General features: G+C 34.0%; 45 protein-coding genes and 1 tRNA gene. 32 read left to right on the top strand and 14 right to left on the bottom strand.

Annotated features, from left to right (window positions below; genetic code table 11):
* The coding region (locus C4S35_RS14820; RefSeq protein WP_146059563.1) for a PKD-like domain-containing protein at positions 1-6,539 on the top strand (6,539 nt) is incomplete at its 5' end.
* 149 nt (positions 6,540-6,688) lie between these two features.
* The gene (locus tag C4S35_RS14815) at positions 6,689-6,973 is read left to right on the top strand and encodes a hypothetical protein (protein WP_104000926.1); all 285 of its coding nucleotides are present in this window, start codon (positions 6,689-6,691) and stop codon (positions 6,971-6,973) included.
* Positions 6,974-7,044: 71 nt separating this feature from the next.
* On the opposite strand, the gene C4S35_RS14810 is transcribed toward C4S35_RS14815, so the two are convergent.
* Positions 7,045-7,497 carry a DUF4442 domain-containing protein gene (locus C4S35_RS14810; protein WP_104000925.1) on the bottom strand — a complete coding sequence of 151 codons (453 nt, stop codon included), beginning with the start codon at positions 7,495-7,497 and terminating at the stop codon, positions 7,045-7,047.
* 226 nt (positions 7,498-7,723) lie between these two features.
* Here C4S35_RS14810 and C4S35_RS14805 point away from each other — a divergent pair, with 226 nt between their 5' ends.
* The 5 genes from C4S35_RS14805 (at position 7,724) to C4S35_RS14785 (ending at position 11,984) form a co-directional block, all read left to right on the top strand.
* Entirely contained in the window at positions 7,724-8,179 is a 456-nt protein-coding gene (locus tag C4S35_RS14805; RefSeq protein WP_104000924.1) for a DUF4870 domain-containing protein, read from the top strand.
* 74 nt (positions 8,180-8,253) lie between these two features.
* On the top strand, positions 8,254-8,583 hold the full coding sequence (locus C4S35_RS14800) for a PadR family transcriptional regulator (protein ID WP_073210148.1): 330 nt from the start codon (positions 8,254-8,256) through the stop codon (positions 8,581-8,583).
* A 5-nt stretch (positions 8,584-8,588) separates the two neighbouring features.
* On the top strand, positions 8,589-10,319 hold the full coding sequence (locus C4S35_RS14795) for a PspC domain-containing protein (RefSeq protein WP_104000923.1): 1,731 nt from the start codon (positions 8,589-8,591) through the stop codon (positions 10,317-10,319).
* Between the two features lie 2 nt (positions 10,320-10,321).
* Positions 10,322-11,062, top strand: coding sequence for a head GIN domain-containing protein (locus C4S35_RS14790; protein WP_104000922.1), 741 nt, complete (start codon positions 10,322-10,324; stop codon positions 11,060-11,062).
* An 88-nt stretch (positions 11,063-11,150) separates the two neighbouring features.
* On the top strand, positions 11,151-11,984 hold the full coding sequence (locus C4S35_RS14785) for a GIN domain-containing protein (RefSeq protein ID WP_104000921.1): 834 nt from the start codon (positions 11,151-11,153) through the stop codon (positions 11,982-11,984).
* Positions 11,985-12,113: 129 nt separating this feature from the next.
* Here the strand turns inward: C4S35_RS14785 and trxB are convergent, their stop codons facing one another.
* Positions 12,114-13,061 (bottom strand): thioredoxin-disulfide reductase, encoded by a 948-nt coding sequence (gene trxB, locus C4S35_RS14780; RefSeq protein ID WP_104000920.1) that lies wholly within the window; start codon positions 13,059-13,061, stop codon positions 12,114-12,116.
* A 159-nt stretch (positions 13,062-13,220) separates the two neighbouring features.
* On the opposite strand from trxB, the gene C4S35_RS14775 reads away from it, so the two are divergent.
* The 7 genes from C4S35_RS14775 to C4S35_RS14745 all read left to right on the top strand — a co-directional run bounded on the left by C4S35_RS14775 (position 13,221) and on the right by C4S35_RS14745 (position 19,090).
* Positions 13,221-13,295: transfer RNA gene (locus C4S35_RS14775), tRNA-Pro, on the top strand.
* Positions 13,296-13,748: 453 nt separating this feature from the next.
* On the top strand, positions 13,749-14,516 hold the full coding sequence (locus tag C4S35_RS14770) for a ParA family protein (RefSeq protein WP_073210141.1): 768 nt from the start codon (positions 13,749-13,751) through the stop codon (positions 14,514-14,516).
* A gap of 4 nt (positions 14,517-14,520) precedes the next feature.
* On the top strand, positions 14,521-15,420 hold the full coding sequence (locus C4S35_RS14765) for a ParB/RepB/Spo0J family partition protein (RefSeq protein ID WP_104000919.1): 900 nt from the start codon (positions 14,521-14,523) through the stop codon (positions 15,418-15,420).
* The gene (locus tag C4S35_RS14760; RefSeq protein ID WP_104000918.1) at positions 15,420-15,980 is read left to right on the top strand and encodes a DUF5683 domain-containing protein; all 561 of its coding nucleotides are present in this window, start codon (positions 15,420-15,422) and stop codon (positions 15,978-15,980) included. Before C4S35_RS14765 ends, C4S35_RS14760 begins: the two co-directional genes overlap by 1 nt.
* Positions 15,981-16,038: 58 nt before the next feature.
* Entirely contained in the window at positions 16,039-16,740 is a 702-nt protein-coding gene (gene dapB, locus C4S35_RS14755; protein WP_104000917.1) for a 4-hydroxy-tetrahydrodipicolinate reductase, read from the top strand.
* Positions 16,741-16,802: 62 nt separating this feature from the next.
* Positions 16,803-18,368: a signal peptidase I gene (lepB, locus tag C4S35_RS14750; RefSeq protein WP_104000916.1), complete on the top strand. Its 1,566-nt coding sequence runs from the start codon at positions 16,803-16,805 to the stop codon at positions 18,366-18,368.
* Between the two features lie 95 nt (positions 18,369-18,463).
* Positions 18,464-19,090, top strand: coding sequence for a WbqC family protein (locus tag C4S35_RS14745; RefSeq protein WP_104000915.1), 627 nt, complete (start codon positions 18,464-18,466; stop codon positions 19,088-19,090).
* Between the two features lie 11 nt (positions 19,091-19,101).
* Here the strand turns inward: C4S35_RS14745 and C4S35_RS14740 are convergent, their stop codons facing one another.
* From C4S35_RS14740 to mutL, 4 genes are all read right to left on the bottom strand, one after another.
* Complete coding sequence (locus C4S35_RS14740) at positions 19,102-20,154, bottom strand: endonuclease/exonuclease/phosphatase family protein (protein WP_104000914.1); 1,053 nt, start codon at positions 20,152-20,154, stop codon at positions 19,102-19,104.
* Positions 20,155-20,197: 43 nt separating this feature from the next.
* Positions 20,198-21,067: a rhomboid family protein gene (locus tag C4S35_RS14735; RefSeq protein ID WP_104000913.1), complete on the bottom strand. Its 870-nt coding sequence runs from the start codon at positions 21,065-21,067 to the stop codon at positions 20,198-20,200.
* Between the two features lie 61 nt (positions 21,068-21,128).
* On the bottom strand, positions 21,129-21,875 hold the full coding sequence (locus tag C4S35_RS14730; protein ID WP_104000912.1) for a rhomboid family intramembrane serine protease: 747 nt from the start codon (positions 21,873-21,875) through the stop codon (positions 21,129-21,131).
* Positions 21,872-23,713: a DNA mismatch repair endonuclease MutL gene (gene mutL / locus C4S35_RS14725; RefSeq protein WP_104000911.1), complete on the bottom strand. Its 1,842-nt coding sequence runs from the start codon at positions 23,711-23,713 to the stop codon at positions 21,872-21,874. Before mutL ends, C4S35_RS14730 begins: the two co-directional genes overlap by 4 nt.
* A gap of 266 nt (positions 23,714-23,979) precedes the next feature.
* Here mutL and C4S35_RS14720 point away from each other — a divergent pair, with 266 nt between their 5' ends.
* Complete coding sequence (locus C4S35_RS14720) at positions 23,980-24,552, top strand: YciE/YciF ferroxidase family protein (RefSeq protein WP_104000910.1); 573 nt, start codon at positions 23,980-23,982, stop codon at positions 24,550-24,552.
* A gap of 159 nt (positions 24,553-24,711) precedes the next feature.
* On the opposite strand, the gene ribH is transcribed toward C4S35_RS14720, so the two are convergent.
* Both ribH and C4S35_RS14710 read right to left on the bottom strand, forming a co-directional pair.
* On the bottom strand, positions 24,712-25,287 hold the full coding sequence (gene ribH, locus C4S35_RS14715; protein ID WP_104000909.1) for a 6,7-dimethyl-8-ribityllumazine synthase: 576 nt from the start codon (positions 25,285-25,287) through the stop codon (positions 24,712-24,714).
* 104 nt (positions 25,288-25,391) lie between these two features.
* Positions 25,392-26,165, bottom strand: coding sequence for a tetratricopeptide repeat protein (locus C4S35_RS14710; protein WP_104000908.1), 774 nt, complete (start codon positions 26,163-26,165; stop codon positions 25,392-25,394).
* Positions 26,166-26,396: 231 nt separating this feature from the next.
* Between C4S35_RS14710 and recF the strand changes: the two genes are divergently transcribed.
* The 13 genes from recF to C4S35_RS14645 all read left to right on the top strand — a co-directional run bounded on the left by recF (position 26,397) and on the right by C4S35_RS14645 (position 40,858).
* Complete coding sequence (gene recF, locus C4S35_RS14705; protein WP_104000907.1) at positions 26,397-27,476, top strand: DNA replication/repair protein RecF; 1,080 nt, start codon at positions 26,397-26,399, stop codon at positions 27,474-27,476.
* 80 nt (positions 27,477-27,556) lie between these two features.
* A complete protein-coding gene (locus tag C4S35_RS14700) occupies positions 27,557-28,255 on the top strand; it encodes a thioredoxin domain-containing protein (protein WP_104000906.1) in 699 nt (232 codons plus the stop codon).
* 7 nt (positions 28,256-28,262) lie between these two features.
* Positions 28,263-28,937 carry a DUF2461 domain-containing protein gene (locus C4S35_RS14695; protein WP_104000905.1) on the top strand — a complete coding sequence of 225 codons (675 nt, stop codon included), beginning with the start codon at positions 28,263-28,265 and terminating at the stop codon, positions 28,935-28,937.
* Between the two features lie 69 nt (positions 28,938-29,006).
* On the top strand, positions 29,007-30,014 hold the full coding sequence (locus C4S35_RS14690) for a glycosyltransferase family 4 protein (RefSeq protein ID WP_104000928.1): 1,008 nt from the start codon (positions 29,007-29,009) through the stop codon (positions 30,012-30,014).
* A gap of 2 nt (positions 30,015-30,016) precedes the next feature.
* Positions 30,017-31,864 (top strand): asparagine synthase (glutamine-hydrolyzing), encoded by a 1,848-nt coding sequence (gene asnB, locus C4S35_RS14685; RefSeq protein ID WP_104000904.1) that lies wholly within the window; start codon positions 30,017-30,019, stop codon positions 31,862-31,864.
* A gap of 33 nt (positions 31,865-31,897) precedes the next feature.
* Positions 31,898-32,932 (top strand): UDP-N-acetylmuramate dehydrogenase, encoded by a 1,035-nt coding sequence (gene murB, locus C4S35_RS14680; protein WP_341865134.1) that lies wholly within the window; start codon positions 31,898-31,900, stop codon positions 32,930-32,932.
* Between the two features lie 107 nt (positions 32,933-33,039).
* Positions 33,040-33,654 (top strand): FMN-binding negative transcriptional regulator, encoded by a 615-nt coding sequence (locus C4S35_RS14675; RefSeq protein WP_104000927.1) that lies wholly within the window; start codon positions 33,040-33,042, stop codon positions 33,652-33,654.
* 100 nt (positions 33,655-33,754) lie between these two features.
* Entirely contained in the window at positions 33,755-34,861 is a 1,107-nt protein-coding gene (locus tag C4S35_RS14670) for a glycosyltransferase (RefSeq protein WP_104000902.1), read from the top strand.
* A complete protein-coding gene (locus tag C4S35_RS14665) occupies positions 34,852-35,403 on the top strand; it encodes an RNA polymerase sigma factor (protein ID WP_104000901.1) in 552 nt (183 codons plus the stop codon). Before C4S35_RS14670 ends, C4S35_RS14665 begins: the two co-directional genes overlap by 10 nt.
* 152 nt (positions 35,404-35,555) lie before the next feature.
* On the top strand, positions 35,556-36,377 hold the full coding sequence (locus C4S35_RS14660; protein ID WP_104000900.1) for an energy transducer TonB: 822 nt from the start codon (positions 35,556-35,558) through the stop codon (positions 36,375-36,377).
* 341 nt (positions 36,378-36,718) lie between these two features.
* Positions 36,719-37,588, top strand: coding sequence for a lipoyl synthase (lipA, locus tag C4S35_RS14655; RefSeq protein ID WP_104000899.1), 870 nt, complete (start codon positions 36,719-36,721; stop codon positions 37,586-37,588).
* A 71-nt stretch (positions 37,589-37,659) separates the two neighbouring features.
* A complete protein-coding gene (gap, locus tag C4S35_RS14650; RefSeq protein WP_104000898.1) occupies positions 37,660-38,667 on the top strand; it encodes a type I glyceraldehyde-3-phosphate dehydrogenase in 1,008 nt (335 codons plus the stop codon).
* 16 nt (positions 38,668-38,683) lie between these two features.
* Positions 38,684-40,858 carry a tetratricopeptide repeat-containing hybrid sensor histidine kinase/response regulator gene (locus C4S35_RS14645; RefSeq protein ID WP_104000897.1) on the top strand — a complete coding sequence of 725 codons (2,175 nt, stop codon included), beginning with the start codon at positions 38,684-38,686 and terminating at the stop codon, positions 40,856-40,858.
* 6 nt (positions 40,859-40,864) lie between these two features.
* Here C4S35_RS14645 and C4S35_RS14640 read toward each other — a convergent pair whose 3' ends face one another.
* Positions 40,865-41,677 carry a purine-nucleoside phosphorylase gene (locus C4S35_RS14640; RefSeq protein ID WP_104000896.1) on the bottom strand — a complete coding sequence of 271 codons (813 nt, stop codon included), beginning with the start codon at positions 41,675-41,677 and terminating at the stop codon, positions 40,865-40,867.
* The gene (lpxK, locus tag C4S35_RS14635) at positions 41,649-42,674 is read right to left on the bottom strand and encodes a tetraacyldisaccharide 4'-kinase (RefSeq protein ID WP_104000895.1); all 1,026 of its coding nucleotides are present in this window, start codon (positions 42,672-42,674) and stop codon (positions 41,649-41,651) included. Before lpxK ends, C4S35_RS14640 begins: the two co-directional genes overlap by 29 nt.
* A 95-nt stretch (positions 42,675-42,769) precedes the next feature.
* Between lpxK and C4S35_RS14630 the strand changes: the two genes are divergently transcribed.
* The 4 genes from C4S35_RS14630 (at position 42,770) to rluF (ending at position 46,549) form a co-directional block, all read left to right on the top strand.
* Entirely contained in the window at positions 42,770-43,864 is a 1,095-nt protein-coding gene (locus C4S35_RS14630) for a Nif3-like dinuclear metal center hexameric protein (protein ID WP_104000894.1), read from the top strand.
* A gap of 3 nt (positions 43,865-43,867) precedes the next feature.
* Complete coding sequence (locus C4S35_RS14625; protein ID WP_104000893.1) at positions 43,868-44,647, top strand: zinc ribbon domain-containing protein; 780 nt, start codon at positions 43,868-43,870, stop codon at positions 44,645-44,647.
* A 38-nt stretch (positions 44,648-44,685) separates the two neighbouring features.
* Positions 44,686-45,534, top strand: a complete 849-nt coding sequence (locus C4S35_RS14620; protein WP_104000892.1) for an alpha/beta fold hydrolase — start codon at positions 44,686-44,688, stop codon at positions 45,532-45,534.
* 202 nt (positions 45,535-45,736) lie between these two features.
* Entirely contained in the window at positions 45,737-46,549 is an 813-nt protein-coding gene (gene rluF, locus C4S35_RS14615) for a 23S rRNA pseudouridine(2604) synthase RluF (RefSeq protein ID WP_104000891.1), read from the top strand.
* Between the two features lie 13 nt (positions 46,550-46,562).
* On the opposite strand, the gene C4S35_RS15665 is transcribed toward rluF, so the two are convergent.
* The 4 genes from C4S35_RS15665 to ffh form a co-directional block, all read right to left on the bottom strand.
* Positions 46,563-46,727: a hypothetical protein gene (locus C4S35_RS15665; protein ID WP_159916775.1), complete on the bottom strand. Its 165-nt coding sequence runs from the start codon at positions 46,725-46,727 to the stop codon at positions 46,563-46,565.
* A gap of 89 nt (positions 46,728-46,816) precedes the next feature.
* Positions 46,817-47,224 (bottom strand): DUF1801 domain-containing protein, encoded by a 408-nt coding sequence (locus C4S35_RS14610; RefSeq protein WP_104000890.1) that lies wholly within the window; start codon positions 47,222-47,224, stop codon positions 46,817-46,819.
* Between the two features lie 46 nt (positions 47,225-47,270).
* A complete protein-coding gene (locus C4S35_RS14605; protein ID WP_104000889.1) occupies positions 47,271-48,158 on the bottom strand; it encodes a bifunctional 5,10-methylenetetrahydrofolate dehydrogenase/5,10-methenyltetrahydrofolate cyclohydrolase in 888 nt (295 codons plus the stop codon).
* Between the two features lie 147 nt (positions 48,159-48,305).
* Positions 48,306-49,655 (bottom strand): signal recognition particle protein, encoded by a 1,350-nt coding sequence (gene ffh / locus C4S35_RS14600; RefSeq protein ID WP_104000888.1) that lies wholly within the window; start codon positions 49,653-49,655, stop codon positions 48,306-48,308.
* Positions 49,656-49,823: the final 168 nt, after the last annotated feature.

Raw genomic sequence — 49,823 nt, 5'->3', positions numbered from 1 at the left:
TAACCATTACTCCAAATTCGAGCATTACATCGGTAGCAGGAACAACACCACTTTGTATTGGTGCAACAGCAACCTACACTGCAAACGGAGTAGTACTTGGTGGTGGAACAGGCGCATGGAGTAGCAGCAACACAGCAGTTGCGACCGTTACTTCAAGCGGATTGATAACAGCAGTAAGCGCGGGAACAGCCAATATTATTTTTACCATTACAGGTTGTAATGGGCCAGCAAGTAAGTTGCAGGCGATCACGGTTAATCCAAACGCAACCATAACTTCAGTAATAGGAACAACAACTCTTTGTATAGGGGCAACTGCAACTTACACTTCAAATGGGGTTGTACTTGGTGGCGGAACAGGAGCATGGAGCAGCAGCAATACATCATTTGCTACAGTAAATGCAGCAACAGGATTAGTAACAGGCATATCAGCAGGTACGGCCAACATTATTTATACTGTAACGGGATGTAATGGAACACCAAGTTCATTCCAAGCAATAACTATAAATGAAATTACAATTATCACTTCTCAGCCAACAAGCACGACAATCTGCGTAGGAAGTAGTGTTACAACTACAGTGGCTGCAAACGGAGCAAACTTAACGTATCAATGGCAGATAAACACAAGTGGGAACAACTATGCAAATATTTCTGGAGAAACTAATTCCGCACTAAATTTTGTATCAGTCACAACTTTAAATGCCGCTAAGTATAAATGTATAATTACAGGTTCATGCGGAACTCTAACATCGAATATTATTACCTTAACCGTTAATCCTGTGCCAACAGCAAATATCAGTGGCACAACTGTGGTATGTAAAGATGCAACAGTTCCAAACGTTACTTTTACAGGATCAGCTGGAACTGCGCCCTATACTTTTACTTATAATATTAATGGAGGAAGTAATTTAACTGCAACTACTTCTAGCGGAAGTTCAATAACAGTTCCAGCCCAAACAGCCACCGCAGGAACATTTATTTATAATTTGAAGAGCGTTAAGGATGCCAGTTCAACCATTTGCTCACAAGCACAAACTGGTACAGCTACAATTACAGTAAATCCTTTGCCAACAGCAACTATTAGTGGAACTATTGCAGTATGCAAGGATGCAACAGCTCCTAATATCACCTTCACGGGGGCAGCAGGAACTGCACCTTATACCTTTATATATAAAATAAATAGCGGTAGTAATTTAACAATAACTACAACTGGGTTGAATTCTTCAGTAACAGTGACAGCGCCAACGGGAACAGCGGGTTCATTTATTTATAATTTGGTGAGCATCAAGGATGCTACTTCATCAAATTGCTCACAGGCACAAACAGGTACAGCAACAATTACAGTAAATCCTCTTCCAACAGCAAGTATTAGTGGCACAACGGCAGTATGTAAAAATGCAATACCGCCAAATGTTACCTTTACAGCAGCAGCTGGAACTGCTCCTTATACTTTTACGTACAAAATAAATAGTGGAGGTACTTTAACGGTAACTACAACTAGTGGAAGTTCAGTAACAATTCCAGCCCCAACGACCACCGCAGGAACATTTATTTATACGTTAGTAAGTGTTCTAGATGCAAGTTCAACAAACTGCTCACAAGCACAAACTGGTACAGTAACAATTATAGTAAATCCTCTGCCAACAGCAGGTATTAGTGGAACCATCGCAGTATGCAAAAATGTAACAGCACCAAATGTTATTTTTACTGGAGCAGCTGGAACTGCACCTTACACTTTTACTTATAATATTAATGGAGGAAGTAATTTAACCGTAACTACTATTAGCGGAAGTTCAGTAACAGTTGCAGCTCCGACAGCCACCGCAGGAACATTTATTTATAATTTGGTGAGCGTTAAAGATGCTATTTCATCTAATTGCTCACAGGCACAAACTGGTACAGCAATAATTACTGTAAATCCTCTTCCAACAGCAAGTATTAGTGGAACAACTGCAGTATGTAAAAATGCAATATCGCCAAATGTTACTTTTACAGGAGCAGCTGGAACTGCACCTTATACTTTTACCTACAAAATAAATAGTGGAGGTAATCTAACGGTAACTACAACTAGTGGAAGTTCAGTAACAGTTCCAGCCCCAACAACCACCGCAGGAACATTTATTTATACGTTAATAAGTGTTCAAGATTCAAGTACAACTACTTGCTCACAAATACAAGGTGGAACAGCTACTATTACCATTAATCCTTTGCCAACAGCAAATATCAGTGGCACAACCACGGTATGTAACAATGCAACAGTTCCAAATGTTACCTTTACCGGAGCAGCTGGAACTGCGCCTTATACTTTTACTTATAATGTTAATGGAGGTAGTAATTTAACCGTAACTACTATTAGCGGAAGTTCCGTAACAGTTGCAGCTCCAACAGCCACCGCAGGAACATTTATTTATAATTTGGTGAGCGTTAAGGATGACAGTTTAACCATTTGCTCACAAGCACAAACTGGTACAGCTACAATTACAGTGAATCCAACTCCTAATGCAGTGGCAACTCCAGCATCGCAGACAATATGTTCAGAAACTCAGCTATTAAATGTAGCCTTATCTGGTAGTGTAGGCTCATCAACTTTCAATTGGACTAGAAATAATACAACCAATGTAACTGGAATTGCAATCAGCGGAAGTGGAGATATCAGCGGATATTTAACTAATAATACCCCTTTCGATCAAACCATAACCTTCACCATTACCCCAATATCCAGTGGTTGCACGGGAACACAAATAACAGCGACTGTTTTGATTAAAGCGGTCCCTATAGAAGGCGTAATTACTTTTTCAAACCTATCAGGGGGAAGTAGTACGGCCACAGGTTGTCAACTAGCCAGTGGCACTTTATACTTAAGTGGCAATACTGGTACCGTTGCTCGATGGGAAAAATCGATAACAGCGGGAACTTCATGGTCAACAATAGCAGGCAGTGGTGGCATAACAGAATATAATTATTCAGGTTTAACTGAGACTACAAAATATAGAGTTGTGTTAACAAATGGATTAAATACCTGTCCGGTGGTTTATTCAGCTTCGGCAGAGGTTATTGTCATTCCAAATATAAAACCATCTCCCGTAACTGCTACACCTTCAACAATATGCAATGGCAATTCATCCGTTTTATTTTCAGTAAGCGGGTATGCTACGAGTCAAAATTTAGCATCAGGGGGTGCATTTAGTAACTCCAACCCTACTGGATGGCTGGCAGATGGGTGTGGAAATTGTTTAAATGCAGGTTCCAGTAATACAAATCCGTATCCATTTCAATTAAGCGCCACGAATGGAGGTACCTATTCTGGTATAAACTATACCTCTGTTGGTAAATTTGCTATTGCAAACGGTAATTTGAATTCCGTGTTAGAAACGCCCGTTTTTAATACTTTTGGTTTATTAAATCCAGAATTAAAATTTGATCATGCTTTCAATTTATTAGCAGGAGCATGGGTCAAAATCGAACTTTCTTTTGATGGTGGTTTTTCTTATAACACCACATTGGTGGAATACAATGGTGCAAGCACTCGAACCCCATACACTGCCTTTCCTCCTGAACCAGCTATTAATTTGAGTGCCTACCTGAATCAAGCAAACTTAAGAATACGATTCAACTATCATGGTGTGGGAGCCAGTTCATGGGCTATAGACAACATTACAATCCCAGAGGCACCATCTACAACAATAGCAACACAATGGGTCGACAATATGGGAAATGTTGTTAGTAATACTGCAAGTACATCAGTATCACCAATTAAAACAACTACCTATGCAGTAACATCTTTCCTTAATGGTTGTACCAGTTTTGGCCCTTTAGGAACCGTATATGTTACTGTAGTAGTAAATCAACTACCAATTATAACCTCTTCAGACACCACGATCTGTTCAGAAGAATCAACAAATATCTCACTATCAAGTACTGAAACTGGAACTACATATATATGGAGCGTAGTTCAAACAGGAGTAACTGGCGCAGTGGCAAATTCCGTTGGTGTATTAACAAATAGCATCACACAAAATTTAAAAACTACTGGAACATCATCAGGAACAGCAATTTATACTTTTACACCTACATCAAAAGGCTGTTTGGGAACGGTAAAAACGGTAAAAGTAACCGTAAATCCAAGACCTACTGCAAACTTAGGAACTAGCCAAACCATTTGTTATGGAGATTCAGCTAATTTTAGTATTTCATTAACTGGAAAAGCTCCCTGGACGATAACCTATTCTGATGGCGTAACACCAACAACGGTGACTACATCCGCAAACCCTTACGTTTTTACTTTAACTGGCTTAACGGCAAACAAAACATATACTGTTACAGGATTGAGTGATGCAAATTGTAATCCTGCAAAACCAATAGATTTAAACGGGTCAGCAATAGTAACCGTACTAGACGGAACTCCAGGTTTATGGACTGGTTTAGTAAGCTCCGATTGGTTTGACTGTCACAATTGGGCTGGTGGATTGCCATCAAGTACAATAGATGCGCAGATTCCAACAAATCCTTCAGGAAGTTTTGGAATGCCATTCATAAACCCATCAACATCTCCTTATGCCGCAGCATATAGCAATATTGCCAGTGCACAAGATATAATTATTGCAAGCGGAGCAGCTGTTAATATGGCTCCATCTAGTGTTTCTGATTTATATATCAGTCGCGACTGGAAAAACAGTGGGGTGTTTACTCCTGGAATAGGAACGATAACCTTTAATGGCGCAACTTCAAATCAAATTCAGACTATAAATGCTGGAATTAAAACTAAAGAAACTTTTTATAATTTAACTACAAATAATTCGGCTGTAGCCAAAGGAATAAGTGTAGCTGATGGCTTTGAATTAACCGTTTTGAATAACTTGACTTTAACAAAAGGTGATTTACGATTAACCGGAGAAGCCCAACTAGTTCAGTCAGGAACAGGAGCTAATCCAATTGGTGGCGCAGCAAAATTATTGAGAGACCAACAAGGTCAAAAAAATAGTTTCAATTATAATTATTGGTCGTCACCAGTAAGTTCCAATAATATAGATTATTCTATTGCAAATGTTTTGAAAGATGGAACATCAATGACAAACACTTTTACAGATGTATTTAATTTTAGCCCTAGTGCTATTTCATATGTTGATGGTGCTTTTTCTGCAGATGGAGCACTGACAAGTCCAATAACAATAAGTAATCGTTGGTTATTTGCCTTCAATTCTCCTTTGTTGGCTGATTCATTACTAAATTATTATCAGTGGAAAGCTATTGGAAGTGCCGGATCAATAAAAATTGGAGAAGGATTTACCATGAAAGGAACTGGCGGAACCGCAGCAGTTAGTGTAACACAAAATTATGTATTTACAGGCAAACCTAATTCGGGAACTATCTCTTTAACTTTAGGTAAAGATCAAACCTATTTAGTTGGAAATCCCTACCCTTCTGCTCTTGATGCTGATCAGTTTATAAAAGATAACTTGCGTGATTGCAGTGGTTGTACAAATGCTGAAAATGTTTTCAACGGTGCGCTTTATTTTTGGGATCACTTTGGTGTAACAGACAATCACTTTTTGGCTGAATACGTAGGAGGCTATGGAACTTATTCCTTTATCGGAGGTGTTGTTGCAAAATCAGATGACCCTTTAATTGCAAATTCTGGCACCTCTGGGACGAGAAAACCCCAACGTTATATACCAGTGGCACAAGGATTTTTTGTGGATGCTTATGTAGATGATTCTGTACCAGCAATTGGAGTTCAGACAACAGTTAATGGAGGCGCATTAATTTTTAAAAATACGCAGCGAGCATTTATGAAAGAAAGCATTGCCAACTCCGTGTTTATGAAAACTACGGGTGCATCTACAACAAAAGATACAGATACAAGATCAAAAATCAGACTGGGTTTTGATTCCTCAATTGGTGCACATAGACAAATACTAGTTGGAGCAGATCCAAATACCACAAATCAATTTGATATTGGTTATGATGCTCCAATTTTTGATTTGGATGGAGATGACATGTGTTGGGTGATTAGCAATAGCCAGTTTGTAATTCAAGGAGTTCCAAATTTTGATGATACCCAAATAATTCCCTTACATATTACAATTGCCAATGCGGGTTTAAGTACTATAAAAATTGATGCTTTAGAAAACATGCCTAACACCACTAAAATTTATTTGTATGACGACCTAACTGGTATATACCATTCGCTAAGGGGAATTGATTTTAAAATTTCACTTGCGATTGGAGAATATAGCAACAGATTCTCCTTACGATTCGCAGATAAAACACTTAAAGCAGATGATTTTACTTCACCTGAAAGCATTCTGATTTATTTCACAAATAATGCTAAAATCCTAAACATAAAGAACAACTTTACAGACGCAACAGTAAATAAAGTATTTCTTTTCAATTTATTGGGTCAATCCATCACCAATTGGGACTTAGAAGAACAAAAACAAAATACCATTCAAATTCCAATAAAAAATGTACCATCAGGAGCCTATATTGTTAAAGTTAAGACTACGAAAGGAGTTTTTAGTAAAAAAATAATTATCCGGTAAATAATTTATGCCAGATAAGTAAAGATTAATGACTTAAGTAAATATTAATCATAATTTTAAAATGGATATTGATTATTCTTATTATATTTGATAAACGTTGCAGATTAACATCCAAATAAAATAAAAATATAATTTTAATTAAAATAAAAATGAAAAAAATAGGTGTCCTTTTAGCTATGGCTTTATTTACAATCACCGTAGGTGCCCAAGAAACCAAGCCTGATGTAAAAGAAAAAGCTAAAAAAGAATCATGCTGTGCTAAAGCAGATTCTAATATAAAAGTAATGACTGCGGCAGAAGTAGAAAAATGTCAAGCCAAATGCAAAGCCGAAGGAAAAAAATGCGATACAAAAATGGCGCAAACAGAAGGTAAAAAATGTGATGCCACAATGGCTAAAGCCGAAGGGAAAAAGTGTTGCGCTAAGAAAGCATAACGTACTTAAAAATGAAACGCCTCTAAATGTAGAGGCGTTTTTTTATTATCGATATGGTGTAACCCAATTTTTTATTTAACTCTTACGCTCCATTCAAAATCCATTTCAGAAACTTGGATTCCTTTTTCATCTGTGCCAATAGATTTCATCCAGAAGGTTTGCCCTTCTCCGGTAGCGATTGTATTTTGTATCGCTTCTTCAATTAAATGACCATCATTACAGGTAAAAGTGATTCTTCCCGTTGCTTTCTTCGTGAAATTTCCTTTATTATTAGCCACTAACATAGATATTTTTTTACCGCTTTTTCGAATCTGAAATATCACCAAAGCACCTGTGGATAACTCTGCAGCCATGGCTTGCACCGCAAAATACATCGAATTAAACGGATTTTGGTTAATCCAGCGGTGTTTTACTGACACTACGCATTTATTTTCGTCTATTTCCTTCACACGGACTCCGCATATAAATGCCGATGGTAATTTAAATAATAAAAATTTATTGAGTTTAGAAGCTGTAAGTCTCATTTGTAGTGGTTTTTTTGCTAATGTACAAAAAAATACTATGCATACATATAAAATATTTTTGTTAATATTTTGTTAATATTTGGTACTATGCGATACAAGATACTTTCTTTTAGCCATATATTTGTATAAGAAATTACTAGGTTACCTAAAAATTTGAGAATCTCGGATTTTTAATTATCACATTGGCCTAAAAGGCGAACTGACAAAACAATCAAAAATCAAAAAAATGGAAACAACCAGCGTCAAAAACACGGCAACATTTACACACTTAAGTGCACTGACTCAATATTTCATACCTTTTGGAAATTATATTTTTCCAATATTAATTTGGTCGTCAAAAAAAGATAAATCTGAGTTTGTAGACTTTCATGGCAAACAAGTACTTAATTTTCAACTGAGTTTATTGTTATATTCTTTGACTTTAATTATGATTGCAGTTCCCATTTTTATCTTTACTGTATTCAATAACATTTCTTTTAATTCACTGACGAATCATCACGATTTTGTTTTTACTCATTTCAATTTCGAAAATAACATAGGAATAATTACAGTTGGCCTAGTTGCCGTTCTTATTTTTGGTCTCTTGAAAGTCGCTGAATTTTTCTTAATTATTTATGCTGCTATCAAAACATCAAATGGAGAAAAATACCAATATCCATTGACAATACCTTTTATAAAATAAACCAGACAGAAGCAATCAATCATCAATCAAAAAATGAATAGTTTAATTAACAAAAAAATCAAAAAAAACGAATTATGAACATTGAAAACACAAAAGCCCAGATGCGTAAAGGTGTTCTCGAGTTTTGCATCTTATCTGTACTGAAAGAAAAAGATGCCTACACATCGGAAATATTAGACACTTTGAAAAACGCAAAATTATTAGTCGTGGAGGGAACGATTTATCCGCTGCTTACCCGATTAAAAAATGACGGATTACTAAACTACCGTTGGGAAGAATCAACCTCTGGACCACCAAGAAAATACTATGGTCTAACCGAAATAGGACAAACATTCTTAAACGAACTTAATGGCACTTGGACTGAATTGTCAGATGCTGTAAATCTAATCACAAACCAAAAATAATAGCCATGAACAAGACTGTAAATATTAACTTAGGCGGAATGTTCTTTCATATTGATGAAGATGCATACCTAAAAATGACGCGTTATTTTGATGCTATAAAACGTTCTTTATCTAATTCATCCGGGCACGATGAAATCATCAAAGATATAGAAATGCGTGTTTCGGAATTATTGAACGAAAAACAAAAAAGCGATAAACATGTAATTGGTTTAAAAGATGTAGACGAAGTTATTGCTGTGATGGGTCAACCGGAAGATTACATTATTGAAGATGAATTGAAAGAAACAAAAACCTATAACAGCTCCGCAACCACAGCTACAAAAAAATTATACCGTGATAGAGAAAAAGGGATGATTGGCGGAGTTGCTTCAGGACTGGGACATTATTTTGGGATTGACTCCGTTTGGATCAGAATCGTTCTTATTTTATTAGTTTTTGCTGGATTTGGAACTGGAATCCTGGCGTATATCATTCTTTGGATTGCTACTCCAGAAGCTCTCACTACTACAGAGAAACTGGAAATGACGGGAGAACCTGTTACGATTTCCAACATTGAAAAAAAAGTGCGTGAAGAATTTGAAAATGTTTCTGACAAGATAAAAAATGCAGATTATGACAAATATGGCAATCAAATAAAAACGGGGGCCAATAAAATAGGAAGTTCTCTAGGCGACTTTATAATGACTGTTTTCAAAATTTTTGCGAAATTTTTAGGGATAATTTTAATCATTACAGGAATCGCCACTTTATTTTCTTTATTGATAGCCGTTTTTACTTTAGGTTCTTCAAACTTTATTGATGTGCCTTGGAGAAGTTTTATTGAAGCGGGGAATTTTACGGATTATCCAATATGGTCTTTTGGACTATTGATGTTCTTTGCTGTTGGAATTCCATTCTTTTTCTTGACGCTTTTAGGTTTCAAATTACTGTCTCCGGCTATGAAGTCAATAGGAAATATTGCAAAATACACGTTATTGGCACTTTGGATAATCGCCATTGCCATTCTAATTTCAATTGGAATAAAACAAGCATCAGAAGTAGCATTCGAGGGAAAAACAGTAAAAAAAGAAACTATTAATTTGATGCCAAATGATACCTTGTTTGTGAAATTCAGGTACAATGATTATTACACTAAGGACATTGATGACAGGGAAACCTTCAAGTTTGTACAAGACTCTGCAAATACTGAATTAATTTATTCAAACAATGTAAGATTGCAAATTTTACATACGGATGAGAAATTACCATTCATTCAGATTGAAAAAATGGCAAGAGGAAAATCATTCCAAGCTGCTAAACTAAGAGCCGAAAAAATAAAATATGCAATTAGAATTGAAGGAAATCATTTAATTTTAGACAATTATTTATTGACTGAAGTAAAGAATAAATTCCGTGATCAGGAAGTGGAAATTTTCTTATATTTACCTGAGGGAACTTTGTTAAAACCAGATTCTTCTGTTCAGGATTATGACAGGTCTGATAGTTCATTCTTCAATTTACATGATAGTTCTGATAATTATGTTTACAAAGTAGGAGGTTCAAAAGTAAAATGTTTGAATTGTCCTGCCGATGAAAATGAATTTGATGATGTCGATACAGAAAATGATAGTACACAAACGTCAGTTATAATTAATGAAGATGGTGTTACTGTAAAAGGAGATACTATCAGTAATTCAAAAAAAGATTTTAAAGAATTAAAAATAAACAAAGACGGTATTATCATTAAAACCAAATAGCCATGATAAAAATCATCACAATGATCGCCAAATTTATTATTGTAACCCTTACGGCCTTACTATTTGCCTCCTGCAACTTTTCAGCAAACATGAAATCAATAAGAGGAAAAGGTCATGTTACAACCGAAAAGAGAATTGTAATGGGCGATTTCAAAAGTGTAGAAGTCAGCAATGCCATTGATCTTGTCATTGAACAATCTGACAAAACGGAAATTACAGTTGAAGCCGATGACAATTTGCAAAAAGAAATAACTACCAAAGTAGAAAACGGTGTACTTATAATCTCTTGTGACTATAATTCTTTTATCAATATAAAATCAAAAAAAGTAACTGTTAAAATGCCTTTTATTGATAAACTGGAAGCCTCCAGCAGTTCAACCATTAAAAGTATAAACACACTTAAAGGAGAAAACATTAGCCTGGAAGCCTCGAGCGCAGGTTCCATAAATGTAAATTTAGAAGCCGATTCTGTTGTTTGCGAAACAAGTAGCGGCAGCACAATTACGATTAGCGGAAAAGCATTAAAACTGGAAACATCATCTTCAAGCGGAAGCGAAATAGATGCAAAAGGTTTATTGGCAAATGATATTACTGCCAACTCCTCCAGCGGAAGCTCTATTACGGTTCATCCCTTAGTAAGTTTGAATGCAAAAGCTTCTAGCGGTTCAGACATTAATTATGATAGTGTTCCAAAAAAAATTAAAAAAGAAGAAAGTTCAGGAAGCAGCATTAATAAAATATAAGCGTTACTTTCGAACAAAAACAAACAAAATCATTCATCGAAAGTGGATGATTTTTTTATATTTGTAAAACACTAATCAAAAAATTCAAATGAAAAACCACATCGCTATATTCCTAATCGTATTATCGACGACTCTAACTTTAGCACAGAAAAAAGATAAACTAAAAGGTTCAAGAATTGTAACTATCGAAAATAAGGAAGTTGGTAATTTTCAAGCACTGGAAGTGGAAGATAATATTGAAGTAAACTTAGAGCGTGGAGAAAAAAATAATATAAAAATTGAAGCTGATGAAAATCTTCATAATATTATTTCTTTTGATTTAAAAGACAATACACTCCGCATTTATACAACAAAAGAAGCCGTAAATTATAAAAAATTAATTGTAAGAGTAACCTACAATAGCGATTTAAATCTGGTAACTTCAAAAAATGAAGCAACTATAAATGCAATTGAAGAAATCCAATTGGATGAAATTACCTTTAAAACCTTCGATTATTCTAAGCTTTTTTTGAATGTCAATACTAAGAAATTCATTTTACAGGCAGATGACAAATCGAAAACAGAACTCAATCTAAAATCAGAAAATACAATTATACAATTGAGTAAAAATGCAGCATTAAAATCTTTAATTTCCACTATTGATTTGACAATTGATTTGTACCAAAAATCAAATGCAACCCTAGAAGGCAATGTAACTAACGCAATACTTCGATTGGATAACAATTCGACTTTAACAGGAAATAAACTCAATGTAAAAAATGCAAATGTAATTACGGAAAGTTATTCTAATTGCAGCCTTTTTGTAGATACAAACGTCATTATTGATGCAGCCGACAAATCTGAAATCCATCTTTTTGGGTCTCCAAAAATCGAAATGCGACAATTTAGTGATGAAGCAAAATTGTTCAAAAAAATGAAATAAGAAATCCTCTCCTCCCTCCTAAGGAAAGGGTGAAAAATTCGACCTAATTAATTTCCCAAAATATTCCTAAAGAAAAAGCCCTGATTTTTACAAATCGGGGCTTTTTTTATTAAAAAATTTCTAATTCCTTTATTCTTTAGAAGCCAAATATCTTTCCGCATCCAGTGCAGCCATACAACCTGTTCCGGCAGCAGTTATCGCTTGACGATACACATGATCAGCGGCATCACCGGCAACAAAAACACCGGTAACATTCGTTTTTGAAGTTCCAGGCGTATTAACTATGTATCCCGTTTCATCCAATGTGATAAACTCATTAAAAATATCTGTATTAGGTTTGTGCCCAATAGCTACAAAGAAACCAGTTGCTTCTATATCAAAAGTTTCACCCGTTGTTTTATTCAATGCTTTTACACCTGTAACTACTTGTTCATCTCCTAAAACTTCAACGGTATCGTGATTCATTAATATGGTAATATTCTCTGTTTTACGAACTCGTTCTTCCATAATTTTTGAAGCCCTGAATTTTTCGCTACGCACTAACATCGTTACTTTTTTACAAAGTTTTGACAAATAATGTGCTTCCTCACAAGCAGAATCCCCTGCCCCAACTATTACAACTTCTTGGTTTCTATAGAAAAATCCATCACAAACTGCACATGCCGAAACTCCGCCACCCATTTTCAAATAATGTTGCTCTGATGGAATCCCCAAATATTTAGCCGATGCACCTGTAGAAATAATTACTGTTTCGCAATGCAATTCTTTCGTTCCATTGATCCATACTTTATGAATATCCCCAGAAAAATCAACTTTGGTAGCCCAACCATCACGCACATCAGTTCCAAAACGTTGTGCTTGTGCCTGTAACCCCACCATCATTTCCGGACCAGTTATCCCTTCCGGATTTCCAGGCCAATTTTCTACTTCGTTAGTTGTTGTCAGCTGGCCTCCTGGCTGTATTCCTTGATATAAAACTGGATTCATATTTGCTCTTGCAGCATAAATAGCAGCAGTATAACCAGCTGGTCCAGAACCTATAATAAGACATTTAATTTTTTCGATTGTATCAGACATGGTAAAATTTTATTACGTTTTTGAAGTTACAAATGTAGTTTTTTAATAAAAAAATACGGCTAAAAAAACATCATTTTTACCTATTCCGAAATAATATTCTCCTATTTGAGAATATCGCTTGTTAGTCTCAAAATTAGTTTTATATTTGCACTAGCGTCACGGGGTGTAGCGTAGCTCGGTTATCGCGCCTGCTTTGGGAGCAGGAGGCCGCAGGTTCGAATCCTGCCACCCCGACTAAAAGCCGAACAGAAATGTTCGGCTTTTTTTATGCATAAAAATGATTGATTAGTAGCTTTTTTGAAAAAGAGCGCATTATCAAGTTTTAAACTTAAAAAATAGTGTTACCGCAAGCAATAAAATTTACACCGACACTTACTCTCGAATCTTCAACTTCTTTAGCCCAAATAGCAGAGGAAAGCTTCGCAGAACTAAAAGCTAATTTTTTCCTGACAGTAAAGAGCGACCAAAGGAAGCTACTTTTATGGCAATAGAAAAAAACTTATCGCTCAAGTCCTCAAGTATCGATATTGAGACGAACAGTTGGAACAGCTCCGAAAAACGACCTCAATTTAAAAAATGATAAATAGGTCAAATAGCAAGGAATCAAGCTTTAACAAATGTTAACAAAATAGATTTTTAGAAACCATAAATAATTGTATTTTTACGGTTCAAAATTTAGAAAAATAAATGGGCAAAATCATTGCGATTGCTAATCAAAAAGGTGGAGTTGGAAAGACTACAACGTCTGTAAATCTTGCTGCTTCATTAGGTGTTTTAGAAAAAAGAGTTTTACTAATAGATGCAGATCCTCAAGCAAATGCCAGTTCTGGCTTAGGTATTGATGTAGAAAACGTTGAAATAGGAACCTATCAAATTTTAGAACACAGTCATACCCCGAAAGAGGCCATCATAAAATGTTCTGCTCCAAATGTAGACGTTATCCCATCCCATATTGATCTTGTTGCCATCGAAATTGAATTGGTCGACAAAGAAAACAGGGAATATATGCTGAAAAAAGCATTGGAAAGCGTTAAAGATGACTATGATTTTATCATTATAGATTGCGCACCATCACTTGGATTGTTAACGCTAAACGCTTTGACAGCTGCTGACTCCGTAATCATCCCAATTCAATGTGAATATTTTGCATTGGAAGGTTTAGGAAAGTTACTGAATACGATAAAAAGTATCCAAAAAATCCATAATGCTGATTTAGATATTGAAGGATTGTTATTAACGATGTTTGACTCCAGATTGCGTTTATCTAATCAAGTCGTAGAAGAGGTTCAAAAACACTTCAACGATATGGTTTTTGATACGATTATTCAAAGAAATGTAAAATTGAGCGAAGCACCTAGTTTTGGCGAAAGCATTATAAACTATGATGCAACCAGCAAGGGAGCTACAAATTACCTTCATCTTGCTCAAGAAGTTATAAAGAAAAACAGTAAATAGTTTTATGGCAAAAGCAATAAAAAAACAAGTCTTAGGAAGAGGATTATCTGCGTTATTGAAAGATCCGGAAAACGATATAAAATCCGTTGCCGATAAAAATGCCGATAAAGTTGTAGGAAATATTATTGAGCTTGAAATAGATGCAATAGAAATAAATCCGTTTCAGCCGAGAAGTAATTTCAATGAAGAATCATTGAGAGAATTAGCGACTTCTATCAAGGAATTAGGTGTTATTCAGCCCATTACTGTTCGAAAATTAGACTTCAATAAATACCAATTAATATCAGGTGAACGTCGTCTTCGTGCGTCTACACTTGTGGGATTGAAAACAGTTCCTGCTTATATTCGTATTGCAAATGATAACGAGTCATTGGTTATGGCATTGGTTGAAAATATTCAACGTCATGATTTAGATCCGATAGAAATCGCACTTTCGTACCAACGTTTGATTGACGAAATTCAATTGACTCAAGAACAAATGAGCGAACGAGTAGGTAAAAAACGATCTACGATTGCCAACTATTTGAGACTTTTAAAATTAGACCCAATAATTCAAACCGGAATTCGTGATGGTTTCATCAGCATGGGCCACGGTCGCGCAATAATCAATATTGACGACCAAGATATTCAAACGGATATTTATCAAAAAATCGTAAGTCAAAATCTCTCGGTCCGTGATACTGAGGCATTGGTAAAAAACTACCAGGAAAGTTTAAAACCTAAACCTGCAGGTAAACCTAAGGTCGCATCGTTTGAAATTGCTGATTCACACAAAAGCACTTTCACTAATTATTTTGGTACCAAAGTCGATGTAAAAGTAGCCGGAAATGGTAGAGGAAAAATCACTATTCCATTCCATTCCGAAGAAGACTTCAACAGAATTATTAAATTAATAAACGAATAGTGTATAAAATCATTTTCATCGCTCTATTCCTTTTTATTGTAGGAAACACTACTGTTTTTGCACAAACGGAAACAGAAGCGGTGCTGGTTGCTAAAGACACTTTGAAATCAAATAACATAGATCCTTTGACTCCCGCTAAAGCTGCCTTTTATTCGGCTGTTTTGCCAGGATTGGGACAAGCTTACAATAAAAAATATTGGAAAATCCCTCTTGTTTATGGAGCCATTGGAACCAGCCTTTATTTTTACATTGACAATAATAAAAAATACCATCAATATAGAGATGCCTATAAACGGAGGTTAGAAGGATATACCGATGATAATTATACTTATCTGGACAATACGAGATTGATTGCGGGGCAGAAATTTTATCAAAGAAATCGTGATTTATCTGCTTTAGTAACTTTAGCCTTTTATGCATTAAATATCATTGACGCCAATGTTGATGCCGCTTTACTACAATTTAATGTAGATGAAAACTTGTCCGTTAGACCAATTATTTATCCCAACGATGTAACATTGAAGACTAATGTTGGACTAACACTTAATTACAATTTTTAAAAAGTAAAAAACAAGATTTATTTACTTTTTAATTTTTTTAATCACAAATAACACACAAATGAAAATTGCGCTTTTAGGATACGGAAAAATGGGTCAGGTAATTGAAAGGATTGCACTTGAAAGAGGTCATGAAATCGTTTTGAAAAAAGACGAATTCAATACTTATGATGGACTTTCAAATGCTGATGTGGCCATCGATTTTAGTGTTCCAACTGCAGCTGTAAGTAACATTTCAAATTCTTTTCATGCAAATGTTCCGGTAATATCAGGGACAACGGGTTGGTTAGAGCACTATGATGAAATGTTAGCTTTGTGCAAAGAAAAAAACGGAGGCTTTATCTCCAGTTCGAACTTTAGTTTAGGTGTAAATATTTTCTTTGAACTCAATGAATATTTAGCTAAAATAATGTCAAAATTCGATAGCTACAGCGTTGATATGGAAGAAATTCATCATACTCAAAAACTGGACGCACCAAGTGGAACAGCAATTTCCTTAGCAAAAGGAGTTATCGAGAATAGTTCGTACACTAACTGGACTTTAGAAAACCCAGAACCCAATCAAATTCATATTGAAACCAAAAGAATTGGCACAATTCCCGGAACGCATACTGTAACTTATAATTCGGCTGTGGATGCAATAGAAATCAAACATACAGCACACAATCGGGAAGGTTTTGCACTAGGAGCCTTAATTGCTGCAGAATGGATTGTGGGCAAGCATGGGGTTTTTACAATGAAAGACGTTTTAAATTTAAAATAAAATTATTCAAGTTTGAGACTTCAAGAGAACGACCTTAAACAATAAACTTTAAACAAATAATTATGACTTTATATCAATGGTTTGTATTTTTCCTGCTGGTACAAATAGTTCACTTTTTGGGGACATGGAAATTATATGAAAGTGCCGGTAGAAAACGTTGGGAAGCGGCCATTCCTGTATATAATGCTATTGTTTTAATGAAGATTATAGGTCGTCCAACCTGGTGGACCGTATTGCTTTTTATTCCAATCGTAAACTTGATTATGTTCCCTGTTATTTGGATTGAGACCTTAAGAAGTTTTGGGAAAAAATCCAGTTTAGATACTTTTTTAGGAATAATAACTTTTGGATTTTACATTTATTACATTAATTATACCCAGAAACTCGATTACATAGCGGACAGAAGTTTGCAACCTGAAAATAAAACAGCAGACACAATTAGTTCACTACTTTTTGCTGTCATCGTGGCCACTTTAGTTCACACCTATTTTATTCAGCCTTACACGATCCCTACTTCTTCATTGGAGAAATCATTGCTAATAGGCGACTTTCTGTTTGTCAGCAAAATGAATTATGGAGCCAGAGTTCCAATGACCACCGTGGCTTTGCCAATGGTACATGACTCTATTCCTTTTACTAAAAGAAAATCTTATTTAAATTGGCCTCAATTGCCGTACCTAAGATTACCCGGTTTTCAAACTATAGATAGAACTGATATCGTAGTTTTCAATTGGCCCGTAGATACTGTCTATAAATTTTTTGACACTTCCAAAAGACATGTACTCAAACCTGTAGATAAAAAATCGAATTACGTAAAAAGATGTGTGGGAATTCCAGGAGATAGTTTGTCCATAAAAGATGGAATTGTTTATGTCGGTGGCAAAATATTGGTTATGCCAGAAAGAGCAAAACCGCAATATTCTTATGCAGTAGCTTTAGATGGAAAAACACCAATAGATTTTGAGTATTTAATAAAAGATTTAAACATAACAGACGAAGCTGGCTTTAAAAGTGAACTAAGAGATACCTTATTTTTGAAAGCACTTACTGCAGCCGGTGCTGAACGATTAAAAAATGTTCCCGGAATAGTGTCTGTAACAAGACAAATTTCAACAGGAATTGAAGCTGGAATATTTCCTCACATCAACAAATGGAATCGCGATAATTTTGGTCCAATTTATATACCACAAAAAGGAAAAACAGTTGCATTAACGACAGAAACTTTGCCGTTTTATAAAAGGATTATCACTGAATACGAAAAGAATAATAATGGTGATAAAAATGACTTAAAAGTAATTGGTAGCGAAATAAGACTGAACGGATCAATTGTTAAGAATTACACCTTCAAACAAAATTACTACTGGATGATGGGTGATAACCGTCACAACTCAGAAGATAGCCGCTATTGGGGTTTTGTTCCCGAAGATCACATCGTAGGGAAACCTATATTTATCTGGATGAGTTGGGATACAAACGGAAAAGGTTTAAATAAAATTCGTTGGGACAGAGTTTTCACTACCGTTAACGGTGAAGGACAACCACAATCATATTTCAAATTATTTCTACTTGGTTTAGTTGCTTTCTTTGTTGGAGAATATTTTTGGAAGAAAAGAAAAGAGAAGAAATAACTAGTCAAAAGTTTCAAAGTCAAAAGTCATAAAGTTTCTATTTTAAACTAGCTTAATGACTTTCGACTTTATAACTTTACAAACTTTAGACAAACATGACTATTCTACTCCATCCTACCTATTTTCCATCAATTAGCCATTTTGTGGTCATGGCACAGGCCGAAAGTATTACGTTTGAAATTGAAGATAATTTTCAGAAACAAACCAATCGCAACAGAACGTATATCTATAGTCCAAATGGAATTCAGCTTTTGAATATTCCAGTGAAGCATTCTACAGAAAGTCATCAAAAAACAAAAGACATTCAAATAGAAACTGATTTTGACTGGCAAAAACAACATTTCAAATCATTAGAAGCGGCTTACCGAAGTTCCCCTTTCTTTGAATTTTTTGAAGATGACCTCCGTTCAATTTTCGAAAAAAAATACAACTTTTTATTGGATTTGAATTTTGAAACTTTAGAAATTGTATCGAAATGTTTACGAATGAAATTGGAATACTCTACCACAACAGAATACTTTCATGAAGTAGATGCAAATGAGTATAAGGATTTTAGAGCTTTAGTAAACGGAAAAAAAGATTCTTCCTCGTTTGAAAATTATACCCAGGTTTTTGTTGATAAATATGGTTTTATCAATAATCTCAGCGTTCTTGATTTGTTATTTAATGAAGGCAAATATGCTTTAGATTATTTAAAGAAACAAGAACTAATTATAAAATAGCATTCAAAAAATCACTCTCCTTCAAATGACATTCTTGCCATAACAGGAAAATGATCTGAATTTATAAATTCAGGAAAACTCTCGAATTTTTTAATTTTCATTCTGTCATCTGCAAAAATATAGTCAATTCTTGCCGGATAATATTTAAATTTATAAGTAACCCCAAATCCTTTACCAGCTTCTTCAAAGCTATCTTGCAGCTTTCCTTTGACGCTTCTGTAAACATAGGAAAATGCACTGTTATTCATATCTCCACAAATTATAATAGGATATATGCATTTATCTTTATGTTCCATGAACTTCTCCGCTTGTTCCTGTTGCTGTTTGAATGCAACCCGAATGCTTTTGAACATTATTTCAGATTTATTCTGATTAATTGCCTCGATGTTTTCATTGATTTCACTAACATCAGGAGATATTTTCAACGACTGTAAATGCATGTTATATACCCTTATAATATCCTTTCCTTTCTTGATGTCGGCAAAAATAATATTATTAGTAGTGTTAGCAAAAACAATGCTGCCTTGGTCAATAATAGGAAACTTAGAAAAAATAGCCTGTCCTGTTTTAATATTATTGCCATCTGTAAAAATATAGCGATGCGGATACACTTTAAAATCAATATTAGCTGAAGAAGAATATTCCTGAATGCACAAAATATCCGGATTTTTTTCATTTACAAACGCCAGAATCTCAGTGGGAACATCATCTCTATCGATCCATTTGAATACATTAAACAGGTGAACATTATAACTCATTACAGTGAAATCCTTTTCCAAAACAGGCAAATCTTTCGGAGAAAATTTATAAAATTTATTTATAAAAGTAATTCCTATCAAAAGCACTAAGCCGGACAAAATCATTCGCTTTTTAAATTGCAACAGCCAATAAACAAAAAACAACGCGTTCATAATAAAAAAGAATGGCATAAATAGGGTCAAAACAGCTAAAATCGGGAAAGACCTAGGTGCCAAAAACGGTAAAACGTACGCTATAAATGTCAATACAATTAGAACTATATTCAAAAAAAACATTACTTTATTGAACCACGAGAGGTTTTTCATTTATCTTATTTTTTTCTGCTTACCGCAAATGAATATTGCCAACCTATTTCCCTGCTTTGAACAAAAATTCTTTTTCTTCTTTTGTTAAACTATCATAACCCGACTGACTAATTTTATCTAAAATTTCATCAATTTGTTGTTGTGCTTTATCTTTTGTTATGATTCTAGAACCGCTTTTTTCAACAGGTTTACGATAATTTTTATGCACTTTTTTGAATGGTGTTGACGTATCTTTTTTGAATAAATTTTCAAAAAAACCCAATACACCAGAAACTATTTTACTTAAATCCGTTCCATTTTGAAGCAATTTAATGAAAATAAAACCAAAAAAAGCACCTGCTAGATGAGAAATATGTCCACCCATGTTCCCAGAACGCAATTGCATCAAATCCACAATAATAATGACGGCAGTTATATGCCATAACTTAACATTTCCAATAATCAGTAAACGAAGATCCATCAAAGGATAATAAGTAGTTGTAGCGACTAAAATAGCCATAATAGCAGCAGACGCGCCTACAATAGGAGCACTAATATTTAAAACATAAAATACCAGAATATAACTTATTCCTGCAAAAATGGCACTCAGCACATACAAGCCAAATAATTGCTTAGATGTAAAATACGTCATAAATAATCTCCCCGAAAAGTTCAAAACAATCATGTTAAAAACGATATGCATAATTCCGCTGTGAAAAAAAGAATACGAAAGTAATGACCACGGTTTCCAGAGCAAAAGTGCCGGATTAGAGGACAAACTTACATATTGAATATAATCGATAGTGATGCCCAACAAAGATAAAAGTGCAAAAAGGAGAAACGGAAGCACAAACAAAGCTACATTACAAAAGATTAGCCTGGTTACTATTCCTCCCGTTTTATAATGTAATTTCATGTCATCAATAATATTCATAATTTTATTGGGATTTAAGATCTGCTATTTAGGATGTACTAACTTTAATGATATGACAATTTTAATTCCAACGGTTTTTATTAAACTGATTTTTCTTCCAGTACCACATTATAATAAAACCAAATAACGCACCGCCAACGTGTGCAAAATGTGCTATTCCTCCACCACCAAAAATTGATTTGCCGGAAATTCCTAAATACAGATCGACTAAAACTAAACCTGGCACAAAAAACTTTGCTTTTATTGGAACGGGAATAAACATCAACGCCAATTCAGCATTTGGAAACATGAAAGCAAATGCCACTATTATTCCATAAATAGCTCCCGAAGCACCGACAGCTGTACCTAAATAAGCGCTTGTGAAATTTTGCAAGTCAGAAACGGATAAAATTTGTTGCCATCTTGTGTCTATTTTACCTTCATTCAAAATTTGCAAGATCTGTGTTTTTTGAAATCCATTAGCCAATAATGTATTTAAACTATCTTGAAAATAATAGTAATTTACTCCTGTATGCAAGAGTGCAGCCCCTAAACCGCAAGAAATATAAAAAAACAAGAATTTCTTACTACCCCACATTTGTTCCAATGCAGATCCAAAAGAATATAAAGCGAACATATTGAAAAAGATATGCATCAACCCACCATGCATAAACATATGGGTAAGAGGTTGCCAATATTGAAAACTAGGATTTTCAGGAAAATATAATGCCAGAAATTTATAAGTTACATCACCTAAAGCCAATGTTCCAACAAAGAATAAAATATTAATAATGATTAATTGCTTAACCGTTTCTGTTACGTTTCTCATAATGCAAATTTTTTGTCTAAATCTTCCACACGCATAGTGATGAAAGTGGGTTTTTGAAATGGGGAAACATTGGGATCTTTACAGGCAAAAAGTCCGTTTACCAAGTTTTCCTGTTCTTTTTCTGTAAGATGGGTTCCTGTTTTAACGGCCAAACTTTTAGCCATTGATTTAGCTATCGTATCGTTTTGACTAAAACTGCTTTCTGGAATTCCATCTTGTAAATCGCTTAATAATTGTTCTAAAACAAGTGACACTTCACTCTCGGTCACATTCACAGGAATTCCTGAAATGACTATGTGATCTTTATTTGTTTCTTCAAAAACAAAACCAGTATTCATGAGTGAAAATTGTAATTCAGCAATGAGCTCCATTTCGGTTGATGAAAAAAACAAGTTCAAAGGAAATAATAACTGTTGACTTGATGCTTGGAGAACGGTCATATTTACAAGAAAATTTTCGTATAAAACGCGTTGATGCGCTCTTTGTTGATCCACAATTACCATCCCGGATTTTATTGAAGAAACAATATATTTTTTATGAATTTGGTAAGTTTTATGTACCGCATGTTCTACTTCTTCATCATTAAACAAAGAAGAAGTGACTTCTTCATTTTCGAAAGTAACACTGCCATTTTCGTCCGTATCTTGTTTTAAACCCACATATAAACTTTCCCAGTTTGCCGTCGGTTCGGGTTTTCTATAACTTGCAAATTGCTTACTGGGTTTTTCTTCAGAAAAAGGATTGAAATTACCGTCTACCTGAATGGTGGGCGTGGCACCTTTTAAATCTTTGTAATGGTAAGGCGTATCTAAATTAGAATCGCGATCAAAATCCAAAACTGGCGCTACATTGAATTGCCCCAAACTATGCTTTATTGATGCTCTCAAAATAGCATACAAAGCATGTTCGTCATCAAACTTAATTTCCGTTTTTGTGGGATGAATATTAATATCTATGGTATTGGGAGGAACCGTTAAGTATAAAAAATAACTCGGTTGTGCTCCATCTTTCAAAATCCCGTCGTAAGCAGCCATAACTGCATGATGCAAATAACCACTTTTAATAAACCGATCATTGACAAAGAAAAATTGTTCACTTCGATTCTTTTTGGCAAATTCAGGTTTACTGACAAAACCTTGAATACTGACTATTTCTGTTTCTTCCTGAACCGGTACTAATTTCTCATTGGTTTTACCAGAAAAGACATTGACAATCCTTTGTCTCAGAGTAGAAGGAGGCAAATTGAACATTTCACTGCCGTTATGATAAAACGTAAAATGTATTTTTGGGTGGGCCAAAGCCACGCGTTGAAACTCATCAATAACATGACGATATTCCACCGTATCCGATTTTAGAAAATTACGACGTGCAGGAATATTAAAAAATAAATTTTTCACCGCAAATGAAGTACCTTTTGGCAAAACCGCCACATCTTGTGATACAAACTTACTGCCTTCAATAACTATATGCGTACCTAGCTCCTCTTGATCCTGTTTAGTTTTCATTTCCATGTGCGCAATAGCCGCAATTGAGGCTAATGCTTCACCACGAAACCCTTTTGTATGCAAAGAAAATAAATCCTCGGCATGACGAATTTTGGAAGTGGCATGACGTTCAAAACACAAACGTGCATCTGTGACGGACATCCCTAAACCATTATCAATCACCTGAACCAATGCTTTCCCTGCATCTTTAATTATTAATTTTATATCAGTTGCGCCTGCATCTACCGCATTTTCGAGCAATTCTTTGACCACGGAAGCGGGTCTTTGAACGACTTCTCCAGCAGCAATTTGGTTGGCAACATGATCAGGAAGTAATTGAATGATACTCGACATTAAAAAATATTGTTTGATGTTTAAAGTCCCGACACTTCGGGATAAAATTTTATAAAACCAAGGCGCACAAATTTACTGAAATTCTGTTGGGTTTTATTATTAATCACAGACTAAAATAGCGTGGATTTATTAAACCGTTCAAGTGCTTGATAAACAATTATATAAAGCATAATTTTGAAAATTTTTAACGAAATTCTATAATAATTTTACAGGTTTAAAACTTAAATTTGTTATGTAAAAGAAGTTAATCATTAAAAACAACAATTATGAAAACGACCAATGAAAAACAAGAAAATGCAAAAGTGGAATCTAAAAAAGGAGTTGAAAAAGCAAAACCAAATGCTGCACAAGGTTTGAGAGATTTTTTTGAAGATGGATTAAAAGACATCTTTTGGGCTGAGCATGCGTTGACGAAAGCCTTACCAAAAATGGCGAAAAATGCTACTTCGCCAAACCTGATACATGCCTTCGAACACCATTTAAAAGAAACAGAGGAACACGTTGTTCGTTTAGAAAAAGTATTTGAATCTTTGGGCATTAAAGCAGAGGGTAAGAAATGTGATGCTATGGAAGGACTACTGAAAGAAGCCGATGGTATTATGGAAGAAACGCAAATAGGCGTTGTGCGCGATGCCGCAATTATTGCTGCAGCTCAAAAAGTAGAACATTATGAAATTGCTACATATGGTACTCTGCGTGCCTATGCAGTAACTCTGGGAGAAACTAAAGCGGTTACTTTATTGGCTAAAACTCTCGAAGAAGAGAAAAAAGCTGATGTATCATTGACCGAAATTGCTCTCTCTGATATTAATCTTGAAGCAGCTCATGCAGACGAATAATTCCTTTAATAAAATCATTATCATGTATAATCAAAATGATACATTTTAGTATCACAAGAAGCTAATAAAAATTATTTAGCTAAATAAAAAAACCTACTCCATTGGATCCAATGGAGTAGGTTTTTTTTATATTTTTTAAGATAATAAAAAACTTAATTTTTATTCCTTTAATTCTAAAGGCGATCCTTCTTCTATTTGAATAGCTCCTGAAGACAATAAATGTTGATTATCTATTTGATGTGATAATGAAGCTTGTTGACGAATATAGGCCATTTTTATCGCTGCAATAGCCGCTTCCGTACCTTTATTGCCATGAATTCCTCCACTTCTATCAATGGATTGTTGTATGGTATTATCAGTCAAAACACAAAAAATAACAGGAATATCTGTTTGAACATTTAAGTCTTTTATTCCTTGAGTCACTCCTTCGCATACAAAATCAAAATGTTTGGTTTGTCCTTGAATTACGCATCCAATGGCGATAACGGCATCAACATTTTGCGTTTGTAACATTTTTTTTGATCCATATATAAGCTCGAAACTTCCAGGAACATTCCATCGAATAATGTGCTGGGCTGGAACTTGGTTTTCCAAAAGGGCTTCTATAGCGCCTTTGTAAAGTCCTTCAGTTATAGAATCATTCCATTCTGAAACAACAATCCCAAAGCGAAAATTTTTCGCGTTTGGGATTGAATTTTTATCGTACTCGGATAAGTTTTTATTTACGGTAGCCATTTGATTGTAGATTTTTGATTTAGATTTTTAATTTCAGATGTTAAAGATAGAATTTTGAAATCAAAAATCTATAATCTTAAATCAGTAATCTTATATCATTTTTACTATTGTGCCAATCCTATTAAAACATCAATTGAAGCAGCCTCTGGAGTTGCATCATAATTCTCTTTAATATCTGTAAAATGTTTTAATGCCTCTTCTTTATTTCCTAAAGCCAAAGCTGTTTTACCTGCTTTCAGCAAGAAACGTGGAGTTGTAAAATCATTTTTATTTAGCTCAGAAGCTTTCACATAATTTTCTAAAGCTTCTTTTGGTTTATTTTGTTGTGAATATGCATCTCCAATTGCACCTTTTGCCAAAGCATTCAATACAATATCTTCTGATTTAAATTTACTTAAAAAATCAATAGCTTCTGCATATTTACCGGTATTTAAATAAGCCATACCTGCATAATAATTAGCTAGATTTCCGGCATCAGTTCCAGAATATTCGTCTGCAATTTTTATAAAACCAAATTTACCTTCAGAACCATTTAAAGACAACTTATATAACGAATCACTTGCAACTCCGTCTGTCGCTTTTTGGAAATTTTGTTGTGCAACAAACATTTCGTTAGCAGCTTCGTCTTGTTTTGGGGTAGCAATAAATTTTTGGTAAACTAAATAACCAACAGTAAACAGGGCAACACCGGCAACTAATCCAATAATGATTTTTTGATTTCTAGCAACCCAGTCCTCCGTTTTTGAGGCTGTTTCGTCTAAAGTAGTGAAAACACCGGCAGTAGCACTATCTTTTTCATCAACTTTTACCTCTTCAACTGTGTCTTTTACTTCTTTTTCTTTTGGTGCTTTATATCCTCTTTTACTGTAAGTAGCCATTTATTTTTAATTTAGTGAATCGCAAAAATAAAATTTTTATTCAAACCGTCATAAAAAATATGCTTTTATATTCAAAAAAAATATTAGGAACGGTTCTTTCTTTCCAAAGGCAAAATAATTACCAGAGAAAAAATGGAAAAGCCATTTTTATCGATATTTTTCAATAATTTGCACCCGCTTTGAAAAATTTGTTAAAAAACATCAAAGTTCTCAATATCAGCAAGCCTTCCCATGTATTTAAAAAAGATTTCGTTATTCAATTATAAGAATTTTTCGGAAGCGAATTTCGAATTTGACACCAAAATAAATTGTTTTGTAGGTAAAAACGGCATTGGAAAGACAAATGTGCTTGATGCAATCTACCACTTATCTTACGGAAAAAGCTATTTCAATCCATTGGCCGTTCAGAACATTAAACACGGTGAAGAATTTTTTGTAATTGATGCAGAATTCGAGAAAAACGGAAGAAACGAACAAATTCTTTGCAGTCTAAAAAAAGGACAGAAAAAGATATTAAAGCGCAACGGGAAAGCCTACGATAAATTTTCAGATCATATTGGTTTCATTCCTTTAGTTATTATTTCACCTGCCGATACGGATTTGATTGTTGAAGGCAGCGAAACGAGAAGAAAGTTTATGGATAGCGTTATTTCGCAACTGGATTCCCATTATTTGCAACAACTCATTCAATACCAAAAAGTAATGAGTCAACGCAATGCTTTGTTAAAATATTTCGCTCTGAACCATGTTTTTGAAAACGACACGCTCTCTATATATAATGAGCAGCTTAATAGTTTTGGAGAATATATTTTCGAAAAAAGAAAAGAATTTATTAATCAGTTTATCCCTATTTTCAACGTGCACCATCAAGCGATAACTGGTTCACAGGAAATGGTACAATTAATATATGAAAGCCATTTATTCGAAAACAACTTATTGACACTTTTACAAGAAAACATCAATAAAGACAGAGTTTTACATTACACAAGTGTAGGAATTCATAAAGATGATTTGTTATTTGAAATCGATAACCACCCTATCAAGAAATTTGGTTCACAAGGACAACAAAAATCATTTTTGATTGCTTTGAAACTAGCTCAATTTGAATTTTTAAAGAAACAAAGTGGAGTAAAACCTATTCTTCTTTTTGATGATATATTCGACAAATTAGACGAAAGCAGAGTGGCTAAAATCATCGAAATGGTCAATAGCGATACTTTTGGACAGCTGTTTATTTCAGATACACATCCTGAACGCACAGAAACCATTGTGAAATCGACACATCAGACCTATAAAATTTTTAATTTATAACTTTTATTTAATAGTTTAAATTATTCGAAAGTTGAAAAATTACCTACTTTAGCCTACACAAATTTCAAATCTTATTTACCATGAAATACCGCCTTATATTACTCCTAATTACATCATTTGCTGTTCTATCCTGTAACGGCCAAACTTCAAAAAACGTAAAAACTATTGAGCCCACAGCATTTGCTGAAAAAATTGCAGCAACTCCAAACGCACAAATTCTGGATGTTCGAACTCCAGAAGAATATGTATCAGGACACATCGACAATGCCACTAATGTAAATTGGAATGGTACTGATTTCGATGCCAAAGCAGCAGCATTAGACAAAACAAAACCTGTTTTCGTCTATTGCAAAAGTGGAGGAAGAAGCAAACAAGCTGCGGCAAAATTAGAAGAATTAGGTTTTACCACTATTTATGAGTTACAAGGCGGAATGCTAAAATGGGACGCGGCCGGATTGTCTAAACCAAGTGACAAAATCATAGGAATGTGTAGTCAGGAATACAGTGAACTATTAAAGACCGACAAAAAAGTACTAATTAGTTTTTATGCGGAATGGTGTGCTCCTTGCAAAAAAATGGCTCCATATATTTTACAAATGCAAAAAGAGTTAGCCGATAAAGTAACAATTGTGAGATTGAATGCTGACGAAAATAAAACTTTAATTTCTGAAATGAAAATCAGCGAACTCCCTACTTTATTATTATATGAAAACAGGGAAGTAAAATGGAAACACTCCGGTTTTATTAGTGAAGAAGATTTAAAAAAACAAATACAATAACATTTAAATGCTTTCAAAAGACACTTTACAATTCTTGGAAGATTTAAAAGCTAATAACAATCGGGATTGGTTTTTGGAGAATAAAAAACGGTACGAAGCTTTCAAAAAAGATTTGCATCAACTCATTGCTGGTTTACTTGATGCAATGAAACCATTGGACTCATCACTGGAAATGCTGGAAGTAAAAAATTGTACTTTCAGAATCAACCGGGATATTCGATTTTCCAAAGACAAGTCGCCTTACAAATCACACGTGGGAATTTGGATTTCTTCGGGTGCAAAAGGAATGAATCGTTCAGGATATTATATTCAAATAGAAAAAGGAGCCAGCTTTATTGCCGGAGGACTATATTGTCCTGAAGCGGCGGATTTAAAAAAAATGCGCAAAGAAATTGCTTATTTCCATGATGATTTAGAAGCAATCCTTAATGCGAAAGAGTTCAAAAAAGAGTTTACCGATTTTGATCGAAATGAAAAAAACACACTTAAAAACCCACCAAGAGGTTACGAAAAAGACCATCCTGCTATTGAATTATTAAAACTAAAAAGCTTTGAGTCTACTCAGAGAATTGATATTTCAGCAGTAACAAAAAAAGATTTTGTTACTACTGTGAGTAAAAAATTAATCGCATTAAAACCGTTGAATGATTTTATCAATCGCGCGCTAACTTCTGAAGACTAATTTATTTTGGCAAAAAAAAAGAAAATACTTTTCCTCGGAGAATCCTACAGAGCTGATGCCATCACATGGATGAATGGTTTGAAGGAATTTGGTGATTTCGAAATTATTACATGGGAATTAAAAACACCCAGTAATTGCCTTCACAAACGCATTTTAAGGATTTTTGAATTTAAATTTGCCATTTTTAAAATAAGAAAAATAATCAAATTGCAAAAACCTGACATGGTTATTGCCGAGAGAACCACCAGTTATGGATTTCTTGCTGCCTTGTCCGGATTGAAACCCGTTGCAATTGCGCAACAAGGTAAAACGGATTTATGGCCTCAAAAATCTATTTTATTACCGTTAAAAAAAATCATTCAGCATTATGCTTTTCAAAAAGCAGATTTGATACATGCGTGGGGTCCCGTAATGACTATTTCCATGAGAGAGGCTCGTGTCGATATGAATAAAGTTTTGATATTACCAAAAGGAATTGATTTAGTGCAATTTGCAGATAAAAACAATGCTGATCCTGAAAAAATTTGCGCTATTGTAACCCGCTCCTTGTTGCCGGAATACCGTCATGATACTATTTTAAAATCTTTTGCTATTTTAAACCAAAAGGAAATCGATTTCGCACTTACAATTATAGGAGACGGCACACAACTTTTAAAATTAAAAGAATTAGCGAAAAAATTAAAAATTGAAAGTAAGGTCATCTTTACCGGAAGAATTCCAAATACAGCATTACCAAAACTATTACAGCAATCAAACTTTTATATTAGTATGCCAACAACAGAAGGAGTTTCAGCTTCTTTATTTGAAGCAATGGCCTGCAATTGCTATCCAGTTGTCACTGACATAATAGGAAATCGAAGTTGGATTGAGCACAGAGAAAACGGTCAATTAATTGCCGTTGATGATTTTGAAATGCTCGCAGAAGAATTAATATGGTCCTTTGAGAATGGTGAACATAGGAAAAATGCCGTTTTGAAAAACAGAAAATTTGTAGAAGAAAATGCCAATTACAATACAAATATGAAGATTATTGCTGATAAATACCACCAATTAATTAACACAAACAGCCCCAATTAACTATGTGTGGAATTAATGGAATCTTGCATTTACAATCACAAAAAAAGGTTGATGAACGTATTCTAACAAAAATGCGTGATTCGCTAGAGCATCGTGGACCTGATGATCAAGGATTATTCATTGAAAATAATATTGGTTTTGGCCACAGGAGACTATCAATTCTTGATGTTTCCATAGCCGGGCACCAGCCTTTTTTTTCAGATGATGGTAGATATGTTCTTGTTTATAATGGAGAAATTTACAATTTCAAGGAATTTTATCCCGAATTAAAAAGCAACGGATTTGATATCAAAACAAATTCTGATACTGAAGTTTTATTGAAATTATTTCAATTGCATGGTTTAAAAATGCTCAATCGGCTTAACGGTATGTTTGCTTTTGCTATTTGGGATAAAACGGAAAAAAAACTTATCGTTGTTCGGGACCGCATGGGCGTCAAACCTCTATATTATTCCTTTTACAACGAGACTTTCTATTTTGCTTCTGAACAAAAAGCACTTTTCACAGCCGGTGTACCACTCAAAATGGCGCAAGACGGACTGGAAGAATACATATTTAACCGCTTTGTCGCTGGGGAAAATACTTTATACGAAAACGTCAAAAAAGTACTGCCAGGTAATATAATGACTGTTCATGAAGGAGGAAAAGTTACAACCGAAAAATGGTGGAATCTAAAAAAGGAGATTCAAAACCAACCCGAAATAAAAAATCCAGTGGAATGGTTTCGCGAAACATTTGATGATTCGATAAAATTACGAATGGTAAGTGATGTCCCTGTTGGCGTTTTATTAAGCGGCGGACTGGATTCTTCTTCCGTTTTGGCTTCCTTACATCATCAGAATTATAAAGACATACAAACTTTTAATATTGGTTTCAAAGAGAAAGAACATAACGAAGCACATTTAGCCAAAATGATGTCCGAGAAATTTGATTATGGTTTTCATACAATGCAATTAGAGAATAAAAACCTTTACGATAAACTAATAAGCGCTACTTATTTTCAGGACGAACCTATCATGCATTTGAGCGAACCACACCTACTGGCAGTTTCACAAATGGCAAAACCAACGGTAAAAGTGTTACTTTCAGGTGAAGGAGCGGATGAATTAATGGGCGGCTATGTACGATACAAGGCCTTACAATATCCATCATTATTGAATTCCATTGCAACAATTAGCAATTTAGACCTATTCACAAATAAGCCTCGTTATGAAAAGTTAGCGCGTTATGCACAAATAAATAAAAAATCAGAATTGATAATTTTCAATGGCTCAAATATTTATCCTAAAGATATTGCGGAAAATTATGGAATTGAAACGCTTCCAAAAAATGAATACAGAAAACAAATTTATAAAGAAGCAAAATCATTATATCCGGATAATTTACGAAGGCAGGCGCTTTATTTTGACCAACATACCTATTTATGTTCACTGTTAGACCGAAATGATCGCTGTACTATGGGTGCTTCAATTGAATGTCGAGAACCGTTTTTGGACCCAAGATTAGTCATTGGTTTGGGTTCATTGGAAGACAAATGGTTATTTGCAGGAAAAAAATGGAAATTCATTCTGAAATCAGCTATGGCAGAACGTTTGCCAAGTGAAATTCTAAAATTCAGAAAAGTTGGATTAAGCGCTCCTTGGGGCGATTATATCACAAAAAGCCCCGCCTTTAAAGAAGAATTAGAATCTTTTTCGAAAAGTGATCTGTTTCAAAATCCATACTTTGAAAATATAAACATTAAAAAGCTCGTTCAGAATTTACAAAAAGGGGATTCTACTATGACTCCTTATATTATGCCTCTTTTTATGATGCATATCTGGATGAAATCATACGTAAATAAATTTTAATCCTAACTTTTGAATTTAGGGTTCAAAAAAGCAATCTCATTTATGGAAATACAAAATAATATCTCTTTAAAAAAATACAATACATTTGGCATTGAAGCCAAAGCAAAACAATTTGCAAAGGTTCACTCTACTGACGAATTAAAAATTATTTTAGAAGAAAATAAAGCACAGAAAAAATTTATTTTAGGAGGCGGAAGCAACATGCTTTTGACCAAGGATATTGATGCATTAGTCATTCATATCGACTTGAAAGGGAAAAAAATCATTCAAGAAAATGATGATTTTGTTTGGGTCGAAAGTCAAGCTGGTGAAAACTGGCATGAATTTGTTCTTTGGACAATTGAGCAAAATTTTGGCGGTATGGAAAACATGTCGCTAATTCCGGGAAATGTTGGTGCGACTCCTGTTCAAAACATAGGTGCTTATGGTACCGAAATTAAAGATACTTTTGTTTCCTGCGAAGCAATGACTATTGAAAATCAAGAAATGAAAACCTTCATAAAAGAAGATTGTAATTTTGGTTACCGAGAAAGCATTTTCAAAAACGAAGCGAAAAATCAATATGTTATTACCTCAGTTGTTTTCAAATTGACAAAACGCAATCATAAAATCAATATTTCCTACGGAGACATTATGGCTGAATTAGCAAAGAACAATTCCGAAGCCTCAAGACTAAATCCTAGTTTAAAAGAGGTGAGTAATGCAGTTATTGCGATTCGTCAAAGCAAATTACCTGATCCAAAAGAACTAGGAAATAGCGGAAGTTTCTTTAAAAATCCTATTCTCTTAAAATCTGATTTCGAAAAAATTCATCAGCAATTTCCCGAAATGAAATATTTCGATATTTCTGATACCGAAGTAAAAGTTCCTGCAGGATGGCTCATTGAACAAGCCGGTTTCAAAGGAAAACGTTTTGGTGATGCTGGAATACATAAAAATCAAGCTTTGGTTTTAGTCAATTACGGCAATGCAACGGGACAAGAAATTTTGAATGTTTCGAAGAATATTCAGGAGACTGTTTTTAAGACTTTTGGAATCCATATTGAGGCCGAAGTGAATGTCATTTAATAAAAATAGATTGTTATACTCCTTAGATTATTAGCTAGCAAACTGATGTAATTCATATCTAGTAATTTATGATTAATTCTAACATTAAAAAACCTAAATTTTCAAATATGTACATTCCAGATATCTACAAAAACGAAAATCAAGAATCCATTACCGCTTTTCTAAGAGAAAATAGCTTTGGTATTCTAATCAATCAAACCAATGGAAAATTGTGGGCAACTCATATTCCGTTAGAACTGGGTATCAATAAAGAAGGAAAAACAATTTTAGAAGGACATATTTCTAAAGAAAACCCACAATGGAAAGGTTTCGCGGAGAATGACCAAATATTAGCCGTTTTTTCAGGACCACATTCTTACATCTCTCCGTCTTGGTATGATCACGAAAATGTACCAACATGGAATTATATTGCAGTTCATGTTTACGGAAAAATAAAAATTATCGAAGGGGATGCAGTTATCGAATCATTGAAAAAACTAGTCGATAAATACGAACAAAATTCACAGAATCCTGTCCGAATAGAAGATTTATCTGAGAAAACCATGATGCAAAGTCGAGGAATTGTAGCTTTTGAAATAGAAATCGAAGAAATTCAGGCACAACAAAAAATGTCTCAAAACCGTGACGATAAAAACTATCAAAACATCATTTCTGAGTTGGAAAAAACTAATAAAAATCAGTCCATTGCTGTCGCAAATGAAATGAAGAAATGTCCACGATAAATTCTTTTAAAATTCACCGTTTATGATTAACAATTCATAATTTCTATTCATACCTTTGCATTCTCCCGAAATTGTGGGATTAGAAACTCATTAAACTCCGATGCTTATAATCATTCTTTACTTTTTTATTTTTATTGTTGCCGTTCAGATTTTATTTTATTTAGGTTTTTTCGGGAAATTTGCTTTCGCAAAAGTTCAGAAGATAACGCCCAAAAAAATTCCGATATCGGTTATTATTTGTGCCAAAAACGAAGAAGAAAACGTAATAAATTTTATTCCGTTACTCGCTGAACAAAACTATCCAGATTTTGAAATTGTCTTAATTGACGATGCATCAAATGATAATACCTTAGCTATATTTGAAGGTTTTGAAAAACAATATCCAAATATACGTTTGGTAAAAGTGCAAAATAATGAAGCTTTTTGGGGCAACAAAAAATACGCATTAACGTTAGGAATAAAGGCTGCAAAAAAAGAATATCTATTATTTACCGATGCTGATTGCTATCCTACATCAAAAGAATGGATTACCGCAATGAGTTCTCAATTTACAATGCAAAAAACAATTGTTTTGGGCTATGGTAAATATGAGAAAATCGCTAATTCATTTCTGAATAAAATAATTCGTTTTGAAACTTTACTTACAGCCATTCAATATTTTTCCTGGGCAAAAATGGGTCATCCGTATATGGGCGTAGGTAGGAATCTAGCGTATAAAAAAGAAGAGTTTTTTAATGTAAATGGTTTCATAGAACACATGAAAGTTCGTTCCGGTGATGATGATTTATTTGTCAATCAAGCTGCAAACGCAAGAAACACTACCATTGCATTTATGCCTGAAAGTTTCACTTATTCTAAGCCAAAAACAACTTACAAAGACTGGATCATACAAAAAAGAAGACATATTGCTACGGCAAACTATTACAAAAAGTTCGATAAATTTCAGTTAGGAATATTCTATTGCTCGCAGTTGCTTTTTATACTACTGGCCATCGTATTACTAGCTTTTCAGTTTCAGTGGATGATAGTATTAGGCTTATTTTGCCTGCGATATATTACAGCCTGGATCGTTATTGGGTTTTCGGCAGGGAAATTAAAAGAAAAAGATGTGGTATATTGGTATCCAATAATCGAATTAGTACTTATATTCACACAAATTAATATCTTTATAACAAATACATTCTCAAAACCGGTACATTGGAAATAAACAAACAAATAGAAAAAGCGAAACAAGGTGACCAAGTTGCCTTCACTTTTCTATTGAATTATTACTGGAACGAAGTGTATGGTTTCATGCTAAAACGCACGGAAAACGAAACCAATGCTGAGGATATCACTATTGAAACTTTTTCGAAAGCCTTTGACAAAATAGCAACTTATAATTCGGAATTTCAGTTTAATACTTGGCTTATTGCTATTGCAAAAAATGTCCACATCGATTTACTTCGAAAAAAGAAATCAAGTCTTTTTGTCGAAATTACAGATGAAGAAGACCAACAAGCCTATAATATTGCTGACACTACTCCATCGGCCGAAGATGAATTGATTACGGAACAGAATCTTTCTCAGTTACTTCGGTTCATCAAAGAGCTTAAACCGCATTATCAAGAAGTAATTCAACTTCGTTATTTTCAGGAAATGACTTATCAGGAAATTGCCAATAAAATTGGTGAACCCTTGAGTAATATAAAAATAAAACTCCTCCGCGCCAAGAAACTATTGGCAGAAATCATTCAGAATAAAAGATAGTATTTCTGTTTTTGCGGTTAATTAGATCGCTATTTAAAAATAAACTAAAAAACTTCTCTATTTACATACTACAATTCCTGTTATTTACGTTGTTAATTAAAACAACATACGCGTATGATTTAACTGATACTTAACCATTAAATCCATAAACCATGTCAAAATTAAGTATTTACGAAACCAGCTGGATTGATCTTGTTTTTCAATATAAAAATAAAGAATACGGAGCGTATCAATTGCGCAAAGAAAGCACTAAAACTTCTTTGTTCGCTTTCTTTATGGGAATTTTGCTTTTAACATCCGTGTTGAGCATTCCTATAATTCTAAATTATTTTAATCCTGAAAATAGGATAACACTACCCGATCTCACAAATACCATAGTCAACGTAACTGACGTTATACCCAATCAACTTCAGGAGACAGAAAAACCAATTTTTCCCGAAGTTAAAACAAAGAATACCGAAGCACCTATTCAAAGTGACCAACTTGTGAATCCTGAAATTGTACAAGCACAACAAGCGAACCAAGACAAAGCCACGAACACGGATAATGCTACGGTTACAAATACAACTACTGAAGAAACACCTGCCATTGGAGTAAATCCGACTTCCTCCAACGGGCAAGGAACAACAACTGACAATCCTGTTGACCCAAGAAATACTATTGTAGCTAGTGTTGCGCTAGATAAACTTCCTGAATTCCCGGGAGGAATAAATAAGTTTTATACTTATGTTGGAAATAATTTTGAAAAACGAGAAATTGATGGTGGTAACACTATTCGTGTTGATGTTTCCTTTGTAATTGAAAAAGACGGCAGCATGACTGATATCCAAGTAAAAAGGGATCCTGGTTATGGATTAGGCAAAGAAGCTATAAGAGTATTGAAATCATTGAAAACAAAATGGTCACCGGGAATGATTGGTTCAAAACCAGTACGAACTGCCTATAATCTACCCATTACAGTCCAAATGGATTAATTACAAAATAAGAAAAGCAGCGTCGAAAGATTCTGCTTTTCTGTTGAAAATTAGTTTCTGAAATATACGTTTGTAAAAAATGACTGCCGCATTTTACACTGTTGAAACGACAAAAAAGTACTACTTTAGCCTTTATTTGCCCCGAAGCCTTGGGAGCATCCCGCGCTGTAATTGTGAGGGACAAACAATTAGAGTAAATAGAACGGAAAGCAGGACAACTATTTCTTAAAAAAACCGAATATTCTGCTCCAAAATCTTCTATTTTCCTTCCTTTAAATAAACAAATAAACGAATCTACAAATAAACTACATTCCTTATCTTTGTGCTTTGAAAATTGATATATGGAAACTGTTTTAGAAAATACTTTACCGATTGGAAAACCGAAATGGTTGAAGGTAAAACTTCCAATTGGCCAAAAATACACAGAACTGCGTGGCTTAGTTGATAAATATAGTCTTAATACGATTTGTACCTCAGGAAGTTGTCCCAATATGGGGGAATGCTGGGGAGAAGGAACTGCTACATTTATGATTTTGGGAAATATTTGTACCCGCTCTTGTGGTTTTTGCGGTGTAAAAACCGGAAGACCAGAAACCGTAGATTGGGATGAGCCTGAAAAAGTGGCGCGCTCCATAAAAATCATGAACATTAAACACGCCGTTATTACCAGCGTAGACAGAGATGATTTGAAAGATGGGGGATCTATTATTTGGATCGAAACTGTTAAAGCTATCCGCAGAATGAATCCTAATACCACTCTGGAAACTTTGATTCCTGATTTTCAAGGTATCGAAAGAAATATTGATAGAATCGTGGAGGCCAATCCCGAAGTAGTTTCGCATAATGTAGAAACTGTTCGTAGATTGACTCGTGAAGTACGTATTCAGGCCAAATATGATAGAAGTTTGGAAGTTTTGAGATACTTAAAAGAAAAAGGTATTAACAGAACTAAATCTGGAATTATGCTTGGACTTGGAGAAAAAGCAGAGGAAGTTTTTCAAACAATGAGAGATTTGCGCGATGCAAATGTAGATATTGTTACTATAGGTCAATACTTGCAACCTAGTAAAAAACATCTGCCTGTAAAAGAGTTCATAACACCAGATCAATTTGCGATATATGAAAAATATGGTTTGGAATTGGGTTTCCGTCATGTAGAAAGCGGTCCGTTAGTTCGTTCTTCTTACAAAGCGCAGAAACACATTCTATAAAATTTGGTTTAAAGTTTAAGGTTTAAAGTTTTTTAACCTTGAACTTCAAACTTCAAACAGTAAACTAAAATTTGAAAACAAGAATTGCCATAAATGGTTTTGGAAGAATAGGAAGAAATTTATTTCGGCTTCTTTTAAACCATCCCGATATTGAAGTGATTGCCATAAATGATATTGCCGATACAAAAACAATGGCCCATTTAGTGAAATACGACAGTATTCACGGAGTGTTGCCCTATAACGTAATTGAGGATGAAAATGGTTTTTCTATCGATGGAAACCATTTTTTGTTTTTTCATGAAAAAAGTATTTCAAAACTGGATTGGAAAAGTCTAAATATAGATTGTGTAATTGAATCAACTGGAAAATTTAAGACTTTTGAAGAACTAAATGCCCATATTTTGGCTGGTGCCAAAAAAGTAATTCTTTCCGCACCTTCTGAGGTTGACACTATAAAAACTGTCGTTTTGGGTGTGAACGAAAACATTCTTGACGGTACCGAAACTATAGTTTCTAATGCGAGTTGCACAACAAACAATGCCGCACCAATGATGAAAGTTATTGATGAACTTTGTGGAATCGAACAAGCCTATATTACAACCATTCATTCTTATACGACCGACCAAAGTTTACATGACCAGCCCCATAAAGACTTACGCAGGGCCCGAGGTGCAAGTCAATCAATAGTTCCTACAACTACAGGTGCAGCTAAGGCATTGACAAAAATTTTTCCTGATTTACAAGGGAAAATTGGTGGATGTGGAATTAGAGTACCCGTTCCTGATGGTTCTCTAACCGATATTACATTTAATGTAAAACGAGCAGTCACCATAAATGAAATAAATGCTGCTTTCAAGATTGCAGCACAAACTAATTTAAAAGGAGTTCTCGATTACACGGAAGATCCAATCGTTTCTGTAGATGTAATTGGTAATAAAAATTCATGTATATTTGATGCTCTATTGACTTCTGTTATTGACAAAATGGTAAAAGTTGTTGGATGGTACGACAATGAAATAGGATATTCATCTCGAATAATTGATTTGATACTTTTGATGGAGCGTAAAAATAAAACATAAAACAATTCAGCTATAAATGAAGTACTTCTTTGTTTTTATCTTTTTTTGTAATTCGTTTCTGTATTCTCAAACCAATGAGAAAACAGATAGTATCCAGTATTATCTTAATTTGTCTAACTTAAACATCAAAGAGGATAGTTACAAAAAAGCTTTATTTTATACACAAAAAGCTATAAATTATTCGAAAGTAACACGCAATATCGAAGCTCAGGCGGATCAAACATTTAGATTAGGCAAAATATATTTTGATTTAAAAAAATATAATGATGCTATAAAAACCTTTCATAACAGCATTGAATTTTATAAAAAATTAGAACCAAGTTCCAATTACGCTTATTGTATTTATTATCTGGGCTTAAGTTATATTGAAAAAAAAGATTTTAATGATGCCGAAATTTCTTTCAATAATACAAAATCAATACTTACCGAACTAAGAAGATCAGACTCTGAGGAAATAAGCAATTTACTTAACCTGCAACAAGGCATAATAAGGAAGTCTGAAGGAAATTATGATTTAGCTTCAGCAATTTTCAAAACAATAATAGCCAAACAGGATAACGAAACATTATTGAATTCAAGAGCGGAAGCCCTATACCAGATTGGCACTATTGAAGAGACGAAAGACAGAAATAATTTAGCTTTAAATTATCTCAATAAAGCATTAGAACTGAGCATTAAAAATAAAAACACAGAGCAACAATCTAATGTTTTGCTCGCATTAAGTTCTGTGCACTATAAAATGTTAGATAAAAACAATGCGTACTCCTACTTGAAACAACATCTAAATCTAAAAGAGAGTATTTCCATTTTAAATAACAAAAGACTCGAAATAGATGATTACGATAAATTTAAAGAATCCGAACGATTAAAAGAAATTACACAAATCGATTCAAAAAATAAACAGCAGGAAAAGGCTAACAAATTCTCTAAACTCATCAGTATACTTGCAATTTCTTTAATTTCGATTTTATCTTTATTGAGTTTGTCTTTATATAAAAATAATATCATCAGAACTCAATCCAATCTGATGTTAAAAGAAAAAAATAAAGAATTAGAAATCGCCAAAGACAAAGCGGAGAAAGCCTCTAATGCAAGATCCGAATTTTTATCGACGGTAAGCCATGAACTTCGCACACCTTTGAATGCCATAAATGGTATTACTCATTTATTATTGGAAGAAAAACCAAAAAAATCACAAATGAATTACTTGTCATCATTAAAATTTTCAGGGGACTATCTGACAAAGTTTATAAATGAAATTCTGGAAATAAATAAAATTGACTCTAATAAATTTGAAATAGAATACATCAATTTCAATGTTAAACAATTATTAGAAAATATACAAAACTCTTTAAAAGAATTAGCCTTAATAAATAACAACAAATTTATTCTTAAAATTGATTCGGATATTCCTGATTTTTTGATTGGCGACCCTACAAAATTGTCACAGGTAATGATGAATTTGATTAATAATGCTTTAAAATTTACCAAAAATGGTATCGTCAGTGTCAGTACAAAACTAAAATTGCTGGAGAGCGAAAATGCTACTATATATTTTGAAGTGACTGATACCGGGATTGGAATTCCTGAAGACAAATTAAAAAGTGTTTTTGATAGTTTTTCTCAAGGTTCAATAGAGGTAAATCGTAAATATGGAGGGACTGGATTAGGATTGACAATCGTTAAAAAAATAATTAAAACTCTTGGTGGTCGTATCACTCTAAAGAGTGTTGTGGGAAAAGGATCCTCTTTTTCATTTGAACTAAAGTTTAATATCGGTTCCGATTTATTAAAAGTGGAAGAAAGAATTAAAACCTACGATGATTCTGTTTTAATGAATAAAAAAATTCTTTTAGTGGAAGATAATAAAATCAACCAAATGGTTTCTGCAAAAATGCTGGAAAACAAAGGGATTATTTGTGATATAATTGATAATGGCGAAGAAGCTATAGAAACAGCCAGAAACAATAAATTTGACTTAATCCTGATGGATGTTCATTTACCGGGTATAAACGGTACGGTAGCAACGGAACAAATTAGAAAATTTGATCAAAAAACGCCAATTATTGCTCTTACAGCCATATCGTTAGATGAAAATCGTGAAATCCTGTTATCCTTTGGAATGAATGATGTTATCACAAAGCCATTCATTCCCGAAGAATTTTATAGTACAATTGCGAATTATGTTTAATGGTATCTAATATTTCAAAATCAATTCTTTGATTAGACTTCGTACCATTGGTTCTGCTTTTTTTGCTGCTTCCAATACTTCATCATGCGAAATAGTATCGATACTTTCTTCATTTCCCATATCTGTAATAACAGAGATTCCGAAAGTTTCAAGATCCATGTGACGCGCCACGATTACTTCGGGAACGGTTGACATTCCTACACAATCTGCTCCAAGAATTTTTACCATTCGATATTCCGCTAAAGTTTCAAAAGTTGGTCCTTGTAGTCCATAATAAATACCGTCAAAAACTTCAATGTTTAAATCCAATGCTATTTCTTTGGCCTTAGCAATCATCTTTCTCGAATAAGGTTCGCTCATATTTACAAAACGAGGTCCAAAACGTTCATCGTTTTTTCCACGTAACGGATGCTCGGGAGTCATATTGATATGATCTTTAATAATGACGATTGACCCCACTTTAAAATTTGGATTTACTCCACCGGAAGCATTGGAAACAATTAATTTTTCAACACCTAAAAACTTCATCACCCGCACCGGAAAAGTTACTTCCTTCATAGAATATCCCTCATAAAAATGAAATCGTCCTTGCATAGCAACCACTTTCTTTTCTCCAATTGTTCCAAAAACTAATGCTCCTTTATGACCTTGAACTGTCGATACCGGAAAATTTGGAATTTCATTATAAGGCAGGGTATATTCTACCTTCATTTCATCCGTAAAACTTCCTAATCCTGATCCTAAAATCACTCCGTATTCTGGGCTTAAATTAATAATTTCTTTGATATAACTAACGGTTTCTTGTACTTGTTCCCACATAATTTAAAATGTTTTTATCAAAATCATCACTTCCAGAAAGAAACGAACTTTGTATGGGTAAATAGAAAAGTTGTTCGCTTGGCAACCTTCCTTTTAATCGTACATAATCTTTTTCGGTAGTGATAATAATGTTATTTTGAGCTAAATTTTTAATTTCTAAAACGTCTTTTTTGGTAAAATTATGATGGTCCGGAAAAGACAAACAGACATCATTGTTGTCTTGCAAATGGGCAAAAAATGGCTCGGGCTTTGCGATTCCTGCCATCAGTAATTTAGCACCAGCTTGAATTTCATTTACATTTATCTTTCGGTTTTCTCCATAAATAAAATTGTCATACGCTGTAAAAGTAAAGTATAATTCTTGATTTGCTGAAACCTTTAATCTATTTCTAATTTCATTCTGTTGGTCAATAGAAAGATTAAAAGGACATTTCGTCACAATAATCATGTCAGCTCTTTTTGCTCCACTTTTGCTTTCGCGTAAATTTCCGGTTGGCAACATAAAATCATCCGAATACAAATCCCCATAGGAAGTAAGCAAGATATAGAAACCCGCTTTTACTTTTCTGTGTTGAAATGCATCATCTAACAAAATAACTTCCGGCTTTTCTGGAAGAGAAAGCAATTGTTCTATTCCGTTCTGTCGATTTGCATCAACTGCAACCTTGATAGCTGCAAATTTTTTATAAAACTGAAAAGGTTCATCGCCAAGAATTGCCGCATTTGAACTGGCTTCCGCCAAAATAAAACCTTTCGATTGTCTTTTATAACCTCTACTTAATGTGGCAACTTTATATTTATTAGCAAGCAACCGAATTAAATATTCTATTTGGGGAGTTTTCCCTGTTCCGCCAACACTAAGATTTCCTACAGCAATAACAGGCAAATCAAATGAGTATGATTTCAAAATACCTTTATCGAAAAGAAAGTTCCGAATAGTCGTTATGATACCATATAATATGGCAAACGGGAATAGTATTTTTCGAAGTAAATTCATTTTACGAAAGTAGAATAAATTATCTTTGATTTAAAATTTTGTTTCTTTTGTTTAATGTTGATCAACATTAAACATTAGGCTAAAACTAAAAAATCATGAAAATAAAAGAAATTCTTTCCGCGCTGGAAGAAATGGCACCCCTCGCCTACGCCGAAGATTTTGACAATGTAGGATTGTTAGTTGGTGATCAGGAATCAGAAGCAACTGGAGTTTTAGTTTGTCATGATGCTTTAGAAAATATAATTGACGAAGCAATCGCTAAAAAATGCAATTTGGTGGTTTGTTTTCATCCCATTTTATTTTCTGGATTGAAAAAAATAACGGGTAAAAATTATGTGGAACGAGTAGTAATCAAAGCCATAAAAAATGACGTAGCAATATATGCTGTTCACACTGCTTTGGACAATCATCAAGAAGGTGTAAATAAAATTTTCTGTGACGCGCTGGGTCTGATAAACACCAAAATCCTTATTCCGAAGCAAAATTTTATTCGGAAATTAGTAACGTATACTATTCCGGAGAATGCAGAAGAAGTGCGAAATGCATTATTTGACGCTGGTGCCGGAAGGATTGGCAATTATGAAAATTGCAGTTTTAATTCGAAAGGAATTGGAACTTATATGGGAAATGAACACAGTAATCCACAAGTTGGTGAACGTTTTGAGTTTGTTCAAGGAGACGAAATCAAAATTGAAGTCACTTTCGAAAAGCATTTAGAAAATAAAATTCTAAAAGCATTGTTCAAAAGTCATGCTTATGAAGAAATAGCCTATGAAATTTATGAATTGCAAAACAAACATCAGAATATTGGTTTGGGAATGATTGGTGAATTGAAAAATCCCATGAAAGAAAAAGAATTTCTGCTTTTTGCAAAAGAGAAAATGCAAGCTGATGGCATTCGACATTCCAACTTTATAGGGAAAAAAGTAAAAAAAATAGCTGTGCTTGGTGGAGCTGGAAGTTTTGCCATAAAAAATGCAATTCAAGCTGGAGCTGATGTGTTTTTAACGGCCGATTTAAAGTATCATCAGTTTTATGAAGCAGAAAATCAGCTTTTATTGGCCGATATCGGACATTTTGAAAGCGAACGTTATACAAAAAATTATATTGTTGAGTATCTTCGGAAAAAAATCCTTAATTTTGCAGTTATTTTATCAGAAGAAAATTCAAATCCAGTTAAGTACTTATAGAATATGGCGAATACGAAAGAATTAAGTGTTGAGGACAAGTTAAGAGCAATTTACGATTTACAACTAATTGACTCTAGAATTGACGAAATCAGAAACGTAAGAGGAGAACTTCCTCTAGAAGTAGAAGATTTAGAAGATGAAGTTGCAGGTTTAAGCACGCGTTCAGAAAAATTGAAAAATGAACTTGAAACTATCGAAGATCTTATCAAGGTAAAAAAGAATGCGATTGATGAGCACAAAGAGGCTATCAAGAAATACACAAAACAACAAGAAAGCGTTCGTAACAACAGAGAATTTAATTCGTTGACTAAAGAGATTGAATTTCAAGAATTAGAAATTCAATTGTCGGAAAAACAAATTAAAGAAATGAAAGCTTCTATTGAACATAAGAAAGAAGTGATTTCTCAATCAAAAGAAAGATTAGAAACTAAATCTAATCACTTGAAACATAAGAAATCAGAATTGGACGCTATTATGTCCGAGACTGCTAAAGAAGAAGCTTTTTTAACAGAAAAATCAGCAGAATACCAAGCATTAATCGAAGAAAGATTATTGAAAGCTTACAATAGAATCAGAACAAGTGTACGTAATGGTTTAGCCGTTGTTTCTATTGAAAGAGGCGCATCTGCTGGATCATTCTTTACTATTCCACCGCAAACACAAGTAGAAATTGCTTCAAGAAAGAAAATCATCACTGATGAGCATTCCGGAAGAATATTAGTCGATAGTTCATTGGCTGACGAAGAAAAAGAAAAAATGGAAAAATTATTTTCTAAATTCTAATTACAGTTAAGTCCCGATTCATATCGGGACTTTTTTTTATGAAAAAATCACTTTATTACCTGTTCACCAAATCTGTCGGATTATATATAAATTTATTAAGCTTCGTATTTCCTGACAAAGCGACCCAACTTGCCTATTCTCTTTTTAGCGAGCCTCGGGAAGGCAGACTAACGATAGCTAAGCTTCCTAAAATTCTACAGGAAACAAAAACTGAAACTTTTCAGCATAACGGACATAACATTCAAACGTATACATGGAAAGGAAATAGTACGGTTATACTACTCGTACACGGATGGGAAAGTAATGCCGCACGCTGGAAAAAAATGTTACCCTATTTAAAAAAAACTGGTAGTACCATCATAGCAATTGATGCTCCTGCTCATGGCCTATCAAGTGGAAAGGAATTTAATATCCCCCAATATGCAAAGTCTATTGACTATGTAGTCCAAAAATTCAAACCACGATACCTCATTGGTCATTCTTTAGGAGGTAAAACGTGTTTGTATTACCAATCCGTTTATCAAAATAACAGCATTGAGAAAATAGTGATTTTAGGATCTCCAAGTGATTTCAAAATTATTCTTAATAATTACATTGCAATGTTGAGTTTAAATTCTAAAATTTCCCAAGGACTCGAAGCACATTACCTAAAACATTTTAAGTTACAACTGGAAAAATTCTCTGCTAAGCAATTTGCCTCTGAAATAAAGACAAAAGGGTTGATAGCTCATGATACAAATGATAAAATTGTTTTATTTGAAGAGGGGAAAAAAATAGCCGCCACATGGAAAGATTCAATTTTCATCGAAACGAACGGCCTAGGTCATAGCATGCATGACGAACAATTGTATAAAAAAGTAATTCATTTTTTATTTGAAACAGAATAGTAATTTTATTCTTCATTTTCTGAAGTAACTGGTAACCTCTATACTGCATCAATTCCTTAAAAGTTACCTTTTACTATTTTAACTTTTATCAAATCAAGAATTCAACTTTAATGTGACAGAATCATAATATTTCTTCCCAGTCAAAATAACAAAGATTAGACTAAACTCCTGTAAGTATTTCCAAATTCATTACTTTTGCAGTATGGAAGAAAATCTAAAACGCCTCAACAAATTCATAGGAGAAACTGGGTATTGCTCCCGTCGCGAAGCCGATAAAATCATTGAAGAAGGTCGTGTAACCATCAATGGAGTCGTTCCGGAGTTAGGTACTAAAGTTTCCCCAGATGATGAAGTGCGTATTGACGGTAAACTAATCCGTGAGAAAAATGAGAAACCCGTTTATCTTGCTTTTTACAAACCAGTAGGAATTGAATGCACCACAAACTTAGATGTTCGCAACAACATTGTAGATTACATCAATTATAACAAACGTATTTTTCCTATCGGAAGATTGGATAAAGCGAGTGAGGGATTGATCTTCATGACTAACGATGGTGACATCGTTAATAAAATATTACGCGCCAGAAACAATCACGAAAAAGAATATACGGTTACGGTAAATAAACCTATTACAGATCGTTTCATCGAAAGAATGGGAAATGGAATTCCAATTTTGGACACCATTACCCGAAAATGTAAAGTGGAACAAATTAGTAAATTCACTTTTAAAATTATTTTGACACAAGGTTTAAATCGTCAAATTCGTAGAATGACAGAATATTTAGGGTATGATGTTACGGCTTTAAAACGCATCCGAATTATCAATATTTCACTGGATATCCCTGTTGGAAGATACCGTGATCTGACTGATGCCGAAATCAAAGAATTGAACGAATTGATTGAGCCTTCCAGCAAAACAGAAGAAGCAAGTTTACCGAAAGCGGAACCTGCTAAAAGAAAAACGGAATTCATCAAAAGAGATGATCCGAGATTTAAAGGGCGAGGAGATTATTAATTTTTAATAAAATCTATTTGGCTTTAGCAGAATTTGTATCTGATTCGAAATTATAGCCATCATGATAACCTCTTTTAATAGAACCAACTGTAGAATCCCAGTCGTAGATAGTTTCTATGATAAAAAGGGTAAGAAAACCTAAGAAAAATATTTTTATATCTCTGTTTGAAATTTTCATTTTTATAATTTTTATTTTAAAAAGATAAATTTACAAAAAAAATAGTACAAACATGGTCTAATGTAAAAAATAAAAGTAGGAATTTAGCCCTACTGAATTTTTCTCCGTCGCGCTTTAACAATTTGGTTATCTGTTAAAATTGCTTCATAGATTTGTTGCTTCAATGATGCAACATCAATTTCACTAACAGAATTGAAAATTTGTTTTGAAGCAAATCTTGTGGTTTCAAAAGTTTCGTCTAAAAATGAAGCGCCTTTGCAGAAACCAATCGCCACTCCTTTTTCAACTTTCCCCCAAGGAATGGAAGCCGGCCAAATATAACAAATTCGGGAGTGGCGATAATAAAAAGGAACATTGTAAGCCAATTTCTCTTTACAATCGGGCATACATTCCAAAATAATTTTACGCAGAAAAAGAACGATTTCCAGTTCTTCTTCACTCAGATACTCTAGAAACTCCTCCGTCGTTTTAAATTCTAATTTTTGTATATTTCCCATAAGGATAAAAAAAGCCTATTAGGATGAATAGGCAAAGTATTTTTTATTATTCAAATTTTAAAATTTTCATTTCCCTTGCCAAAAGTGTGTTTTTAAGTAACATGGCAATCGTCATAGGTCCAACTCCACCCGGAACTGGAGTAATAAACGATGATTTTTTACTTACTTGTTCAAAATCAACATCACCGGTGATTACATATCCTTTTTCATTGGTTTCATCAGGAACACGAGTAATACCAACATCAATAACAACAACTCCTTCTTTCACCATATTCGCTTTTAGGTAATTAGGAACGCCAAGAGCCGTAATGATGATATCCGCCTGAATGGTTATTTCTTCAATATTTTTAGTGTAACTGTGTGTTAGAGTTACCGTTGAATTTCCAGGAAATCCTTTTCTTCCCATCAAAATACTCATTGGTCTTCCCACTATATGACTACGACCAATTACTACAGTATGTTTTCCTTTAGTTTCTACTCCGTATCTTTCTAGTAATTCTAAAATTCCAAAAGGAGTTGCCGGAATAAAAGTACTCATGTCTAACGCCATTTTTCCAAAATTCTCCGGATGAAAGCCATCAACATCTTTACTTGGATCAACGGCCATTAATACTTTTTGTTCATCAATCTGTTCTGGAAGCGGTAACTGAACAATGAATCCATCAATATTATCATCCTCGTTCAATTCTTTTATTTTTTTAAGCAGTTCCGTTTCAGATGTAGTGCTTGGCATTTTCACTAAAGTGGACTCAAAACCTACTCGTTCACATGCTTTCACCTTACTTCCAACGTACGTTAAGCTCGCTCCGTCGTTACCTACAATAACTGCTGCTAAATGAGGTACTTTCTCCCCATTGTTTTTCATTTTTTGTACTTCTAAAGCGATTTCACTTTTAATATCTTCCGCAGTTTTTTTTCCGTCTAGTAATTGCATTTTAAGTTTAGTTTAAAGTTTAAAAGTTTAATGTTTTCATTGGAATCGAAAAATAAAACTTCATCACTGAATAGTTGTGTAATTGTATTTCAAAAAGGAAAGGTTTAAAATTTCAAGAACTTGAACTTTTAAACCTTTCCCAAATAATTATCGCATTCCTGGCATACCACCCGGCATTCCACCCATCATTTTCATGAGGTTTTTTCCTCCTGGTCCTTGCATCATTTTCATCATTTTGCTCATTTGCTCAAATTGTTTCATCAATTGATTAACTTGCTCTATTTTGGTTCCGGAACCTTTTGATATCCTGGCTTTTCTTTTGACATCAATTATAGCGGGTTTGCTTCTCTCCGCCGGAGTCATTGAGTGAATGATCGCTTCAATATACTTGAAAGCATCATCTTCAATTTCAACATCTTTCATAGCTTTTGAAGCACCTGGTATCATTCCTACCAAATCCTTCATATTACCCATTTTCTTTACTTGTTGAATTTGAGATAAGAAATCATCAAAACCAAATTCATTTTTAGCAATTTTCTTTTGGATTTTTCTTGCTTCTTCTTCATCAAATTGCTCTTGCGCTCTCTCTACCAAAGACACAACATCCCCCATTCCAAGGATACGTTCTGCCATACGAATAGGATAAAACACATCAATAGCATCCATTTTTTCACCAGTACCAACAAATTTTATAGGTTTGTTCACTACCGATTTAATTGATATAGCAGCACCACCACGAGTATCACCATCTAATTTGGTTAAAATAACCCCATCAAAATTTAATATATCGTTGAAAGCTTTAGCAGTATTTACCGCATCTTGACCTGTCATCGCATCAACTACAAATAAAGTTTCTTGTGGCTCAATCGCTATATGAACTTTAGCAATCTCATCCATCATTTCTTTATCTACAGCCAGACGACCAGCTGTATCCACAATCACTATATTAAAGCCATTTGCTTTAGCGTGTTTGATGGCATTTTGAGCAATTTCTACAGGGTTTTTATTTTCTGGTTCTGAGTAAACCTCAACACCTATTGAATCTCCAACAACATATAATTGCTGAATTGCCGCTGGACGATATATATCACAAGCCACCAAAAGTGGTTTTTTATTCTTTTTGGTTTGAAGATAATTCGCTAGTTTCCCGGAAAATGTTGTTTTTCCAGATCCTTGTAAACCCGCCATTAAAATTACGGTTGGATTTCCAGAAAGGTTTATTCCCGCAACATCGCCACCCATCAATTCCGTAAGTTCGTCTTTCACCAACTTAACCAGCAATTGTCCTGGTTGAAGTGTAGTCAATACGTCTTGTCCAATGGCTTTTTCTTTTACTTTAGTGGTAAAATCTTTGGCAATTTTAAAGTTGACATCGGCATCAAGTAAAGCTCTGCGAACTTCTTTCAAAGTTTCGGCTACGTTTACTTCGGTGATTTTTCCGTGACCTTTTAGTATATGGAAGGCTTTGTCTAATTTATCGCTTAAATTATCGAACATAATTTTTTTTCTCTTTAATTAAGGTGCAAATTTAAGCATTTGATTTTGAAGTTTAAATAGTATTATAAATAAAAAGAGGCTGTCTTTTTAAGGAGAGCACTGAAAAACACCCCTTATTTTGATCAGAGTCGTTTTTTAGACAATAAAAAAACGTTTGTAACAGGATTT

This window comes from Flavobacterium urumqiense, assembly GCF_900108015.1.
GTDB classification, from domain to species: Bacteria; Bacteroidota; Bacteroidia; order Flavobacteriales; family Flavobacteriaceae; genus Flavobacterium; species Flavobacterium urumqiense.
This window is presented reverse-complemented; position numbering and strand designations above follow the sequence as displayed.

Excerpts from the sequence above, each read along its gene's own strand:
- C4S35_RS14815 (WP_104000926.1), top strand. The coding sequence starts at position 6,689 with ATGAAAAAAATAGGTGTCCTTTTAGCTATGGCTTTATTTACAATCACC.
- C4S35_RS14810 (WP_104000925.1), bottom strand. The coding sequence starts at position 7,497 with ATGAGACTTACAGCTTCTAAACTCAATAAATTTTTATTATTTAAATTA.
- C4S35_RS14805 (WP_104000924.1), top strand. The coding sequence starts at position 7,724 with ATGGAAACAACCAGCGTCAAAAACACGGCAACATTTACACACTTAAGT.
- C4S35_RS14800 (WP_073210148.1), top strand. The coding sequence starts at position 8,254 with ATGAACATTGAAAACACAAAAGCCCAGATGCGTAAAGGTGTTCTCGAG.
- C4S35_RS14795 (WP_104000923.1), top strand. The coding sequence starts at position 8,589 with ATGAACAAGACTGTAAATATTAACTTAGGCGGAATGTTCTTTCATATT.
- C4S35_RS14790 (WP_104000922.1), top strand. The coding sequence starts at position 10,322 with ATGATAAAAATCATCACAATGATCGCCAAATTTATTATTGTAACCCTT.
- C4S35_RS14785 (WP_104000921.1), top strand. The coding sequence starts at position 11,151 with ATGAAAAACCACATCGCTATATTCCTAATCGTATTATCGACGACTCTA.
- trxB (WP_104000920.1), bottom strand. The coding sequence starts at position 13,061 with ATGTCTGATACAATCGAAAAAATTAAATGTCTTATTATAGGTTCTGGA.
- C4S35_RS14770 (WP_073210141.1), top strand. The coding sequence starts at position 13,749 with ATGGGCAAAATCATTGCGATTGCTAATCAAAAAGGTGGAGTTGGAAAG.
- C4S35_RS14765 (WP_104000919.1), top strand. The coding sequence starts at position 14,521 with ATGGCAAAAGCAATAAAAAAACAAGTCTTAGGAAGAGGATTATCTGCG.
- dapB (WP_104000917.1), top strand. The coding sequence starts at position 16,039 with ATGAAAATTGCGCTTTTAGGATACGGAAAAATGGGTCAGGTAATTGAA.
- lepB (WP_104000916.1), top strand. The coding sequence starts at position 16,803 with ATGACTTTATATCAATGGTTTGTATTTTTCCTGCTGGTACAAATAGTT.
- C4S35_RS14745 (WP_104000915.1), top strand. The coding sequence starts at position 18,464 with ATGACTATTCTACTCCATCCTACCTATTTTCCATCAATTAGCCATTTT.
- C4S35_RS14740 (WP_104000914.1), bottom strand. The coding sequence starts at position 20,154 with ATGAAAAACCTCTCGTGGTTCAATAAAGTAATGTTTTTTTTGAATATA.
- C4S35_RS14735 (WP_104000913.1), bottom strand. The coding sequence starts at position 21,067 with ATGAATATTATTGATGACATGAAATTACATTATAAAACGGGAGGAATA.
- C4S35_RS14730 (WP_104000912.1), bottom strand. The coding sequence starts at position 21,875 with ATGAGAAACGTAACAGAAACGGTTAAGCAATTAATCATTATTAATATT.
- mutL (WP_104000911.1), bottom strand. The coding sequence starts at position 23,713 with ATGTCGAGTATCATTCAATTACTTCCTGATCATGTTGCCAACCAAATT.
- C4S35_RS14720 (WP_104000910.1), top strand. The coding sequence starts at position 23,980 with ATGAAAACGACCAATGAAAAACAAGAAAATGCAAAAGTGGAATCTAAA.
- ribH (WP_104000909.1), bottom strand. The coding sequence starts at position 25,287 with ATGGCTACCGTAAATAAAAACTTATCCGAGTACGATAAAAATTCAATC.
- C4S35_RS14710 (WP_104000908.1), bottom strand. The coding sequence starts at position 26,165 with ATGGCTACTTACAGTAAAAGAGGATATAAAGCACCAAAAGAAAAAGAA.
- recF (WP_104000907.1), top strand. The coding sequence starts at position 26,397 with ATGTATTTAAAAAAGATTTCGTTATTCAATTATAAGAATTTTTCGGAA.
- C4S35_RS14700 (WP_104000906.1), top strand. The coding sequence starts at position 27,557 with ATGAAATACCGCCTTATATTACTCCTAATTACATCATTTGCTGTTCTA.
- C4S35_RS14695 (WP_104000905.1), top strand. The coding sequence starts at position 28,263 with ATGCTTTCAAAAGACACTTTACAATTCTTGGAAGATTTAAAAGCTAAT.
- C4S35_RS14690 (WP_104000928.1), top strand. The coding sequence starts at position 29,007 with ATGAATGGTTTGAAGGAATTTGGTGATTTCGAAATTATTACATGGGAA.
- asnB (WP_104000904.1), top strand. The coding sequence starts at position 30,017 with ATGTGTGGAATTAATGGAATCTTGCATTTACAATCACAAAAAAAGGTT.
- C4S35_RS14675 (WP_104000927.1), top strand. The coding sequence starts at position 33,040 with ATGTACATTCCAGATATCTACAAAAACGAAAATCAAGAATCCATTACC.
- C4S35_RS14670 (WP_104000902.1), top strand. The coding sequence starts at position 33,755 with ATGCTTATAATCATTCTTTACTTTTTTATTTTTATTGTTGCCGTTCAG.
- C4S35_RS14660 (WP_104000900.1), top strand. The coding sequence starts at position 35,556 with ATGTCAAAATTAAGTATTTACGAAACCAGCTGGATTGATCTTGTTTTT.
- lipA (WP_104000899.1), top strand. The coding sequence starts at position 36,719 with ATGGAAACTGTTTTAGAAAATACTTTACCGATTGGAAAACCGAAATGG.
- C4S35_RS14645 (WP_104000897.1), top strand. The coding sequence starts at position 38,684 with ATGAAGTACTTCTTTGTTTTTATCTTTTTTTGTAATTCGTTTCTGTAT.
- C4S35_RS14640 (WP_104000896.1), bottom strand. The coding sequence starts at position 41,677 with ATGTGGGAACAAGTACAAGAAACCGTTAGTTATATCAAAGAAATTATT.
- lpxK (WP_104000895.1), bottom strand. The coding sequence starts at position 42,674 with ATGAATTTACTTCGAAAAATACTATTCCCGTTTGCCATATTATATGGT.
- C4S35_RS14630 (WP_104000894.1), top strand. The coding sequence starts at position 42,770 with ATGAAAATAAAAGAAATTCTTTCCGCGCTGGAAGAAATGGCACCCCTC.
- C4S35_RS14625 (WP_104000893.1), top strand. The coding sequence starts at position 43,868 with ATGGCGAATACGAAAGAATTAAGTGTTGAGGACAAGTTAAGAGCAATT.
- C4S35_RS14620 (WP_104000892.1), top strand. The coding sequence starts at position 44,686 with ATGAAAAAATCACTTTATTACCTGTTCACCAAATCTGTCGGATTATAT.
- rluF (WP_104000891.1), top strand. The coding sequence starts at position 45,737 with ATGGAAGAAAATCTAAAACGCCTCAACAAATTCATAGGAGAAACTGGG.
- C4S35_RS15665 (WP_159916775.1), bottom strand. The coding sequence starts at position 46,727 with ATGAAAATTTCAAACAGAGATATAAAAATATTTTTCTTAGGTTTTCTT.
- C4S35_RS14610 (WP_104000890.1), bottom strand. The coding sequence starts at position 47,224 with ATGGGAAATATACAAAAATTAGAATTTAAAACGACGGAGGAGTTTCTA.
- C4S35_RS14605 (WP_104000889.1), bottom strand. The coding sequence starts at position 48,158 with ATGCAATTACTAGACGGAAAAAAAACTGCGGAAGATATTAAAAGTGAA.
- ffh (WP_104000888.1), bottom strand. The coding sequence starts at position 49,655 with ATGTTCGATAATTTAAGCGATAAATTAGACAAAGCCTTCCATATACTA.